The 56,495-nt window shown below is 67.9% G+C and carries 55 protein-coding genes (1 of these 55 running past the window's edge); 29 read left to right on the top strand and 26 right to left on the bottom strand.

Annotation, left to right across the window (positions count from 1 at the left end):
• From V7Q42_RS02735 to V7Q42_RS02725, 3 genes are all read right to left on the bottom strand, one after another.
• Window positions 1-481: the 5' portion of an amidohydrolase family protein gene (locus tag V7Q42_RS02735; RefSeq protein WP_333822310.1), read on the bottom strand. It extends 395 nt beyond the left edge of the window; only the first 481 of its 876 coding nucleotides appear in the window; it begins with the start codon at window positions 479-481; its stop codon lies off the left edge, out of view.
• 79 nt (window positions 482-560) lie between these two features.
• Window positions 561-1,232, bottom strand: a complete 672-nt coding sequence (locus V7Q42_RS02730) for a 4-carboxy-4-hydroxy-2-oxoadipate aldolase/oxaloacetate decarboxylase (RefSeq protein ID WP_333822309.1) — start codon at window positions 1,230-1,232, stop codon at window positions 561-563.
• Window positions 1,233-1,242: 10 nt separating this feature from the next.
• On the bottom strand, window positions 1,243-1,974 hold the full coding sequence (locus V7Q42_RS02725; protein WP_333822308.1) for a PIG-L deacetylase family protein: 732 nt from the start codon (window positions 1,972-1,974) through the stop codon (window positions 1,243-1,245).
• 146 nt (window positions 1,975-2,120) lie between these two features.
• Between V7Q42_RS02725 and V7Q42_RS02720 the strand changes: the two genes are divergently transcribed.
• The 5 genes from V7Q42_RS02720 (at window position 2,121) to V7Q42_RS02700 (ending at window position 6,654) form a co-directional block, all read left to right on the top strand.
• Entirely contained in the window at window positions 2,121-3,365 is a 1,245-nt protein-coding gene (locus V7Q42_RS02720) for a LysR family transcriptional regulator (protein ID WP_333822307.1), read from the top strand.
• A gap of 98 nt (window positions 3,366-3,463) precedes the next feature.
• Window positions 3,464-4,399: an NAD(P)-dependent oxidoreductase gene (locus V7Q42_RS02715; RefSeq protein ID WP_333822306.1), complete on the top strand. Its 936-nt coding sequence runs from the start codon at window positions 3,464-3,466 to the stop codon at window positions 4,397-4,399.
• 40 nt (window positions 4,400-4,439) lie between these two features.
• A complete protein-coding gene (gene ligA, locus V7Q42_RS02710) occupies window positions 4,440-4,835 on the top strand; it encodes a protocatechuate 4,5-dioxygenase subunit alpha (RefSeq protein ID WP_333822305.1) in 396 nt (131 codons plus the stop codon).
• 2 nt (window positions 4,836-4,837) lie between these two features.
• Window positions 4,838-5,695, top strand: coding sequence for a class III extradiol dioxygenase subunit beta (locus V7Q42_RS02705; RefSeq protein WP_333822303.1), 858 nt, complete (start codon window positions 4,838-4,840; stop codon window positions 5,693-5,695).
• Window positions 5,696-5,706: 11 nt separating this feature from the next.
• Window positions 5,707-6,654 (top strand): Gfo/Idh/MocA family oxidoreductase, encoded by a 948-nt coding sequence (locus V7Q42_RS02700; protein WP_333822301.1) that lies wholly within the window; start codon window positions 5,707-5,709, stop codon window positions 6,652-6,654.
• 75 nt (window positions 6,655-6,729) lie between these two features.
• Here the strand turns inward: V7Q42_RS02700 and V7Q42_RS02695 are convergent, their stop codons facing one another.
• Window positions 6,730-7,206 carry a TspO/MBR family protein gene (locus V7Q42_RS02695; protein WP_333822299.1) on the bottom strand — a complete coding sequence of 159 codons (477 nt, stop codon included), beginning with the start codon at window positions 7,204-7,206 and terminating at the stop codon, window positions 6,730-6,732.
• Window positions 7,207-7,315: 109 nt separating this feature from the next.
• Window positions 7,316-8,263 carry a helix-turn-helix domain-containing protein gene (locus V7Q42_RS02690; RefSeq protein ID WP_333822297.1) on the bottom strand — a complete coding sequence of 316 codons (948 nt, stop codon included), beginning with the start codon at window positions 8,261-8,263 and terminating at the stop codon, window positions 7,316-7,318.
• Window positions 8,264-8,502: 239 nt separating this feature from the next.
• Here V7Q42_RS02690 and V7Q42_RS02685 point away from each other — a divergent pair, with 239 nt between their 5' ends.
• From V7Q42_RS02685 to V7Q42_RS02665, 5 genes are all read left to right on the top strand, one after another.
• A complete protein-coding gene (locus tag V7Q42_RS02685; protein WP_333822295.1) occupies window positions 8,503-9,666 on the top strand; it encodes a cytochrome P450 in 1,164 nt (387 codons plus the stop codon).
• Window positions 9,667-9,877: 211 nt separating this feature from the next.
• On the top strand, window positions 9,878-10,201 hold the full coding sequence (locus tag V7Q42_RS02680) for a ferredoxin (RefSeq protein WP_333822294.1): 324 nt from the start codon (window positions 9,878-9,880) through the stop codon (window positions 10,199-10,201).
• On the top strand, window positions 10,198-11,421 hold the full coding sequence (locus V7Q42_RS02675) for an NAD(P)/FAD-dependent oxidoreductase (RefSeq protein ID WP_333822293.1): 1,224 nt from the start codon (window positions 10,198-10,200) through the stop codon (window positions 11,419-11,421). Before V7Q42_RS02680 ends, V7Q42_RS02675 begins: the two co-directional genes overlap by 4 nt.
• Before the next feature lie 313 nt (window positions 11,422-11,734).
• Window positions 11,735-13,393: a tetrathionate reductase family octaheme c-type cytochrome gene (locus tag V7Q42_RS02670; RefSeq protein ID WP_333822292.1), complete on the top strand. Its 1,659-nt coding sequence runs from the start codon at window positions 11,735-11,737 to the stop codon at window positions 13,391-13,393.
• The gene (locus V7Q42_RS02665; RefSeq protein WP_333822290.1) at window positions 13,393-14,088 is read left to right on the top strand and encodes a cytochrome b/b6 domain-containing protein; all 696 of its coding nucleotides are present in this window, start codon (window positions 13,393-13,395) and stop codon (window positions 14,086-14,088) included. Before V7Q42_RS02670 ends, V7Q42_RS02665 begins: the two co-directional genes overlap by 1 nt.
• Before the next feature lie 128 nt (window positions 14,089-14,216).
• Here the strand turns inward: V7Q42_RS02665 and V7Q42_RS02660 are convergent, their stop codons facing one another.
• The 3 genes from V7Q42_RS02660 to V7Q42_RS02650 all read right to left on the bottom strand — a co-directional run bounded on the left by V7Q42_RS02660 (window position 14,217) and on the right by V7Q42_RS02650 (window position 16,336).
• Complete coding sequence (locus V7Q42_RS02660; RefSeq protein ID WP_333822288.1) at window positions 14,217-15,386, bottom strand: amino acid aminotransferase; 1,170 nt, start codon at window positions 15,384-15,386, stop codon at window positions 14,217-14,219.
• A gap of 135 nt (window positions 15,387-15,521) precedes the next feature.
• Window positions 15,522-15,830: a DUF3303 domain-containing protein gene (locus tag V7Q42_RS02655; RefSeq protein WP_333822286.1), complete on the bottom strand. Its 309-nt coding sequence runs from the start codon at window positions 15,828-15,830 to the stop codon at window positions 15,522-15,524.
• A gap of 50 nt (window positions 15,831-15,880) precedes the next feature.
• A complete protein-coding gene (locus V7Q42_RS02650) occupies window positions 15,881-16,336 on the bottom strand; it encodes a hypothetical protein (RefSeq protein WP_333822284.1) in 456 nt (151 codons plus the stop codon).
• Between the two features lie 109 nt (window positions 16,337-16,445).
• Here V7Q42_RS02650 and V7Q42_RS02645 point away from each other — a divergent pair, with 109 nt between their 5' ends.
• The 12 genes from V7Q42_RS02645 (at window position 16,446) to V7Q42_RS02590 (ending at window position 28,350) form a co-directional block, all read left to right on the top strand.
• A complete protein-coding gene (locus V7Q42_RS02645) occupies window positions 16,446-18,140 on the top strand; it encodes a cytochrome D1 domain-containing protein (protein ID WP_333822283.1) in 1,695 nt (564 codons plus the stop codon).
• Window positions 18,141-18,214: 74 nt separating this feature from the next.
• Window positions 18,215-20,062: a NapC/NirT family cytochrome c gene (locus V7Q42_RS02640; protein WP_333822282.1), complete on the top strand. Its 1,848-nt coding sequence runs from the start codon at window positions 18,215-18,217 to the stop codon at window positions 20,060-20,062.
• A gap of 11 nt (window positions 20,063-20,073) precedes the next feature.
• Window positions 20,074-20,559 carry a cupredoxin domain-containing protein gene (locus tag V7Q42_RS02635; RefSeq protein WP_333822280.1) on the top strand — a complete coding sequence of 162 codons (486 nt, stop codon included), beginning with the start codon at window positions 20,074-20,076 and terminating at the stop codon, window positions 20,557-20,559.
• Entirely contained in the window at window positions 20,556-20,903 is a 348-nt protein-coding gene (locus tag V7Q42_RS02630; protein ID WP_333822278.1) for a c-type cytochrome, read from the top strand. Before V7Q42_RS02635 ends, V7Q42_RS02630 begins: the two co-directional genes overlap by 4 nt.
• Window positions 20,900-22,108, top strand: coding sequence for a cytochrome D1 domain-containing protein (locus V7Q42_RS02625; RefSeq protein ID WP_333822275.1), 1,209 nt, complete (start codon window positions 20,900-20,902; stop codon window positions 22,106-22,108). The genes V7Q42_RS02630 and V7Q42_RS02625 overlap by 4 nt, the downstream gene beginning before the upstream one ends.
• Window positions 22,109-22,112: 4 nt before the next feature.
• Window positions 22,113-23,084, top strand: coding sequence for a siroheme decarboxylase subunit beta (gene ahbB / locus V7Q42_RS02620; protein ID WP_333822273.1), 972 nt, complete (start codon window positions 22,113-22,115; stop codon window positions 23,082-23,084).
• A complete protein-coding gene (locus tag V7Q42_RS02615) occupies window positions 23,081-23,551 on the top strand; it encodes an Lrp/AsnC family transcriptional regulator (RefSeq protein ID WP_333822271.1) in 471 nt (156 codons plus the stop codon). Before ahbB (V7Q42_RS02620) ends, V7Q42_RS02615 begins: the two co-directional genes overlap by 4 nt.
• Entirely contained in the window at window positions 23,548-24,036 is a 489-nt protein-coding gene (gene ahbB, locus V7Q42_RS02610) for a siroheme decarboxylase subunit beta (RefSeq protein ID WP_333822268.1), read from the top strand. The genes V7Q42_RS02615 and ahbB (V7Q42_RS02610) overlap by 4 nt, the downstream gene beginning before the upstream one ends.
• 178 nt (window positions 24,037-24,214) lie before the next feature.
• Window positions 24,215-25,423 carry a heme d1 biosynthesis radical SAM protein NirJ gene (nirJ, locus tag V7Q42_RS02605; protein ID WP_333822266.1) on the top strand — a complete coding sequence of 403 codons (1,209 nt, stop codon included), beginning with the start codon at window positions 24,215-24,217 and terminating at the stop codon, window positions 25,421-25,423.
• The gene (locus V7Q42_RS02600) at window positions 25,401-26,996 is read left to right on the top strand and encodes a cytochrome D1 domain-containing protein (RefSeq protein WP_333822264.1); all 1,596 of its coding nucleotides are present in this window, start codon (window positions 25,401-25,403) and stop codon (window positions 26,994-26,996) included. The genes nirJ and V7Q42_RS02600 overlap by 23 nt, the downstream gene beginning before the upstream one ends.
• A 32-nt stretch (window positions 26,997-27,028) precedes the next feature.
• Window positions 27,029-27,586, top strand: a complete 558-nt coding sequence (locus V7Q42_RS02595; protein ID WP_333822263.1) for an SCO family protein — start codon at window positions 27,029-27,031, stop codon at window positions 27,584-27,586.
• Between the two features lie 26 nt (window positions 27,587-27,612).
• The gene (locus V7Q42_RS02590; protein WP_442958158.1) at window positions 27,613-28,350 is read left to right on the top strand and encodes a class I SAM-dependent methyltransferase; all 738 of its coding nucleotides are present in this window, start codon (window positions 27,613-27,615) and stop codon (window positions 28,348-28,350) included.
• Window positions 28,351-28,537: 187 nt separating this feature from the next.
• Here V7Q42_RS02590 and V7Q42_RS02585 read toward each other — a convergent pair whose 3' ends face one another.
• A complete protein-coding gene (locus V7Q42_RS02585) occupies window positions 28,538-29,350 on the bottom strand; it encodes a helix-turn-helix transcriptional regulator (RefSeq protein WP_333822261.1) in 813 nt (270 codons plus the stop codon).
• Between the two features lie 74 nt (window positions 29,351-29,424).
• On the opposite strand from V7Q42_RS02585, the gene V7Q42_RS02580 reads away from it, so the two are divergent.
• Window positions 29,425-29,961, top strand: coding sequence for a peroxiredoxin-like family protein (locus V7Q42_RS02580; RefSeq protein ID WP_333822259.1), 537 nt, complete (start codon window positions 29,425-29,427; stop codon window positions 29,959-29,961).
• A 264-nt stretch (window positions 29,962-30,225) separates the two neighbouring features.
• Here V7Q42_RS02580 and V7Q42_RS02575 read toward each other — a convergent pair whose 3' ends face one another.
• From V7Q42_RS02575 to tal, 15 genes are all read right to left on the bottom strand, one after another.
• On the bottom strand, window positions 30,226-30,723 hold the full coding sequence (locus V7Q42_RS02575; RefSeq protein ID WP_333822257.1) for a TlpA family protein disulfide reductase: 498 nt from the start codon (window positions 30,721-30,723) through the stop codon (window positions 30,226-30,228).
• Entirely contained in the window at window positions 30,723-31,637 is a 915-nt protein-coding gene (gene menA / locus V7Q42_RS02570) for a 1,4-dihydroxy-2-naphthoate octaprenyltransferase (RefSeq protein ID WP_333822255.1), read from the bottom strand. Before menA ends, V7Q42_RS02575 begins: the two co-directional genes overlap by 1 nt.
• A gap of 11 nt (window positions 31,638-31,648) precedes the next feature.
• A complete protein-coding gene (locus V7Q42_RS02565; protein ID WP_333822253.1) occupies window positions 31,649-32,527 on the bottom strand; it encodes an ABC transporter permease in 879 nt (292 codons plus the stop codon).
• Between the two features lie 10 nt (window positions 32,528-32,537).
• Window positions 32,538-33,026 carry a hypothetical protein gene (locus V7Q42_RS02560; RefSeq protein WP_333822252.1) on the bottom strand — a complete coding sequence of 163 codons (489 nt, stop codon included), beginning with the start codon at window positions 33,024-33,026 and terminating at the stop codon, window positions 32,538-32,540.
• On the bottom strand, window positions 33,004-33,894 hold the full coding sequence (locus tag V7Q42_RS02555; protein ID WP_333822250.1) for an ABC transporter ATP-binding protein: 891 nt from the start codon (window positions 33,892-33,894) through the stop codon (window positions 33,004-33,006). Before V7Q42_RS02555 ends, V7Q42_RS02560 begins: the two co-directional genes overlap by 23 nt.
• Window positions 33,895-33,985: 91 nt before the next feature.
• Window positions 33,986-34,990 carry a NapH/MauN family ferredoxin-type protein gene (locus V7Q42_RS02550; protein WP_333822249.1) on the bottom strand — a complete coding sequence of 335 codons (1,005 nt, stop codon included), beginning with the start codon at window positions 34,988-34,990 and terminating at the stop codon, window positions 33,986-33,988.
• A complete protein-coding gene (locus V7Q42_RS02545) occupies window positions 34,987-35,787 on the bottom strand; it encodes a 4Fe-4S dicluster domain-containing protein (protein WP_333822248.1) in 801 nt (266 codons plus the stop codon). Before V7Q42_RS02545 ends, V7Q42_RS02550 begins: the two co-directional genes overlap by 4 nt.
• Window positions 35,784-37,211: a nitrous oxide reductase family maturation protein NosD gene (gene nosD / locus V7Q42_RS02540; protein ID WP_333822246.1), complete on the bottom strand. Its 1,428-nt coding sequence runs from the start codon at window positions 37,209-37,211 to the stop codon at window positions 35,784-35,786. The genes V7Q42_RS02545 and nosD overlap by 4 nt, the downstream gene beginning before the upstream one ends.
• Before the next feature lie 16 nt (window positions 37,212-37,227).
• Window positions 37,228-38,430, bottom strand: a complete 1,203-nt coding sequence (locus V7Q42_RS02535; RefSeq protein WP_333822244.1) for a hypothetical protein — start codon at window positions 38,428-38,430, stop codon at window positions 37,228-37,230.
• A gap of 232 nt (window positions 38,431-38,662) precedes the next feature.
• Complete coding sequence (locus V7Q42_RS02530) at window positions 38,663-39,412, bottom strand: c-type cytochrome (protein ID WP_333822242.1); 750 nt, start codon at window positions 39,410-39,412, stop codon at window positions 38,663-38,665.
• A 31-nt stretch (window positions 39,413-39,443) separates the two neighbouring features.
• On the bottom strand, window positions 39,444-40,088 hold the full coding sequence (locus tag V7Q42_RS02525; RefSeq protein WP_333822241.1) for a c-type cytochrome: 645 nt from the start codon (window positions 40,086-40,088) through the stop codon (window positions 39,444-39,446).
• Window positions 40,089-40,327: 239 nt separating this feature from the next.
• Entirely contained in the window at window positions 40,328-42,613 is a 2,286-nt protein-coding gene (gene nosZ / locus V7Q42_RS02520; protein ID WP_333822239.1) for a Sec-dependent nitrous-oxide reductase, read from the bottom strand.
• Between the two features lie 595 nt (window positions 42,614-43,208).
• Window positions 43,209-43,601: a DUF2946 family protein gene (locus V7Q42_RS02515; protein ID WP_333822237.1), complete on the bottom strand. Its 393-nt coding sequence runs from the start codon at window positions 43,599-43,601 to the stop codon at window positions 43,209-43,211.
• Between the two features lie 99 nt (window positions 43,602-43,700).
• Window positions 43,701-44,567, bottom strand: a complete 867-nt coding sequence (locus tag V7Q42_RS02510) for a bile acid:sodium symporter family protein (protein ID WP_333822236.1) — start codon at window positions 44,565-44,567, stop codon at window positions 43,701-43,703.
• A gap of 114 nt (window positions 44,568-44,681) precedes the next feature.
• Entirely contained in the window at window positions 44,682-45,635 is a 954-nt protein-coding gene (tal, locus tag V7Q42_RS02505) for a transaldolase (protein WP_333822234.1), read from the bottom strand.
• 249 nt (window positions 45,636-45,884) lie between these two features.
• Between tal and V7Q42_RS02500 the strand changes: the two genes are divergently transcribed.
• A complete protein-coding gene (locus V7Q42_RS02500) occupies window positions 45,885-46,463 on the top strand; it encodes a peroxidase-related enzyme (RefSeq protein ID WP_333822232.1) in 579 nt (192 codons plus the stop codon).
• A 16-nt stretch (window positions 46,464-46,479) separates the two neighbouring features.
• On the opposite strand, the gene V7Q42_RS02495 is transcribed toward V7Q42_RS02500, so the two are convergent.
• The gene (locus tag V7Q42_RS02495) at window positions 46,480-47,850 is read right to left on the bottom strand and encodes a formimidoylglutamate deiminase (protein WP_333822230.1); all 1,371 of its coding nucleotides are present in this window, start codon (window positions 47,848-47,850) and stop codon (window positions 46,480-46,482) included.
• 117 nt (window positions 47,851-47,967) lie between these two features.
• On the opposite strand from V7Q42_RS02495, the gene hutI reads away from it, so the two are divergent.
• The 5 genes from hutI to V7Q42_RS02470 all read left to right on the top strand — a co-directional run bounded on the left by hutI (window position 47,968) and on the right by V7Q42_RS02470 (window position 54,550).
• A complete protein-coding gene (gene hutI / locus V7Q42_RS02490) occupies window positions 47,968-49,185 on the top strand; it encodes an imidazolonepropionase (RefSeq protein WP_333822228.1) in 1,218 nt (405 codons plus the stop codon).
• On the top strand, window positions 49,182-50,729 hold the full coding sequence (gene hutH, locus V7Q42_RS02485) for a histidine ammonia-lyase (RefSeq protein WP_333822227.1): 1,548 nt from the start codon (window positions 49,182-49,184) through the stop codon (window positions 50,727-50,729). Before hutI ends, hutH begins: the two co-directional genes overlap by 4 nt.
• Entirely contained in the window at window positions 50,726-51,541 is an 816-nt protein-coding gene (gene hutG / locus V7Q42_RS02480) for an N-formylglutamate deformylase (RefSeq protein ID WP_333822226.1), read from the top strand. The genes hutH and hutG overlap by 4 nt, the downstream gene beginning before the upstream one ends.
• A gap of 318 nt (window positions 51,542-51,859) precedes the next feature.
• Window positions 51,860-53,527 carry a urocanate hydratase gene (gene hutU / locus V7Q42_RS02475; protein WP_333822224.1) on the top strand — a complete coding sequence of 556 codons (1,668 nt, stop codon included), beginning with the start codon at window positions 51,860-51,862 and terminating at the stop codon, window positions 53,525-53,527.
• A gap of 258 nt (window positions 53,528-53,785) precedes the next feature.
• Window positions 53,786-54,550 (top strand): UTRA domain-containing protein, encoded by a 765-nt coding sequence (locus V7Q42_RS02470; protein ID WP_333822223.1) that lies wholly within the window; start codon window positions 53,786-53,788, stop codon window positions 54,548-54,550.
• Between the two features lie 143 nt (window positions 54,551-54,693).
• On the opposite strand, the gene V7Q42_RS02465 is transcribed toward V7Q42_RS02470, so the two are convergent.
• The gene (locus V7Q42_RS02465; RefSeq protein WP_333822220.1) at window positions 54,694-55,998 is read right to left on the bottom strand and encodes a ferredoxin reductase family protein; all 1,305 of its coding nucleotides are present in this window, start codon (window positions 55,996-55,998) and stop codon (window positions 54,694-54,696) included.
• Window positions 55,999-56,495 lie beyond the last annotated feature (497 nt).

Raw genomic sequence — 56,495 nt, 5'->3', positions numbered from 1 at the left:
CCGCGAGATCCTGCGCCTCGAAATAGACGACGATGTGCCAGCCGAGCTTCGCGATCTTCTCGGCGATGCCGAGGTAGACCTCCTTCGGCGTCGCATCGACCAGACGCTTGACGAAGTTGAAGCGCACGCCGCGCACCCCCGCCGCGTCCATCTCCTCGAGCTCGGCCATGGTGACCTGCGGCCCGACCGAGGCGATGCCGCGGGCGAGATCGCCCGACGCCTTCAGCGCGTCGACCAGCGCCCGGTTGTCGTGGCCGTGGCAGGTCGCCTGGACGATGACGTTGCGGCTGAAGCCGAGGAAGTCGCGCAATTCGAAGAGCTTCTCCTTCGGCGCATCGCACGGCGTGTACTTGCGCTGCGGCGCGTAGGGGAAGACGTCGCCCGGACCGAAGACGTGGCAGTGCGCGTCCACCGCCCCGGCCGGCGGCACGTAGGCCGGCTTCGTCGGGTTCGGGTGGAACGGCATGTAGTTCGGATCCATCGCCTCGTCCTTCCGGCGTTACGTCGAGCCTGCGGCCCGCATTCCGGTTCGTTCGCGTCCTCGTCTCGCCGAGGATCGATCAGACGTATTTCAGGCCTTTCTCGGCCAGCCGCTCGCGCATCTTGTAGAGGTCGAGCCCGAGAACACCGGCGTTGAGCTTCTCGCGCTTCTCGCCTTCCGCCGCGATGCGCGCCTGCGCCTTCTTCAGCACATCGGCCGCGTCGGCGCGCTTGACCACGCAGACCCCGTCGTCGTCGGCGACGATCACGTCGCCCGGCTCGATGTGGGCCCCGGCGCAGACGACCGGCACGTTGACCGATCCCAGCGTCTCCTTGACCGTGCCCTGCGCCGACACGCACTTCGACCAGACGGGGAAGCCCATCTCGGTCAGATCGCGGATGTCGCGGACGCCCGCGTCGATGATCAGGCCGACGCCGCCGCGCGCCAACACCGAGCCGGCGAGGAGATCGCCGAAATAGCCGGCGTCCGACGGCGAGGTCGGAGCGACCACCATGATGTCGCCCGCCTGCATCTGCTCGACCGCGACGTGGATCATCCAGTTGTCGCACGGCGCCACCGACACGGTGACCGCCGAGGCCGCCACCCGGGCGCCGGAATAGATAGGCCGCATGTAGGCGGCGAGCAGGCCGATGCGCCCCTGCGCCTCGTGGACGGTCGCCACCCCGCACTCGGCGAGACCGGCGATCACATCCTTGTCGGCGCGCTCGATGGTCTGAACGACGACGTTCATGATCGCGACCTCACAGCTCGTCGACGGTGCGCGGGAACATCGACTGGAAGCCCTCCGCGTACTTGGCGGCGCGCCCGCCCGCCTGACCACCGGAGTTGCGCTTGAAGTGGTTGGCGCGGTTCTCGGCGAGGTTGGTGTAGTAGTGCCAGAGGTGCTCCTGGCCCTCCATGCAGCGGATCGCCGCGAGCTTCTTGTCCCACACCTCGGTGATGTCGAGGAACACGTCCGGCTTCCACTGCATCTGCTCGGTCTGATGCGGCTCGAACAGGTAGAGCTGCGGCGCCCCGAGCACCTTCTGCTCCGGGTTGTGGCCCCAGGCCTGAGCGATCATCCGGCACTCGAGCGCCCAGCGGGTCGCGTTCATGTGGTCGGTGTTGTAGGGGTCCCAGAGCGAGTGGCTCATCATGAAGGACGGCATCACGTCGCGGATCACATCGACCAGCCGGAACTTGGCGTCCTTGTCCATCTCGAGAGGATAGTCGCCGAGATCGAAGAACTGGATGTCGTGGGCATCGAGCGCCTTGGCCGCGTTCTCCGCCTCGATGCGGCGGGCCGTCTTCACCTTGTCGAGGGTGACGCCCGGCTCCTTCCAGATCTTGGCGCTCTCACCGCGCTCGCCGTAGGAGAGGCAGACGACCGTCACCTCGTATCCCTTGGCCTGATGCAGCGCGATCGCTCCGCCGGCGCGCCAGACGAAGTCTGCGGCGTGTGCGCTGATCACCAGTGCGGTCTTCTTGCTCATGGACGCCCTCCTCGGCCGCGGGACTTCTCCCGCATTCTCATGGGCCGGATCATTCGCCGTCGAGCCCCGGGACACCAGTTCGAAGTCTCCCCCTTCTCATAAGATCTTGCTATAAGCATCCCACACGAACGCCGGAGAGCCGTCCGATGTGGACCGACGTGCCCAATCTGCGCCACCTGCGCGCCTTCGTCCTGGTGGCCGAATTCGGCGGCATCACCCGCGCCGCGCAGCGCATCCACCTCTCCCAGCCGGCGATCACCCAGGCGCTCGCCAAACTCGAGGAGCGCTTCGCCACCAAGCTCCTGGAATTCGCCTCCGACGGCGTCGCGCTGACCACCGCAGGCAGCTTGTTGCGCGATCGCGTCGCCCGCGCCCTCGAACTGATCGAAACCGGTGCCCGCGAGGCGCTGCGCGGCGAGGCGCGCCGGTCCGGCGGCGGCTTCGCCCATTTCGAACAGCTCCTCACTGTGGCTCAATTGCGGGCCCTCGCCGCCATGGCGACGACCCGCAACTTCTCCCTCGCCGCCCGCGAACTCGGCCTCTCGCAGCCCTCGGTCCATCGCGCCGCCCGCGATCTCGAGCGACTGACCGGCATGGCCATGTTCGTCGCCACCAAGCAAGGGGTCGACCTCACACCGGCGGCGGAGGTCTTCGCCCGCCACGCCGCGCTCGCCCATGCCGAATTGCAGCAGGGCTTCGCCGAGGTTTCCGACAGCCTCGGTCGCGACCCCGGCCTGATCGTCGTCGGCGCCATGCCCTTCGGCCGCACGAAACTGCTGCCCGACGCCCTCAATCATCTGACCCGCGAGCGCCCGCTCGCCCGCGTCCGCGTCATCTCCGCCCCCTATGACGGCCTCCTCGGCCGGCTGCGCTACGGCATCATCGATTTCCTGCTCGGCGCTCTGCGCGATCCCCTGCCGATCGACGACGTCGTCCAGGAGGCGCTGCTCGACGATCCGCTCGCCATCGTCGCCCGCGCCGGCCACCCGCTCGTGTCGAAACCCGACGTGACCTACGACGACCTCCTCGCCTACCCCTGGGCGGTGCCCGGCGACGACACGCCGACCCGCGCCGCTTTCCACCAGATGTTCCCGGCGGAAGCCGAAAAACGTATGCCCGGCGGCATGTTGGAGACCAGTTCGCTGGTTCTGCTGCGTGGCGTGCTGACCGGCTCCGACCGCATCACCCTGCTCTCGGCGCGCCAGGCGCACTACGAGATCGAACAGGGACTGCTCGCCGTCGTGCCCTATCCCGTCGCCCTCGGCAGCCGCCGCATCGGCCTCACCTATCGCCGCGGCTGGCGCCCGACGCCGACCCAGGCGATCCTCCTCGATCATCTGCGCCACGCCGTTCCGACCTATGAGGAGGCCGCCGTCGCCGACCATCTATAGCAATTTCGAATGAATTGCCGCAGGCTTCGACCTCGTGTTGCGAACGCCTCGCGTCTAAGACGGAGCTTCGATCGCTCGCCGCCGAAAGAGGACGCGCCATGGCCGAAGTGAACACCGCGGTTCCGGCCCGCATCGCCTTCATCGGCTTCGGCGAGGCCGCCCGCGCCTTCCTCGCCGGCTGGCGCCGCGAACCGGGGTTCGCGGCCGAGGTCACCGCCTTCGACGTCAAGACCGACGCCGCCGACCCGGCGGTGCGCGCCGCCAAGCTCGCCGACTACGCGAGCGACCGCGTGATCGGCGCGGCGACCGCCCGCGAGGCCGTCGCCGGCGCGACACTCGTCGTCTCGGTGGTCACCGCCGATCAGGCCCATGCCGCCGCCCTCTCGGTCGTCGGCAATCTCGCTCCGAACGCCATCTTCCTCGACTGCAACTCCTGCGCCCCGCAGGTGAAGGTGAAGTCGGCGGAGAAGATCGACGCGAGCGGCGGCCGTTATGTCGACGTCGCGGTGATGGCGCCGGTCCATCCGCGCCTGCACGAGACGCCGCTGCTGATTTCCGGCGGCAACGCCGAGACCGCCGCGCCGATGCTCGCCGCCCTCGCCATGTCGGCCGAGATCCAGCCCGGCCCGGTCGGATCGTCGTCGTCGATCAAGATGGTCCGCTCGATCATGATCAAGGGCATCGAGGCGCTGGTCTGTGAATGCGTCCTGTCGGGCCGGTTGGCCGGCGTCGACGACATCGTGCTGGCCACGCTCGAAGACACCTTCCCCGGTTTCGACTGGAAGAAGCGCTCCGCCTACATGCTGGAGCGCGTCATGACCCACGGCGTCCGCCGCGCCGCCGAGATGCGCGAAGTGGCGCTGACCGTCGACCTCCTCGGCCTCGAGGGCCGCATGGCCCGCGCCATCGTCGATTGGCAGCAGGAGATCGGCGACCTGCATCTGAAGGCGTCCGACTTCGGCCCCGACCACGGCGCCCGCGCCGACGCCATCCTCGCCGCGCTGGGCAAGAAGCGCGCAGAGCGCCCCGAATGATCCGGCCGCCGGCCGCCCCTTCCTGCGAGAGGACGAGCGCATGACCGCCGAACCCGACTACAAGGACATCCCCGGCACCTACGTCTTCGACGCCGAGCAGTCGAGGAAGGGCTACGGGCTCAACCAGTTCTGCATGTCGCTGCGCGGCGCCGCCAATCGCGACGCCTTCCGCGCCGACGAGGCCGGCTACCTGAAGCGCTTCGGCATGACGCCCGAGCAGGAGCAGTCGATCCTCACCCGCGACTGGAACCGCATGCTCGAGCTCGGCGGCAACATCTACTTCACCGCCAAGCTGGCGGCGACCGACGGCATCACCTTCCAGGATCTCGCCGCCAAGATGACCGGCGTCGACCGCGACACCTATCGCGCCATGATGCTCGCCGGCGGCCGCCCGATCGAAGGCAACCGGTCCAAGAAAGAATGGGAGGGCCGCTGATCATGGCCGAGATCGTCGCCGCCGCCTTCACCTCGCACGTCCCCGCCATCGGCGTCGCCCTCGATACCGGCCATGACCGGGACGACTATTGGCGTCCGGTCTTCGCCGGCTACGAGAAGGCCAAGGAGTGGATCGGGCAGGTGAAGCCCGACGTGGTCATCTGCGTCTACAACGACCACGCCACCGCCTTCGACCTCAGCCTGATCCCGACCTTCGCGCTCGGCTGTGCGGCCGAATTCCAGCCGGCCGACGAGGGGTGGGGTGCCCGCCCCGTGCCGGTGGTGAAGGGCCACCCCGAACTCGCCTGGCACATCGCCCAGTCGCTGGTCCTCGACGAGTTCGACATCACCATCGTCAACGACATGGAGGTCGACCACGGCCTGACCGTGCCGCTGTCGCTGATGTTCGGCAAGACCGACGCCTGGCCCTGCCCGGTGATTCCGCTCGCCGTCAACGTCGTGCAGTTCCCGCCGCCGACCGGCAACCGCTGTTTCAACCTCGGCAAGGCGATCCGCCGCGCCGTCGAGAGCTTCCCGGCCGATCTGAAGGTGGTGATCCTCGGCACCGGGGGCATGTCGCACCAGCTGCAGGCGCAACGCGCCGGCCTGATCAACGCCGACTTCGACAACCGCTTCCTCGACCTGCTCGAGACCGATCCGGTCGCCGCCACCCGCATCACCCACACCGAGTTCCTGCGCGAGTCCGGCTCCGAGGGCATCGAGCTGGTGATGTGGCTGGTCGCCCGCGGCGCCCTCGACGACACGGTCGAGACGGTCCATCGCTTCTATCACGTGCCGGCGTCCAACACCGCCGTCGGCCATCTCATCCTGGAGAACGCTCGCGCCACTGCTGCCGAGTGAGGGAGGTTTCGATGAAGATCTGCGTGGCCGGCGCCGCCGGCGCCTTCGGCATGAAGCACCTCGACGCCATCAAGGCGATCGACGGCATCGAGGTCGTCTCGGTGGTCGGCGGCGGCCCCGACGACATCGAGGGCTTCGCCCGCGCCCGGGGCATCCCGCACGCCACCAAGGACCTCGCCGAGGCGCTCGCCCGGCCCGACGTCGAAGCCGTGATCCTGGCCACCCCGACGCAGGTCCACGCCGCCCAGGCGATCCAGTGCCTGAAGGCCGGCAAGCACGTCTTCGTCGAGATCCCGATGGCCGACAACCTCGCCGACTCGGAAGAACTCGTCCGCGTCCAGAAGGAGACCGGCCTCGTCGCCATGGCCGGCCACGTCCGCCGCTACAATCCCTCGCACCAGTGGATCCACAACCGGATCAAGTCGGGCGAGCTGAAGATCCAGCAGATGGACGTGCAGACCTACTTCTTCCGCCGTTCGAACCTCAACGCGCTCGGCCAGCCGCGCACCTGGACCGACCACCTGCTGTGGCACCACGCCTGCCACACCGTCGACCTCTTCCAGTATCAGACCGGTGAGGTGGCGAGCGAAGCCTTCGGCCTCCAGGGTCCCAAGCATCCGGAACTCGGCATCGCCATGGACATGGCGATCGGCATGAAGACTCCGTCCGGCGCCATCTGCACCCTGTCGCTGTCGTTCAACAACAAGGGGCCGCTCGGCACCTATTTCCGCTACATCTGCGACAACGGCACCTACATCGCCCGCTACGACGACCTCTACGACGGCGACGAGAAGAAGATCGACCTGACCGGCGTCGCGGTCTCGTCGAACGGCATCGAGCTGATCGATCGCGAGTTCTTCGCGGCGATCCGCGAGGGTCGCGAGCCCAACGGATCCGTCGGCCAGTGCCTCGACGCCATGCGCACCCTCGACCGCATCGAGAAGTCCTTCGGCAGTTGAGACGGCCACACGTCGCACCGATGCCTTCGACGCCTCCCCGTTCGACCGATCGGGGAGGCGTCGGTGTCTCGGTCGTCAATGCATCTCCTCGGCGGCGCCGTCACCGTTCAAGCGCCAGACCGCGAAGTTGAGCAGCACCGCGAAGCTCACCCAGGCGAGATAGGGCACCAGCAACAGCGCTGCGATCGTGTCCAGCTGGACCGCCACCAACAGCGTGGCGACGATCGCGAGCCAGAGCAGGCAAACGTCGGCGAAGGCGAGATCGATCCGCTTCGCCCCGAAGAACAGTGGCGCCCAGGCGGCGTTGAAGGCGAGCTGGATCGCCCACAGGAGGGTCGCCTCCTCGTAGACGTCGTGCCGCGACAGACACCAGCCGGCGACCGCGATCAGGATGTAGATGATCGACCAGACCGGCGCGAAGATCCGTTTCGGCGGCTGCCACGCCGGTTTCGTCAGCCCCTCGTACCAGGCGTCCGGCCGAAACGCCGCACCGGCCGCGGCGGCCAGAGCGGTGACCCCCAGATATCCAGCGAGTGCGATACAATCCCACATGCGAGGCGATGTCCTCTTCGCCGACGACGATGAGGGAACCAACCCGCGAACCGCGATTCGGTTCCCGCGCTGGTCGTCTCTCCCTGCTCGAGCGCACAGGGGCGCCGCCTCACCCGGCTTCCACCTGCGCCCGCTGCGCCTTGCGGAACTCGCTCGGCGTCATCCCCGTCCGCCGACGGAAGAAGCGCCAGAAATAGGCGGGATCCTCGAAGCCCAACTCGTAGGCGAGCTTCGATACCGGCGCGGCGATGTAGACGAGCTTGCGCCGCGCCTCGAGCAGCAGCCGCTCCTGGATCACCTCGAAGGCCGAACGCCCGGTGACCGCCCTGACCGCCCGATCGAGCCGGCTTTCGGTCACCCCCAGAGCCGCCGCATAGATGCCGACCGCCAGATGTTCGGCGAACCGCGCCTCCACCAGGGCACGGAACCGCCCGTGCAACTCGGCCTCCGGCCGCACCGCCGCCTCCGCCCGGCGAGTCGAGGCGTGGCAGCGGGCGAGTTGTACCAGCGCGCCGATCACCGACGCCTCGATCGCCGTCGTCCACGCCGGAGCGCGGCTGCGGAACTCCTCGTCGATGTCGGCGAAATGGCGGGCGAGGCGCTCGTTCACCGCGCCGACCCCGCCGAGGTCCACCATCGCCGGCGCTTCGAACAACGCCGCGACCAGCGCCGCCCGTTCCGCCCCACCGGTGCCGAGGCGTCCCTCGGCGAAGGTCAGCACCCGCCCTGCCGTACCCGGCTCGAAGCGGAAGGCGTGCACCGTGCCGGCCGGCACCAGCACCGCGCAGGGGCCGGCCGCTAACGTCACCACGTCGTCGAGCCGTGCCGTCACGCCGCCGGAGAACACCATCAGCACCTGCGCCAGCCCGTGATGGGCATGGCGATCGATCTCCCAGTCGTAGCGTTCCGATCGATCGGCGATCGCCTCGATGTGGACGAATTCGTCGTCCGGCGCCTCCGACGCTTCGCCATAGAGAGAAAATACAGGGACGGCCCGCGCCGCCGGCAGCCGTGGGCGCCCGGATTTTCGGACATATTCATTTGCTGCAGCGCACATTTCGATTTCCGATCGAGCCTCGATACTCATCGGAAAAGTACAGAATTTGTCCCCCTTCGTCCATTTTGCCGCACCTCCGTCCGTGGCACCGTCGATCATCCCGTCGGACCCGGTGCCCGCGCGCCGGACGACACGCCGTCGGTTCGGCTCACGAGGCGGCGCCCGCGTCGCGACGGATCGCAGAGAAAAGAGCGAGGGCCGCGCCGAGCGATCGGAGGCGAGCCGTCCAGGGAGGTCCGATGTTCAGCTTCGATCCATATTCGCCGGCCGTCGACGCCGATCCCTTCCCCTACTACAAGCGCCTGCGCGACGAGTTCCCGTGCTTCTGGAGCCGCGAGTCGGAAATGTGGGTGCTGTCGCGCTACGGCGACATCGTCGCCGCGCTCAACGACTGGCAGACCTATTCCTCGGCCAAGGGCAACCTGATGACCGAGCTGCCCAATCGCGCCGGAGCGACGCTGGGCACCACCGATCCACCGCGCCACGATCGTCTGCGCGGCCTCATCCAGCACGCCTTCATGAAACGCAATCTCGAGTCGCTCGCCGATCCGATCCGCGACATCGCCAAGGCCTCGGTCGCCGAGATCGCCGGCGAGAAGACCTTCGACTTCATCGAGGACTTCTCCGCCAAGTTCACGGTCCGCGTGCTCTTCGCCGCCCTCGGCCTGCCGATGGGTGACGAGACGACGGTGCGCGAGAAGGCGGTGCTGATGGTCCAGTCGGACCCGCACACCCGCGCCAAGGGCCCCGAGCACATCGCCGCCTACAACTGGATGCAGGACTATGCGGCCAAGGTCATCGCCGAACGCCGCAAGAACCCGCTCAACGACCTGATCTCGCACTTCTCCATGGCCGAGATCGACGGCGACCGGCTCGACGAGCGCGAGGTGCTGCTCACCACCACGACACTGATCATGGCGGGCGTGGAATCGCTCGGCGGCTTCATGGCGATGTTCGCGCTGAACCTCGCCGATCATCACGACGTCCGTCGCGCCGTGGTCGCCGATCCGGCGCTGCTGCCCGACGCGGTGGAGGAATCGCTGCGCTTCAACACCTCCGCCCAACGCTTCCGCCGCTGCCTGACCCGCGACGTCGAGATGCACGGCGAGAGGATGCGCGAGGGCGACTTCGTCTGCCTCGCCTACGGCTCGGCCAACCGCGACGAGCGCCAGTTCGCCGACCCCGACGTCTACGACCTGAAGCGCAAACCGCGCGGCCATCTCGGCTTCGGCGGATCGGTGCACGCCTGCCTCGGCACGGCGGTCGCCCGCATGTCGGTGAAGATCGCCATGGAGGAGTTCCACAAGGTCGTTCCGGACTACACCCGCGTCCAGGAACAACTGCCGTGGATGCCGTCCTCGACCTTCCGCTCGCCGCTGAAGCTCGATCTGGCGGTCGCCTGAGGCGTACCGGCTCGGATCCCGCGTAGCCGCCCGCCTTCGACCGAGGGCGGGCGGTGTATCCGCGCCTCGACCGCGCCGATCGGTCGCGACCTCGGACGACGAAGGTCGCCACGAACGCATGGACCGCGTCGCCGAGACGTCGGATGATGCCACGTCGGCCGGACGGGTGCGACGCGAAGACGGAAGAGTTCCCAAGAGGAGGATGGACGGAATGGTGAAGGTGGTGTTCATCGAGCCGACGGGCGGCGAAGTCGAACTCGACGCGACCGAAGGCTGGTCGCTGATGCAGGTGGCGACGTCGCAGGGTGTCGATGGCATCGACGCCGAGTGCGGCGGCTCCTGCGCCTGCGCCACCTGTCACTGCTACGTCGAAGGCGAGGCGGCGGACCAGGTGCCGGCGCCGAGCGAAGCGGAACTCGCCATGCTCGAACACGTCGTCGCCGAGCGGCGGTCCAACAGCCGCCTGTGTTGCCAGATCAAGGCGACGCCGATGATCGAGGGATTGATCCTCAGGGTAGCGGAGACACAGTCGTGAGCGAACGGGCGATGGTCATCGTCGGCGCCGGCCAGGGCGGACTGCAACTGGCCGAGAGCCTCCGGAGCGAAGGTTGGACCGGACCGATCCGGCTCTTCGGCGAAGAGAAACACGCTCCCTACCATCGCCCGCCCTTGTCCAAAGCCCTGGTCTGCGGCGACCAGACCGCCGACCATCTGGTGATCCGAGGGCCGGAGTTCTTCGCCAAGAAGGGCATCGACCTCGTCACCGGCACCCGCGTCGTCGCCATCGATCGGGCGGCGCGCGAAGTCGAACTCGCCGACGGCAGCCGCGTCCCCTACGCCGGCCTCGGCCTCGCCACCGGCTCGCGCGCCCGCACCCTGCCGCTGCCCGGCGCCGACCTCGACGGCATCCTGGTGCTGCGCAGCCTCGACGACGCCCTCGCCATCAAGGATCGCCTGGAGACCGCCCGCAGCGTCGCGGTGGTCGGTGGCGGCTTCATCGGCCTCGAGGTCGCCTCCTCGGCCCGCAAGCTCGGCTGCGAGGTCACCGTGATCGAGGCGCTGCCGCGCCTCATGGCCCGCGCCGTCTCCGAAGCGGTGTCGGCGTGGTACGCCGACCTCCACACCGACCACGGCGTCCGCGTCCTCCTCGCGACCGGCGTCACCGGCTACACCGGCGCCGACGGCCGCGTCACCGCGGTGGAGACCTCCGCCGGGCCGATCGCCGCCGATCTGGTGATCGTCGGCGTCGGCGTGATCCCCGACGACGATCTCGCTCGCGCCTGCGGCCTCGACTGCGACCGCGGCGTCATCGTCGACGACTGCGCCCGCACCTCCGACCCCGAGATCGTCGCGCTCGGCGACTGCACCGCTCGACGCCTCCCCGACGGGTCGACGCTCCGGCTCGAGTCGGTCCAGAACGCCATCGAGCAGGCCAAGTCCGGCGCCGCCTGGCTGATGGGCAAGGAACGGCTGTTCACCGCCGCACCGTGGTTCTGGTCGGATCAGTACGACGTCAAACTTCAGATGGTCGGCCTCTCCACCGGCCACGACCGCTCGGTCACCCTGGGCTCGCCCGAGGAAGGCCGTTTCTCCATTCTCTATTGGCGAAAAGGCACCTTCGTCGCGGTCGACAGCATCGCCCGCCCGGCCGACCACATGGCCGCCCGCCGGCTCCTCGACCGCGGCGCCGCGCTCACCCCCGAAGAAGCGGCCGAACCGGGCTTCGACCTCGCCGCCCGCGCCCGGGCAGGATGACCACGAAGGCTCTCGGAGCCGCCCCACCGCCCTCCGAGAGTCCTTTCGAAAAATTCTAGATTGCAGATTTTTTCCACACCCCCGGAAGCGACGCTGCTCCGGCCGGGCTTTCTGCGCGCGCCGCGAAAACCCGCCCGACGGTTCCTCTCACGTCACCCCCCTCCCCGCCCGTCTCGGTGGTGACGATCCGTCGCACTTGTCCCTGCCTCCGTCAAACTTGGAGACGGAATATAATATTCATCTGAAATATAAGTTCTGACACCTCCGGCGGCGATGCCCCGGGGGTGATCGGTTCCATGCGAGGGAGGAAGGGATGCGATCACCTCTTGGTGTGGCCGGTGCATTGTTCGCCGTGGCACTGCTGTTCTCCGGCCCGTCGCGCGCCGAGGACGTCGCCGAGCAACTGTCGGCACGGCCGGCGACGCCGGCGGCGGCGCAGAAATCGAGCGGACTGAAGGGCGGCACCGCCGATCATTCCAAGTTCGAGGCGCTGAAGGGCCCGTTCGCCGACGGCTCCGAAGTGACCAAGGCGTGCCTCTCCTGCCATACCGAGGCGGGTAAGCACTTCATGAAGTCGATCCACTGGACCTGGGACTACACCAATCCCAAGACCGGTCAGAAGCTCGGCAAGCACAACGTCATCAACAACTTCTGCACCAACGCCCGTGGCAACGAGGGCATGTGCGCCCAGTGTCACGCCGGCTACGGCTGGAAGGACGACACCTTCGACTTCACCAACCAGAACAACATCGACTGTCTGGTCTGCCACGACACCACCGCGACCTACTACCGTCTGCCGAACTCCCGCGGCCACGACGCCTGCGGTGTGATGTTCGAAGGCAAGAAGCCGATCGATCTGCCCAAGGTCGCTCAGCACGTCGGCCTGCCCGGCCGCCAGAACTGCGGCACCTGCCACTACAACGGCGGCGGCGGCGACGGCGTCAAGCACGGCGATCTCGACTCCAGCCTCAACGCGCCCTCCAAGGCGGTCGACGTCCACATGTCGCCCGACGGCGGCAACTTCGCCTGCACCAACTGCCACGTCTCCGACAAGCACATCGTGTCCGGCAGCCGCTACGACATGATCGCCAAGGACGACAAGGGCCCCGGTGCGCCCGGTTCGCGTCGCGACGTCGCCACCTGTGAATCGTGCCATTCGGCGAAGCCGCACGACAAGCCCAGCCTCATCGGCTATCAGCTCGACACCCACGCCGAGCGCATCGCCTGCCAGACCTGCCACATCCCCAAGATCGCCCGCGGCGGCGTCGCCACCATGGTCGATTGGGACTGGTCCACCGCCGGCAAGATGATCGACGGCAAGGGCTATGCCCTCGAAGAGTACAAGCAGGGCAACGGCCAGGAGCGCCACACCTATTGGACGATCAAGGGCGACTTCAAGTGGAACGAGAACTTCGCCCCGACCTACAAGTGGTTCGACGGTCGGATGATGTACACGACCATCGACACCAAGATCGACGACTCCGAGCAGCCCGTGGCGATCAACGCGGTGATGGGCGGCCCCGCCGATCCGAAGGCGCGCATCTGGCCCTTCAAGGAGATGCACACCCGTATCCCGTGGGACCCCAAGAACAAGTCGCTCGTCTACAACCACCTGTGGGGTAAGGACGACACCGCCTATTGGGGCAACTTCGACATGCTGAAGTCGGTCGCCGCCGGTATGAAGATCGAGAACCGTCCGTTCTCCGGCGAACTCGGCTTCCTGCCCACCGTCTCCAACTGGCCGATCACCCACATGGTGGCGCCCAAGACCGACGCGGTGAAGTGCGGCGAGTGCCACACCGAGAAGAGCCGTCTGGCCGGCCTGCCGGGGGTCTACATGCCCGCCCACAGCTCCGTGCGTTGGCTCGATCTCCTCGGCTACGCCATGCTCGCGGCCACCCTCGGCGGCATCGTCCTGCACAGCCTCGCCCGCATCGTCATGGGCAAGAAGAAGACCCACGGAGAAGTGTGATGACCGATCTTTCGATGGCGGCCGGCACCCCTCCGGTCAAGACCAAGCGCGCGGTGATGATCTATTCCCGCTACGAGCGCTTCTGGCACTGGTCTCAGGCGATCCTGATCTTCGTCCTGGCGATGTCGGGCTTCGCCGTTCACGGCTCGCTGCCGTTCGTGAAGTTCGGAACGGCGGTGACGATCCACTCCTGGGCGGCGATCGCGTTGATCGTGCTGTGGATCTTCACCACCTTCTGGCACTTCACCACCGGTCAGTGGCGGCAGTACCTGCCCCAGCTCTCCGGCCTGCCGGCGGTCATCCGCTTCTATGCCTGGGGCATCCTCACCGGGGCGCCCCACCCCTATTCCAAGACCCTGCGTCGCAAACAGAATGCGCTGCAGTCGCTCGCCTACCTGTTCTTCATGGTGCTGATCGGTCCGGCTCTGTGGTCGACGGGCATCGTCTATCTCGCCTACCCGCTGTGGGCGAACTGGGCGATCGGCACCATCGGCCTGCCGGCGGTGGCCTTCCTCCATACCGCCGCGGCGTTCCTGATGGTCACCTTCGTCATCATCCACGTCTACATGACGACGACCGGCAAGACGGTGACCCACTACGTCAAGACCATGATCACCGGTTACGACGCGATCGAGCTGACCGCCGCCGAAGCGGCCTATCTCGAAGAAGAGAAGTCCGGCCTGCTCAAGAAGTGAGCCGAGCCGCCACGGCGCCGACGCGCGCCGCGGTGAAGGCTTCGCTTCCGGTCGCGACCGCGAGAAGAGAAGAGGGGCGCGGCTCGGCCGCGTCCCTCTTCGTCGTTTTCCGTCACGGGCGGGACACCTCAGCCGGGAAAGCCCACCGCCGCCAGCGCCGCCACGAAAGCCGGCACGTCGGCGACCTGCAGGCCGGCGAGATTGATCCGACCGGACCCCGCCATGTAGACCGCGTGCTCGGTCCGGAGCGTCCGGATCTGCTCGGGCGACAGCGGCAGCGTCGAGAACATGCCCTGCTGACGAGCGAGGAAAGCGAGGCGCTGATCGGCGCGGGCGAGTGCCGCGCGCACCTCGCGCACCCGCGCCCCCATCCGGTCGAGTTCCTCGCGCCAGACCTTGGTCAGAACGGCACTCTCCAGCACGGTGCGCACGATCGCCGCGCCGTGATCCGGCGGCATCGACCAGTTCACCCGGGCGAGCGCCGCCATGTTGGACTTCACCGTCGCCGCCGCGGCCTCGTCGCGGGCCAGCGCATAGATCGCTCCGACGCGCTCGCGATAGAGCCCGAAGTTCTTGTCGCAGGAATAGGCGATCAGCACCTCCGGCAGCACCGCCATCAGCCGGCGCGTCCCGTAGGCGTCCTCTTCGAGGCCGCGACCGAGCCCCTGATAGGCGAGATCGACGAAGGGCGTCACGCCGCGCGCCGCGAGGAGATCGGCGAGCTCGTCCCACTGCGCCTCGTCGAGATCGGCGCCGGCCGGGTTGTGGCAGCAGCCGTGCAGCAGCACCACGTCGCCCGGCCCGGCGGCGGCGACCGCCGCCTTCAGCCCGGCGAAATCGAGCGTCTGGCTCGCCACGTCGAAGAACGGATGGGCGACGAGCGTCAGCCCGGTCGCCTTGATGATCGGCGCATGGTTCGGCCAGGTCGGCGTACCGACGAGCACCCGCGCACCGGGCTTCGCCATCGCGATCAACTCCGCGCCGAGACGCAGCGCACCGGTGCCGCCCGGCGTCTGTACGCCGACGAGCCGCGCTCCCGGATCGGCACCGAACGCGATCGGCTTCAACAGGTCGACGAAGGTGAGGTCGCCCTCCGGACCGAGATAGGACTTGGTGGTGCGCGTCTCGAGCAGGATCCGCTCGGCCTCCTTCACCGCGCGCATGATCGGCGTCGCGCCGGTCTCGTCGCGGTAGACCCCGACCCCGAGGTCGAGCTTGTTCGCTCGCGGATCGTCACGGAAGAGGCCGATGAGGGCGAGGAGGGCGTCGGCGGGTTGCTCGGCGAGGGTCTCGAACATGGAATCTCCGGAAGGCCGAAAGGACGGGCGAGGCCTTCTCTACCATGTTCCGACCGAACCGGAACGCCGGATCGACCCGACCGCCCCCTTGGCGTCGAACCCGGGACGATCGACGCGTGACCGCGGGAGCGGACGTCAGGTCGGCGACCCCGCCTCCGCCTCCGACCGGCCGAGGAACGGCGCCTCCACCTCGCGCGTCTCCTTCGACGGTACCACCGGCACGATCTCGAACGAGACGCCGAGACCGCGCCATTTCAACACCCACTCCTGCAACCGCCGCAGGTCGTCGCAGCGTATCAACCGGAAGCAGCGCGCGAAATTCGCCTCGATCCGGCTGTCGAGGTGATCGAGCCCGTCGGGGAGCATCCGCCCGTCGGGGAGCATCCGCCGATGGATCGGCACCATGTCGGCGTCGCGGAAGCGGTCGATCACCATGAACGGCATCGTGAGGATCCCCACCGGCGGCCGGACGACCGGCCGTCGCGGCGGTCCTGTCACCGACAGCGGAGGAAGGCGAGCCCGTCGACGATCGCCCCCGGCATCGTCCCGATCCGCGCTTTCGCGGCGTCGAGATCGATCGACGCGCCGGACGAACTCTCCCAGCGCCGGGCGAGCAGCCGACCACCGGCCGGATCCCAGAGGATCACCACCGCCCCCGGTCCGGCGACCGTGTCGGGTCGCCGCGCCGCCCGGTGGTCGCAGGAGACGAGGGCTTCGCCCTCCTCGCGCGTCGCCGGATCGAAGAACAGCCGCCGCCAACGCGCCTCCGCCTCGGCGTCGCGCATCCGCGATTCCGAGTCGTGGCCCTGCATGGCCGGGGCCCCCGCTGCGGCTTTGCGCATCGCTTCGAGCGCGCTATCCTCGGCGCGAACCACGGGCGGGGCGGCGAGGATCGCCACCACCGTCGCCACACATGCGTTGAAACACGTGGTTCGGGAGAGCTCCGACATCATTTTCCGATCTTCCCCGACGCGAGGGGCGTCGTCTTGATCGTTTTCAAGGCGGACTCACGGATTCGTGACCAACTGTCGGGTCGTTCGGTCCCTGTAGGAGAGGAACATGACCCACGCCGTATTCCATTCGGCGAAGCTTCTCGGCGGTGCTGCGCTCGCGAGCCTCATGCTCGCCGCGCTGCCCAGCGCCGGCTTCGCTCAGACCGCCGATGCCCCGCCGACGCTCACCAAGGAGCAGATGGAGCAGGGCAACACCATCTACTTCCAGCGCTGCGCCGGCTGCCACGGCGTTCTGCGCAAGGGCGCCACGGGTAAGAACCTCGAGCCCGCCTGGACCAAGAAAGCCGCCGACGGCACCGTCACCGAGGGCGGCACGCTCAAGCTCGGTCAGTCGCGTCTCGAGAAGATCATCGCCAACGGCACCGACGGCGGCATGGTCAACTTCGACGACATCCTCAGCAAGGACGAGATCAAGCTGATCGCGACCTACATCCAGCAGACGCCGGTCGCCCCGCCCGAATGGGGCATGAAGGACATGATGGCGTCCTGGAAGAACATCGTTGCGCCGGACAAACGTCCGACCAAGCAGATGAACAGCATCAATCTGTCGAACGTCTTCTCGGTGACGCTGCGTGATGCGGGCCAGATCGCCCTCATCGACGGCGACACCAAGCAGATCATCTCGACGGTGAAGACCGGCTACGCCGTTCACATCTCGCGTCTGTCGGCCTCCGGCCGCTACGTCTACGTCATCGGCCGCGACGGCCTCTTGTCGCTGATCGATCTGTGGATGGAGAAGCCCGCCGTCGTCGCCGAGATCAAGATCGGCCTCGACGCCCGCTCCGTCGACACCTCGAAGTTCAAGGGCTACGAGGACAAGTACGCGATCGCCGGTTCCTACTGGCCGCCGCAGTACGTCATCATGGACGGTGACACGCTGAAGCCGCTCAAGGTCGTCTCGACCCGTGGCGTCACCGTGGACGGCGAATATCATCCCGAGCCGCGCGTCGCTTCGATCGTGTCGTCTCAGATCAAGCCGGAGTGGGTGGTCAACATCAAGGAGACCGGCCTCATCCAGCTCGTCGACTACTCCGACATCAAGAACCTGAAGACCACCACCATCGAGTCGGCCAAGTTCCTGCACGACGGTGGTTGGGATTCGACCGGCCGCTACTTCCTGGTCGCCGCCAACGCCTCCAACAAGGTGGCGGTGGTCGACACCAAGGAAGGCAAGCTCGCTGCTCTCGTCGACACCAAGAAGATCCCGCATCCGGGTCGTGGCGCGAACTTCGTCCATCCGAAGTTCGGTCCGGTCTGGGCAACGGGCCATCTCGGCGCCGACGTGATCACCCTGATCGGCACCGATCCGGAGAAGCATCCGGACAGCGCCTGGAAGGTGGTGCAGGAGCTCAAGCACATGGGCGCCGGCAACCTCTTCGTGAAGACCCATCCGAAGTCCAAGAACCTGTGGGCCGACGCGCCGCAGAATCCGGAGAAGGACATCGCCGAGTCGGTCGCGGTCTACGACCTGACCAACCTCGACAAGGCTCCGGAGATCATCAACGTCGCCAAGCTCGCCGGCCTGCCGGAGTCCAAGGCGATCAAGCGCGTGACCCAGCCGGAATATTCGAAGGACGGCACCGAGGTGTGGGTGTCGCTGTGGGCCGGTAAGACCGAGCCTTCGGCGGTCGTGGTCTTCGACGACGCCACCCGCAAGGTGAAGGCGGTCGTCAAGGATCCGAAGCTGATCACCCCGACCGGCAAGTTCAACGTCTACAACACCCAGCACGACATCTACTGATGTCTCCCGCCTCCGGGGGCGCTCGCCCCCGGAGGCTTCTCCTCCTCATTCGCCCATCGGTAGGAGCCGGACCCATGGCGGGCCTCTTCGGGAAATTGTCTTCGCTCTGGAGCACTCTGCGTCGTCCGAGCGTCTCCTGGTCGATCCTGACGTTGACCGCCGGCGGGTTCGTCGCCGGCATCGTCTTCTGGGGCGGCTTCAACACCGCCATGGAAGCGACCAATACCAAGGAGTTCTGCATCTCCTGTCACGAGATGGAGAGCACCGTCTACCAGGAGTACAAGGGCACCATCCACGCGGCCAACCGCACCGGCGTCTCCGCCGTGTGCTCCGACTGCCACGTGCCGAAGGACTGGACCCACAAGATCATCCGCAAGATCCAGGCGTCCCAGGAAGTCTGGGGCAAGCTCACCGGTTCGATCTCCACGCCCGAGAAGTTCGACGCCAAGCGCCTCACCCTCGCCAAGCACGAGTGGGAGCGCATGAAGGCGACCGACAGCCGCGAATGCCGCAACTGTCACACCTTCGAGGGCATGAACCCGGAGAACCAGCGCCCGCGTGCCCGCAAGCAGCACATGGCGGCGATGGAGGCCGGCAACACCTGCATCGACTGTCACAAGGGCATCGCCCACAAGAACGTTCGTGACCGCCTGACCGACGCCGAGATGGAAGCGCTCGAGAAGCCGGTCGCCGCCTTCGCCCGCCCGATCCCGGCGACCTACACCGAAGGCCTCGCCCGCGCCGAGGCGAAGGAAGCCGCCGCCGCCAAGGCCAAGGAGGCCGAGATCGCCGCCGCCGCCGACGCCGTCGCCTCGACGAAGGTCGCCCAGGCCAGGGCCGAGATCGAGAAGGCCGCGCAGGCGAAGATCGCCGCCGCTCTCGCCGCCGCCAAGCCGGCCGATGGCGCCGCACCGGCCGCCGCTCCCGCCGCGGCCGCGGCTCCGGCTGCCGCTCCGGCCGCCGCCGCTTCGACCGGCGGCATCGACTGGGCCGGCGTCAAGGTTCAGAAGGTCAACCTCTTCTATCCCGGCATCGCCTCCTACGAGTGGGTGCAGACCGGCCGTGACCACGGCGGCGCCCGCACCTTCCTGAAGTCCGGCGATCGCTGTGCCGAGTGCCACATCAAAGAAACCAAGGACATGGGCGCCAAGATCGTCTCCGGCGAGAAGGCCGAGCCGACGCCCATCCCCGGCAAGCGCGGCAACGTCGACGTCGGCGTCCAGGTCGTCTACGACGCGGACAAGCTCCACTTCCGCTTCCAGTGGACCAACGCCGCCCACGCGCCGGTCCCCTTCGCCGAGGGCGGCAAGCTCGACCCGATGAACCAGGTCAAGCTCGCGGTGACGCTGGCCAAGGCCGAAGGCATCGAGCGCATCGATCAGGCCGGCTGCTGGACCTCGTGCCACTCCGACGCCCGCACCATGCCGGATACGCCCAAGGCCGACGCACTGAAGGCCGGCCCGGCCGAGCTGAACCTCACCGACGGCGTCCGCAAGTACCTCGCCGACACCCGCACCGAAGTCGACCTCAAGGGCGATTCTGGCGCGCGCGGCGGCTGGAACAAGCTGAAGCCCGCCGCCGACATCGAGGCGATGCTGAAGGCCGGATCCTTCCTCGACCTGATGCGCTTCCGCTCCGGCGCCGCGCCCGAGCACGGCTACATCCTGGCCGACCGCATCATGGAGGGCGGCAGCCCGATCGAAGCCACCGGCACGCTCGACGGCGACACCTGGACGGTCACCATGACCCGCTCGCTCGAGGCCGCGACCGACAAGGAACTGGCGATCGAACCGGGCAAGACCTACATCATCGGCATCGCCCTCCACGACGACTACGCCGCGGCCCGCTTCCACCATGTGTCGCTGGCCCTCAAGTTCGGCCTCGACCTCGCGGACGCCGAGATCGTCGCGACCAAGAAGTGAGAAGAACCGCCATGACCGCCCTCGCCCGGTGCCTGCGTGACGACCACCCCCAAGGGTCGCGACGCGTGATCGGGGCGGTCATGGCGGGCCTCGTCCTCCTCGCCTGCGCCATCCCCGGACCGGCCGCGGCCCAGAGCCCCAAGCTGACCCCGGAGGAGCGCGCCGCGATCTGCGCCGAGGCCGAACCGCGCCTAAAGGACTGGCTCGCCGACCATCCGATCGGCGAAGCCACCGTGGTCGTGGCCACCTGGAAAGAGGTCTTCTGCCCGGAGACCGTCACCGTGAAGGCCGGCCAGAAACTGCTCTTCGTCAACGTCGAGAAGCGCACCTCCCATTCGGTGTGGTTCAAGGCCGACGGCCGCGCCGAGAGCCAGCGCTTCTTCCCCGACGAGACCGTCGAACAGCCCGTCGACCTCGACGAGGGCGAACACGATTTCGTCTGCGGTCCCCATCCCTGGATGCGCGGCAAGGTCATCGTCGAAGGGGCGAAGAAATGAAGCCGCTCCTCGCCACCCTCCCGGCGCTCGCACTGCCGCTCCTGGCGGCGGTCCTCGTCGCCTCGCCGATCTCGGCGGCGCGCTCCGAACCGGATGCGGCGACGAAGACGCGCCTCACCCATCTCCTCGTCCAGGATTGCGGCTCCTGCCACGGCCTCACCCTCCAGGGCGGCCTCGGCAAGCCGCTCCTGCCCGAGAACGTCTCCGACCGCGACGCCGAAGTCCTGGCCGAGATCATCCTCGACGGCATCCCGGGCACGCCGATGCCGCCGTGGAAGGGGCTCCTGAGCCGGGACGAAGCCCTCTTCATCGCCGAAACACTGAAGAGGGGGCTGCCGCAATGACCACCACTCCGACCTCCCGCCGCGGTCTCTTCCGCGCCGCGAGCGCCGGCTTGGCGGCGGGCCTGCTGCCCGGCACCGCCCGCGCCGCGGAACCGATGGTCCGCGGCACCGGCGACCTCGGCCTGATCGTCGAGCGCGCCACCGGCTCGCTGCTCCTCGTCGACACCACCGCCCGTTCGGTGCTGGCGCGGATCGACGGTCTCGGCGACATGAGCCACGCCTCGTTGGTCTACGACCGCTCCGAGCGCTGGGCCTTCGTCTTCGGCCGCGACGGCGGCCTGACCAAGGTCGATCTCCTCACCGCCTCGATCGTGAAACGCGTCGTCCAGGGCGGCAACGCCATCGGCGGCGCCATCTCCGACGACGGCAAGCTCGTCGCCGTGTCGAACTACAAGCCCGGCGGCGTCCGCGTCTTCGACGCCGAGACGCTGGAGATGCTCGCCGACGTGCCGGCGATCGACCGCCGCGGCGCGCCGTCGAAGACCGTCGGTCTCGTCGATCTGCCCTTCCGCACCTTCGCCTGGTCGCTGCTCGACGGCGACGAGATCTGGATCGGCGACTTCACCGACGCCCGCGCCCCGAAGCTGACGAAATATCCCGACATCGGCCGCCTTCCCTATGATGGCGTCGCCACCTCCGACGGTCGTTGGTACATCGCCGGCCTGTTCGGCGAGGACGCACTTACGCGCCTCGACCTGTGGACCGACGGTGCGAAGCCGGAGAAGGTGCTCGCCGGCTACGGCAAGGGTGCCGAACCGCTGCCCGTCTACAAGATGCCGCACATGGAAGGCTGGGGCTCGGCCGGCGATCTCCTGTTGATGCCGGCGGTCGCCCATCACGAGGTGCTGGCCGTCGACCGCAACAGCTTCCGCGAAGTCGGCCGCATCGCCGTTCACGGCCAGCCGGTGTTCTGCGTCGCCCGCCCCGACGGCCGTCAGGTCTGGGTCAACTACGCCCATCCTCACAACGACACGGTCGAAGTCATCGACGTGCCGAGCCTGAAGGTGGTGCATTCGTTCAAACCGGGACCGGCGGTCCTCCATCTCGAGTTCTCGCCGCGCGGCCACGAGGTCTGGATCTCGGTGCGCGACGAGAACCGCATCGACATCCACGAGACCAAGACCTTCACCAAGATCGGCGAGATCGCGGCCAAGAGCCCCTCGGGCATCTTCTTCACGCCGCGCGCCCATCGGCTGGGAGTGTGACGCCATGCACGCCCCTCTGCTCTCCCCCCTGCAGAAGCGCCTCCTCGACGGCTGGCAACGCGGCCTGCCGCTCGTCGCCCGCCCCTTCGCGGCGATCGCCGAGGAGATCGGCTGCGGCGAGGAGAGCGTGATCGAGGCCTCTGCCGAAATGATCGCCCGCGGTGTCGTCTCCCGTCTCGGCCTGGTGGTGCGTCCCAACACCGCCGGCGCCTCGACGCTCGCCGCCGTCGCCTGCCCCGGATCCCGCATCGACGAAATCGCCGAGATCGTCTCGGCCGAACCGGGCGTCAACCACAACTACGAGCGCGAACATTCCGATCTGCCGATCTGGTTCGTCGCCACCGGTGCGAACCGCGACGCCGTCGACGCCACCCTCGACCGGCTGCGCGACGCCACCGGCTGCGACATCCTCGATCTCAGGCTCGAACGCGAATACCGCATCGACCTCGGCTTCGCCCTCGACGGCCCCTGCCGCCCGCACGACCACACCCCGGCGAAGCGCGCGGCGACACAGGCCGAGCGGCGTCTCCTCGCCGCCCTCGCCGACGGCCTGCCGCTGGTCTCCCGCCCCTTCGCCGCGATCGGCGCCGACCTCGGCCTCGGCGAGACCGATGTGACGACGATGCTCGCCGGGCTCTGCGAGGCCGGCATCGTCAAGCGCATCGGCTACATCGTCCGCCACCGCCCGCTCGGCTTCTCCTCGAACGCCATGGTGGTCTTCGACGTCGCAGAGCGCCATGTCGACGAAATCGCCGAGGCCTTCCTCGGCTCCCCAGCCGTCACCCTGCTCTACCGCCGCCGCACCGCCGGCCCACGTTGGCCCTATCGTCTCTACGCCATGATCCACGGCCGCGACCGCGCGACGGTGGAGGACGAGGCCGCGGCCCTGCTCGCCCGCTGGCCCGAGCCGATCGACCACCGCGTCCTCTTCTCCACCCGTTGCTTCAAGCAGACCGGCGCGAGGATGGACCGGTGAGATCCGCCGAGGCCCCGGCGCTGCTCGACGAGATCGACCGCCGCATCGTCAACGCGCTCCAGGGCGGCTTCCCGCTCGTCCCGCGTCCCTATGCGGCGGTGGCCGAGACCTTGGGTCTGTCCGAAGCCGAGCTGCTCGCCCGCCTGCACGGCCTCGTCGCCTCCGGCGTGCTCTCCCGCTTCGGACCGATGTTCGACGCCGAGAAGTTCGGCGGCGCCGTCTCGCTCGCCGCCATGGCGGTACCCGTCGATCGCTTCGACGCGGTCGCCGCGGTGTTGATGGACCTGCCCGAGGTCGCCCACAACTACGAGCGCCGCCACCCTCTCAACATGTGGTTCGTCATCGCCACCGAGACCCCCGCCGGCATCGGCGCGGCCCAGCGCGCCATCGAGGCGAAGACCGGGTTGAAGGTCCTGCTCTTCCCGAAGGTGCGCGAGTATTTCGTCGGCATGAGGGTCGAAGCATGAGCCGCCCGCCGCTCGATGCCCTCGATCGCGCCATCATCGCCGCCACGCAAGGCGGTCTGCCGCTGACCCCGACGCCCTACGCCGATGTCGCCGCACGCGTCGACGCAGACGAGGCCGAGGTCATCGCCCGCCTCTCCCGAATGCTCGAGGCCGGCGCCGTCCGCCGTATCGGCGCGGTGCCGAACCACTACCGTCTCGGCCTCTCCCACAACGGCATGACGGTATGGGACGTCGACGACGCCGAGGTCGACCGTCTCGGTGAAATCGTCGGCGCCCTCGATTTCGTCACCCACTGTTACCGACGCCCGCGCGCCCTGCCCGATTGGCCCTACAACCTCTTCGCCATGGTGCACGGCAGGAGCCGCGACGAGGTGGAGGCCAAACGCGCCGAGATCGTCGATCTCCTCGGCGGCTTCGTCCGCGCCTCCGACATCCTCTATTCGACCCGTATCCTGAAGAAGACGGGCCTGAGGATCGCCGGCTGACGCGGACGGAACCGCGGCGGCGCCGACGCGACGGCCCCCGAAATCGGTGTAGGATCCCCTGTCGCTCGCCGACACGGCCGAAAGCCCTACGTGGAACTTCGTGACCCGACTTCGGTCAAGGCCGCGCCGCACCGCCGCCCCTAAGGTCGGCCGCGATTTCGTCCAGAGGGGGACGACGATGTTTCGTCTGACACGATTCCTGCAGGAGCTGGTCGCTCCGACGCCGGTGCGGCCGCGCCGCGATCCGCCCGGCCCGGTGGTGATCTGGAACCTGATCCGCCGCTGCAATCTCCTGTGCAAGCACTGCTATTCGATCTCCGGCGACGTCGATTTCCCCGGCGAGCTGAAGACCGATCAGGTGTTCCGCGTCCTCGACGACCTGAAAGCGGCACGCGTCCCGGCGATCATCCTGTCCGGTGGCGAACCGCTGCTCCGGCCCGACATCTATCGAATAGCCGACCGCGCCAAGTCGCTCGGTTTCTCGGTGTCGCTGTCGTCGAACGGCGCGCTGGTCGACGACGCTCACGCCGATCGCATCGCCGCCACCGGTTTCGACTACGTCGGCGTCAGCCTCGACGGCATCGACGCCGTCCACGACCGCTTCCGCGGCCGCCCCGGCTCCTTCGACGCCTCGATCGCCGGCATCCGCCGGCTCTCCGCCCGCGGCGTCAAGGTCGGCCTGCGCTTCACCATGACGACCGACAACCAGGAGAGCTTCCCGGCCCTGCTCCAGCTGATGCGGGCCGAGGGCGCGACCAAGTTCTACCTCTCCCACCTCGTCTATTCGGGCCGCGGCAACAAGAACCGCGCCACCGACGCCGAGTTCGCGGTGACCCGCGACGCCATGCGCCGCCTCTTCGCCGTGGCTCTCGCCGACGTGCTCGCCGGCTCGGATCGCGAATACGTCACCGGCAACAACGACGCCGACGGCGCGTACCTCTGGATGTGGGTGAAGGAGAACTTCCCCGACAAGCTCGACCACATGCGCGGCAAACTCGCCGAATGGGGCGGTAACGCCTCCGGCGTCAACGTCGCCAACATCGACAACCTCGGCGTCGTCCACCCCGATACCTTCTGGTGGGACTACCCACTCGGCAACGTGCTCGAACGTCGCTTCGGCGACATCTGGGCCGACACCTCCGATCCGCTGATGGCCGGCTTCAAGGCACGGCCGCGGCGGATCTCCGGCCGCTGCGGCGAATGTTCCTTCTTCGACGTGTGCGGCGGCAACACCCGCGTACGCGCCTATCGCCTCACCGGCGACGCCTTCGCCGAGGATCCCGCCTGCTATCTGACCGACGCCGAGATCGGCCTCGCGGGCGACCGCGACCGGCTCGCCGTGACACCGTTCCGGGGATTGTCCCATGAGCCCTACCGTGTGGCGTGACCTCGCCCATCGCGCCGATCTCTGGCTGCGCACCGAACCTCGGCGTCCCGTCCGCCACCTGTCGCTGCTCGATCGTTCGCTCGTCGGCGCCGTCGGCCTCGCCGCCTTCGTCGGCGCGATGATCGTCGCCGGCGCCGCGCTGGCCGAACCCGACGCGCCCGCCCTCTACGCCGAACACTGCGCCGCCTGCCACGGCGAGACCCGTCTCGGCGGCCAGGGTCCGGCGCTGCTGCCGGTCTCGCTCGGCCGCATCAGGACGGCGGAAGTCGCCGAGACCATCCGCAACGGTCGCGCCGCCACCCAGATGGAGGGGTTTTCGACCAAGCTCGGCGAGCCCGAGATCGCGGCGCTCGCCGCCTTCGTCCTGAAGGAGCCGAAGGTCCAGCCGACCTGGACGCTCGACGACGTGCGCGCCAGCCGCGAGGTTCACGCCGTCCCGACGGCGACGAAGCCGGTGTGGGATGCCGACCCGCTCAACCTCTTCGTCGTGGTCGAGGCCGGCGACCATCACGTCACCCTGCTCGACGGCGACAAGTTCGAGCCGATCACCCGTTTCGCCTCGCGCTTCGCCCTCCACGGCGGCCCGAAATTCACCCCCGACGGCCGGTACGTCTTCTTCGGCTCGCGCGACGGCTGGATCACCAAGTACGACCTGTGGACTCTGTCCGTGGTCGCAGAGGTCCGCGCCGGCATCAACATGCGCAACATCGCGCTCTCGTCGAACGGGCAGTGGGTGGCCGCCGCCAATTACCTGCCGTCGACCCTGGTGATCCTGTCGGCACTCGATCTTTCGCCGGTGAAGCAATTCGACGTCGCCGACCAGAAGGGCACGCCGTCGCGCGTCTCCGCCGTCTATCAGGCGCCGGACCGCCGCAGCTTCGTCGCGGCGCTGAAGGACGTGCCCGAGGTCTGGGAGATCTCCACCGAGGCCTCGCCGTCCGGCCGCGATTTCCCGCTGCGCCGCATCGCCGTCGCCGACGCCATCGACGATTTCTTCTTCGATCACGGCTATCGCCACCTGCTCGGCGCCTCGCGCGACGGCTCCAGCGCCCTCGTCGTCCGCCTCGACGACGGCGTCACCGTCGCCACCCTGCCGCTGCCCGGCATGCCGCATCTCGGCTCCGGCATCTCCTTCATGAAGGACGGCCGCCGCGTCATCGCCGCGCCGCATCTGAAGGAGGGCAAGATCTCGATCATCGACGCCGAGACCTGGGCGGTGACCGGCACCATCACCACCTCCGGCCCCGGCTTCTTCCTGCGCAGCCACGAGAAGACCCCTTATTTCTGGGCCGACGCCATGATGGGGTCGAAGAAGGACGGTATGCAGATCGTCGACAAGCGGACGCTGCAGATCTCGACCGTCCTGACTCCCGAGCCGGGCAAGATCGCCGCTCATACCGAGTTCGATCGCTCCGGCCGCCACGCCCTCGTTTCGGTGTGGGATCTCGACGGTGCTCTCGTCGTCTACGATGCCGAGACCCTGCAACCGGTGAAGCGCCTACCGATGAAGAAACCCGTCGGAAAATACAACGTCTACAACAAGATCACCTTCTCCGAGGGCACCAGTCACTGATCACCGCCCTCGACGACCCACGGAGAGTCCTCATGGCCTCGACGCGCCGCGCCGTTCTCGGCGTCCTCGCCACCGCCACCCTGTTCGCCACGCTGTCGCCCGCGTTCGCCGGCCAGCGCATCCTCGGCATCGACCAGACCGGTAAACCGGTCCCCGAAACGCTGCAGACCGGCTGGCGGCTGGTCTATTTCGGATACACCTTCTGCCCCGACGTCTGCCCGCTCGGTCTCCAGACCATGGCCGAGGCGCTCGATCTGCTCGGCCCCTTCGGCGAAAAGCTGACCCCGATCTTCGTCACCGTCGATCCCGATCGCGACAAGCCCGAGGTGATGGCCGGCTACGTGACCTTCTTCCACCCCCGCCTCGTCGGCGTCACCCCGACCACCGACGAGCTGCAACAGATGGCCAAGGCCTGGCGGGTGAAATACGCCAAGGTCGATGTCGGCGAAGGCCGCCCCTACCTGATGGATCACACCGCGGCGATCTTCATCGTCGACCCCGACGGCAACGTCGTCGGCCGCCTCAGCCACAACCTCGCCGCCGCCCGCATGGCCGAGAAGATCCGCTCCGTGCTCGAGGCGCGTTCGTGAGTAGCGGCGATCCGAGCAGCGGACGGATCGACGATCCGCTCGCCGGCACCTTCGGCCGCGCCGATGTCGATCCCGACCGGCGTCGGGCGCTGATCCGCGCCACCTTCGAAGGCGTGGCGCGGCGCTACGATCTGATGAACGATCTGATGAGCCTCGGCATCCACCGGGGCTGGAAGGACCGTTTCGTCCGCGACGCCGACCCGCGACCCGGCGAGATCGCCCTCGACCTCGGCGGTGGCACCGGCGACGTCGCCTTCCGCATCGCCCGGCGCGGCGCCACCGTCTCGGTCGTCGATCCCAGCGCCTCGATGATGGACGTCGGACGCGCCCGCCCCGGCGGCGAGAACATCGGTTGGATCGAGGCGGAAGCCGAGAGCCTGCCGCTGCCCGACGCCTCGGCCGATCTCGTCACCATCGCCTTCGGCATCCGCAACGTGACGCGGCTCGACGTGGCGCTGGCCGAGATCCACCGTGTGCTGAAGCCCGGTGGCCGCTTCTTCTGCCTGGAATTCTCCCGCGCCCGCTGGTGGCTGAGGCCCTTCTACGAGGCGTGGTCGCGCACCGCCATTCCCATCCTCGGAACGGTCGTGTCCGGGCGAACCGAAGCCTATCGTTACCTGATCGAATCGATCGGCCGCTTCCCCGATCAACCGACCTTCGCCGATCTCGTCGGCCGCGCCGGCTTCGAGGCCGTCGCCTGGGACGACCTCTCCTTCGGCATCGCCGCCATCCACCGCGGCCGCAAGCCGGCTCGACGGCCGTGACCGCCCGCAGACCGGAGGCGTCCGAATTTTCGTGAGCCGGCCGACCCGCCGTCGAGCATCGAAACCGACCGATGGCATTCCCGAAGCGAATGCCTCATGCCGCCGATGCCGATGCCTGATGCCTGATGCCTGATGCCGATGAAGAATTCGCCCGTCTTCGAACGCCCGGCACCTCCGGCGTCCGCGATCAATCGCCGCGCGCCGATGCGCCGGTTCCCTCGGCTTCGCCTTTGATGCTGGCCGGAGCCCGACCGTAGGCGCGAGAGAAGGCGCGCGAAAAGGCCGCCGCACTGCCGAACCCGACGCGCCGAGCGACCGTCTTCACCGACCCGCCCCGCGTCAGCCCACGCCGCGCCAGGGTCAGTCGCCAACCGTTGAGATAGGCCGCCGGGGTCATCCCCACCACCTTGGGGAAGAGGTCCATGAACCGGCTGCGCGACAGACCGGCGATCTCGGCGAGATCCTCGATCCGCCATGTCCGCGCCGGGTCGTCGTGCATGGCGACGATCGCCCGATGGAGCAGCGGATGCGAAAGGCCGGCGAGAAGTCCCGGGACGGTCGTCCCGGCGTCGATCGCCTCCCGCAGCATCGACAGAACGATCACCTCGCCCAGCCGATCCAGCGCGACCCGCCGGCCGCATCGATCGTTCCGCGCCTCGCGCACGAAGGCGGTGACCACCGGCTCCAGCAGCGGCGCCGTCTCCAGAGCGATGTCGAGACGATCCGGCAGAGCGGCGACCAACGGATTGGCGCCCCCTTCGAACGCCACCGCCGCTGCGGCGAGCACCTGGCCTTCACAGGCCCCCGCCTCGATCCCCTTCATCCTCAGACCGACCGATTCCGGGTTTCCGTCCCGGCCGATCACCACGAGCTCGACCCGCCGGCCGGGCGCCACCGGTGACAGGACTTCGACGGTGAGGTCGAACGTCTCGAAGAAGGCGGCGAGCCGGTCATATTTGGCCCGGATCGGATTTTCGATCATGTAATTCGGAACTTTCATGCTCGATATCATGGACGATACGGAGCGCTCCATCAACCGGCCTCCGACCGGCCGCCACCGAGGACAACACCCCCATGCTCGTTCCCCGCCAGCTCGCCCCCGATCTCACCGTCGACCTCGTCGGCGGCGGACGTTTCGATCTCGCCACCGAAGCGCCCCGATACGTCACCCTGGTCTGCTTCTATCGCGGCCTTCACTGCCCGATCTGCGCCAAATATCTCGAGGACCTCGAGCGTCTCACCCCGGCCTTCGCCGAGCGCGGCGTGACCACCGTCGCCGTCAGCGGCGACGATGGGGAACGCGCGGCGCGGATGGCCGAGAAGATCGGCGCTTCGGCGCTGCGGATCGGCCATGGCCTGAACCTCGCCGCGGCGCGCGACTGGGGCCTCTACGTCTCGACCTCGCGCGGCAAGACCTCGATCGGCATCGAGGAGCCGGCCCTGTTCTCCGAACCGGGCGTCTTCCTGATCCGCCCCGACCGGACGATCTACTACCTCTCGGTCCAGTCGATGCCCTTCGTCCGACCGAACTTCGCCGAGATGATCCCGGCCCTCGATTTCACCATCAAGGCCGACTACCCCGCGCGCGGCGAATACACCGGTCCGGTCTGACGGCGGCGCGCCGGAAGAAATCTCCGACGTTCCCGACCGGAGAGACCCGACCTCGGGAACGTCGGCGACATCGCCGTAGGCCTTCGAAGGCCGGTCTCGGCCAAGGTTCCGCCGAAGTGCCGGAACCACCGCCGCTCATACCGAGCCCATGAAGTTCCGACCTGTTCAGAACTTCATGGGCGATGGCAAGCCCGAACGGGCGTCGGCCGGTCAGGCGGTAACGCTGATGAATTTCGGACGAGTCCGAAATTCATCAGCCCGGTATCACTTGCCGGCGAGCTTGCGCAGCTTGTCGCGCAGTGCCTCGTCTTGCCAGTCGCCGGCGCCGACGATACGGCCGACCTCGCGCCCCTCGCCGTCGAGCACCACCGTCGTCGGCAGGCCCGGCACCGCGAGGGTCTGGGCCGCCTCGCGATTGCGGTCGTGCAGGAGCGTCACCTCACGGATCTCCAGCGCCCGGATGGTGCGATCGATCGCCGGCCAACCGAGCCGATCGAGCGACACCGCCGCCACCTGGACGCCGTCGGCCCGCATCTCGCGCTGGAGCGCGTCGATCGCCGGGAATTCGGTGCGGCAGGTGCCGCACCACGTCGCCCAGAAATGCACGAGCGTCAGCTTACCGCCGAGCGAGGTCGGCGCCAGGTCGCGGCCTTCCCGATCCTGGACGGTGATCGTCACCGGCTTCGGCGCACTCTCGACCAGATCGGCGGCGACCGCCGGAGCCGCCGCGACGAGCGCCAGAGCGAGAAGGGCGGAGCGCATCAGGCGATCCCTCCGATCAGGGCCACGGCGATCACCATGGCGAGCATCATCTGGAAGCCGGCGGTGGCGGCGAGCCGGCCGTTGAGTTCGCGCCCGACCGGCATCCGCGCCAGCCGCCACGACGCCACGAGCGCCGGAACGGCACAGGCGGCGACCAGCAACGTCACCGCGAGCCCGCGCGGCGCGACGACCGCCGTGGCGATCGCCACCGCCACGAGAAGCTCCACCGCATAGAGCGCCTTCGATCCCCGCGCGCCGAGCAGAATGGCCAGCGTCCGCCGGCCGTTGCGCGCATCCTCGTCGCGATCGCGGTGATTGTTGACGGTGAGCACCGCCGCCGCCGGCAGACCGATGGCGACGCCGAGCGCCGCGGCGCTCGCCCCGACGGCGTCGCTCGCCAGCCATTCGATGCCGACCACCGCCGCCACTCCGAAACAGGCGACGACGAAGGCCTCGCCGGTCGGCGTCGCCGAAATCGGCAGGGGTCCGTTGGAATAGGCCCAGCCGGCGAGGATCGAGGCGAGCCCGATCAGCAGGATCGGCACACCACCGTGGACCACCGCGACGAGGCCGAAGAGGGCCGCGACCAGCGTGGCGACGACCGCCCCGCGCTTCACCTCCGCCGCGCTCATCAGGCTCGACCCGGTGACACGCTCGGGACCGAGCCGCGCCGGCCCGTCGTGGCCACGTTCGCCGTCTGCGGCGTCGTTGGCGAGGTTGGTGGCGATCTGGATGGCGAGCGCCGAAATCGTCGCGGCGACCACCGGCACCACCGCGACACGCTCGTGGGTCGCCCAGGCATGGGCGACGCCGACGATGATCGGCGCCACCGAGATCGACAGCGTCCGCGGCCGGACCGCGCGGATCCACAGCGAGAAGCGCGAGAGTTCCGTGACGGAGGAGACTTCGGACATCGACGGCTCCTTCACGGCAGATCGCCCCGGCGGAAGATCGCCCAGCCACCGAGCGCGGTGACGAGGCCGAGAACCAGCGGATAGGCGAAGGACCACACCATGAAACCGGCTCGACCGAAGATGTCGAAGACCGTGAAGGCGGTCGGTCCGAGCAGCACCAGTTGCGGATCGAACAGCAGCATCGAGCCGGTGCGGAACACCTGCAGCGGATTGAGCATGGCGATGGCGACGACGCCTTCGATCGCCATCCGTCCACGGATCAGCGCTCCGAGTAACACCAGATCGAGCCCCAGCACCAGGACGAGCCAGATGATGAAGGCGAGCGTCTGCGCCGTGTCGACCGACCGGGTCACCGCCGAGATCAGAAAACCGAGACCGACGAAGGCGAAGATCATGACCAGCAGCAGGCCGATGTCGAAGCCGAGCTCGAGCCACGGCACGCGCACGCCGCGCACCGCCCCGTAGATCACCGCGGCGAAGAGCGCCGCGATCACCGGGGCGGCGGCGAGCAGATAGCGGCCGAGGAAGCGGCCGGCGTACCACGCACCGATGCCGACCGGCAGGCCGAGGACGTATTCGAACACGCCCGCCTCGCGATCGCCGGCGAGCGAGCGCACGGTGGTGATCAGGATGAACACCGGCAGGATCGCCATGGTCAGCTGGATGTAGGTGACGAGCGTGCGCGACAGCCCGGTGAAACCGAGGACCCGGCTCTCGGTCAGGCCGAAGACCAGCAGCATGCCCACCAGCCCGAAGAACACCAGCGCATAGAAGGCGAACCAACGCGCCCGGAACGCCTCCGCCACCTCGAGCCGGAAGGTCGCGGCGAAACCGGTCCAGAAGGACGAGCCGGCGGGCGCGGCGGCGGGTACCGTTTCGGGAGCGCGCAACTCTCTCTCCTCAGATCTTGTGTTCACAGGCGGCCTTGTCGCGGATGGCGCTCGCCGCGGCGGCGAAACTCATCGGATGGCCGGCGGCGGTGGAAGCGGCGGAGTGGCCGTAGCCCATCGGTGTCACCACTTCGGCGCGATAATGTGCGGTGCGCGCATCGAGCCAACGGGTCGGATCGAGATCGTCGGTCACCCAGAACCGCACCTCGGTACGGTCGAGCACTCCCATCTCGTCCGCCGCCAGCACGGCGCAGCCGAAATCGTCGTAGATCCGGGCGCGATTATTCGCCCCGTCCCAGATCTCGGCGGCGTAACGACGATCGCCGAACACCATGTGGCAGAACTCGCAGACGTCGCGGCCCCATTTGATCTTGCGCGGCTCCGGCGTCACCTCCGAGCAGGCGGGCAGCATCGCCACCGCGGCGGCCGACAGGCCGGCGCCGACGAAGCCGCGCCGCGAGAAGCCGTGCGACCGGTCACGATAGGGAAGCGACCGCATCACGATCCCCTCCCGCGCTCGCCGCCTCTTCGTCGAGGGTGAACCCCTTCACCAGACCGGCATGGCGCGCGACGAAACCGAGGAAGCGCAGGCGATCGGGACCGGCGATCGAGCCCGTCCACCGCCCCTCGCTCGTCTCGGTCAGCCCCCATTCGGTCGCCGCCCGGGCGAAGCTCGGCTCGGCCCGCGCCGTCTCCAGCCGCACCGTGAAGGTCGACCCCAGCGCCCCGGCGTCGGTGACCGTGTCGTCGAGGATGATGCGGCCGTGTTCGAGTTCGATCACCCGATTGACCAGCGCCGCGATCTCGTCGATGCGGTGCGAGGAGATGACCATCGTCACCTCCGGCCGTTCGGCGAGCAGTTCGAAGAGCACGGCGCGCGCGCCCGGATCGAGATTGGCCGCGGGCTCGTCGAGGATCAGCAGGCGCGTCGGCCGGCCGAGCGCCATGGCGATGAGCAGCTTCTGCTTCATGCCGCCGGAGAGCTTGACGAAGGCGCGGCTGCGGATCGGCGCGACGTCGAGGCCCATGCGGGCGGCGATCGCCTCCATGTCCTCGACCCGACCGCCGGTGACGTCGGCGACGTAGCGCATCAGCGCCGCCACCGGCATCTCCAGCCGCGGCGCGATCTGCGGCACGAAGCCGACCAGACGCAGCACCTCGGTGCGGTGGTGCCGGGGATCGCGACCGTCGACCGTGACCGACCCTTCGTGGGTATACTCGCCGAGCAGACAGCGGAACAGCGTCGTCTTGCCGGCGCCGTTCGAGCCGATCAGCGCGATGCGCTGGCCGTCCGGCACGTCGAGGTCGATCCCGTTCAGGATTCGGGCGGCTCCGAAGCTCTTCACCACCCCTTTCAGCGAAATCATACGTCGTCCGTCCTTGTTCGGCGGGCGGTCCCGCCCGGCGACCGTCGCCACCCCCCTCGGGCGGCGACCGTGACCGGTCCGTCGCGAAAGATCACTCGGCCGGCTGTTCGACCTTGGTGATCCCCTTGACGTCGAAGCGCAACGCACCGGTCGGACAGACGTCGAGGCACATGCCGCAACGCGTGCAGTCCGGACCGATCGGCGTGCGCACCTCGGTAGCATAGCCCAGTTTGGTCATGTCGAGCACGTGCGGCACCAGACAGACGTCCCGGCATTTGCCTTCGTGGAAGCAGAAGGTCACGTCGTGCACGACTCTAACCGGCGTGACGGTGCCGACCATGCCATAAGTCAAGCCGATCGGGCAGAGATAGCGGCACCACATGCGCCGCGACCAGAACACCTCGATCGCCAGCAGGGCGCCGATCCAGATCAGACCGATCCCGGTACCGTAGGTCAGGAATCGCGACAGGATGCCGACCGGCGAGATCGTCTCGAACAGCGTGTAGCCGGTGACGAAGGCGAGCGCGGCGAAGATGCCGAACATCACCGTCCTGAGCCGCCGGTCGAGCGGATGGTCCTTCACCCAGCGCTTCTCGACCAGCTTCAGATGGATCTTCTCGGCGATCTCCGACAGCAGGTGATAGGGGCAGACCCAGGAGCAGAAGGTCCGTCCGCCGAGCGCCAGATAGAACAACAACACCGTGGTGATGCCGATCAGCAGATTGATGACCACATGCTTGTGGGCGAGCATCAGCTGCAGCGACGAATTGAGATCGGCGAAGTGGAAGCCGAGGACGCGGCTGGCCGTCAACGCCCCCTCCACCAGTTGCAGGTCGCTCCAATAGGAGGCGACGAAGATACCGTTGAGCACCAGGATCGAGATCCAGCGGCGGATGCGCCACTTGTTCGAGGCCTGCGGGTGCTCCAGCTCTTCGCGGATCGCCTCCTTGCGGCGCTTGCGCTCGTCCGGCGTCTTCTTGAAGAGGTGCATGGCGCGCGCCTCCTCGGTGATCTCCTCCGGAGTGGGCTTCTGGGGCTGGCGACCGAACAGGAGGCCGAGGCCGTCGATGGTGCGGCCGACGAATCCGGGTCTCATGTGTGCTTCCCTTCCGGTTCACGGCCCGAGGTGATGACCTCGACGCGAATGGCGATCGGCGACGTCGGGCACATCATCTCGCAGACGCCGCAGCCGACGCAGGACTTGGCGACGACCGGCGTCCGCCTGCCCGAGCCCGGATCCTCCGGCATCGGCTCGAGCGAGATCGCCCCGTCGATCGGGCAATGGCGGACACAGAGATCGCACAGCGGCAGATCGTAGGGGTGGGCGGCCACCGGCTGCGCCTTCCAGCGATCGATCTCGGCATAGCGCAGCACCCCGGGGAATGCCGGGCCGCGCGCCGAGCCCTTCCATCCCTTGCCCTGGCGGGCGAGGCAGGCGTCGGGCTCGACGAGCTTCGCCACGCCCATCTTCACCTGTTCCTTCTTGTCGATCGAATGCGACAGCGCGCCGGTGGGGCAGGCCAGGATGCACTGGGTGGCGTCGCAGGAGAAATCGCAGGCCTGATCGCGCGCCGCGATGTAGGGCACGCCGTTGCTCAGCCCCTCGTCGAGATCGCCGAGGTGAATGGCGCGGATCGGACAGACCTGGACACATTGGCCGCACTTGATGCAGGCGGCGAGGAAGGCCTCCTCGTCGAGCGCCCCGGGCGGCCTGAGGCGCGGACCGGCATGCGCCATCTTGTGCTGGGCGAAGCCGGCGAGCGCCACACAGGTGACCGCCCCCCCCACCGCCAGCGAGCGCAGGAAGCGGCGGCGTTCTTCGTCCACCTTGCGCGAGCGTTTCGGCTGGCCGGTCGCCCCGCCGCCGTTTTCGGTGTCGTTCACATCGGTCATGAAGTCTTCTCCGGCCGCTTGGTGCCCCGGGCACCGATGTCGGCATCCGGCAGGTGCAGGCGTGGGGCCGCGTCGCGCACGATCAGGCGTGGTTCGGTGAGCGAACCCAGTCGTTCGACGAAGTCGATCAGCTCGAGCGACGGCGAGGTGCGGAAGAACTGGGCGTCGGGGACGTCCATCCACAGCCGGTCGGCCCAGCTCCAGCTCTCGTAGGGCGTGTCGCCGAAGCCGTCGCCGTCGCGATCGAAGCCGACCCAGTCGTCCCACAGATTGCCGCGCCAGCGGTTGCGGTTGGCCGAGCCGGTACCGTAGACGCTGACACCGGTGTGATTGCCGACGAAGGCGTTGTCCTCGAAGGTGTTGCCTTCCCAGTCGGAATGGAACCACACCGCCGTCCCGTTGTAGGCGATGCGGTTGTAGCGGAAGTGGTTGAACCCTTCCGGATCGTAGGGCGACGCATCCATGAAGATGCCGCGCGCATTGGCGAAGAAGTCGTTGTGCTCGACCCGCGTGTTCGACGACTCCTTGAACCCCAACCCGATTCCCGACGGCCCCTGGCTGTAGTGGATGACGTTGTCGATGACATCGTTGTCGTTCGCGTACATCAGGAATATGCCGACGGTATTCGACAGGAAGCTGTTGCCGTTGAGCTTGTTCTTGTGGGAATACATCAAATGGATGCCGTATCGGCTATCGACGATACGGTTGCGATTGATGATGTTGTCGGTCGAATACCACACCACCGTGTCGCGGACGTGAGTGATCTCGTTGTCCTCGATGATGTTGCCGTTCGAATACCACACCCGGACGCTGTCGCCGCGCAGCGCTTCGGGCAGGTCCTTCGAGCCGATCTTGTTGCGGCGGATGATGTTGCGATCGGCCTGCCGCAGTTCGAAGCCGAAAAGGCAGTCCTCGATGACGTTGTCCTTGTAGGAACCGTGCTTGGCGCGGAGCCGTACGGCGCTGTCGGTGGTCTCGTGGCGATCTCCCGAATTGCGCAGGGTGACCCCGGTCATCGCCACGTCGTCGGCCTCGACCGTGATCAACGATCCGATACCCCCGCCGTCGACGATCGTGGCGCCCGGCACACCCTCGATGCGCATCGTCCGCGTGACACGACCGGGGGCCGCGTAGATCTTGGCCTCGAGGCGCAGGGTGCCGCCGGTCGGCGTGGCGTCGATCAGCGGCTGCAGCGCCACCGCACCCGGCGGGAACCTGCGCAGGTCCTCGAGTTCCTCTTCCGAGCGCGGATCGGGCGCCGGCGGATGATGGTCGGCGAAGCCGGCGTCGCGGGTGAGGTCGTCGACGCCCCGCATCTCGGCGTAGCGCACGACGCCCGCCCCGACGAGAGCCACGACGCCCAGCGCGAAGCCCGCGGCGATCCCCCCCTTCACCCAACTCGTCAGCCGATACGAGCCGATCATGGCGATCGTCTCCGCCTCAGGTCTTGGCCTCGTCCGGCAGCGAACGCCGCATCAGCGCCGCCACCGCCATCGACACGCCCACCACACACATCAGCCCGAAGCCCATCGCCGGATAGGAATGGGTCGAGAACTGCGCCACCTTGCCGTCGCCGAAGACCGTCGGCATGAACGGCTTCAGCGTGAACGCGCCCATGGCGTTGAGGCTGTGGCCGTACCACCAGAGCCAAGCCGAATATTCCGCGATGAAGCCCAGCGGCAGGATCATCGGGACGGCGGCGAGCGCCACGAACAGCGCCGAACGCGGCCGCGTGCCGATCCACAGCAGCAGCGCCATGGCGGCGAGCACGCCGCCGAAGACGATGTGGGTCGCGGTCTTCATGATCGCCACCAGACGCTGGTTCTTGACAGGTTCGTTGAACCAACGCCCCAGGCTCTCCTCGTAGTGCCAGGCCATCACGTCGATGCCGCGTCCGGTCCACTTGCCGACCGTCGGATCGGTCAGGCTGACCGGCGCCTTGATCTCGTAGACCGCCTTCAGCACGTCGATCAACTGCGCCTTGGTGGCAGCCGCCGCGACCTTCGGCCCTTCGTTACCCACCATGATGCCCGACTTGGCGAGCGACTCCCTGAGCTGCTTGACGATCGGATGCATCTCCTGGTCCTTGGTCTCGTCCTCCGAGCGGCCGAGACTGTCGACGAGGCCGGTGACCCAGCCCTTACCGAGGTACTGCACGCCGTTCGGTGCATAGAGCGCCATCGACATCCACACCGCGACGCCGGCGAAGCCGAGGCCCATGACCGTGGTGCGCGCCAGGACTCCGGGCACCGCGAAGCCGACGATACACACCCCGATCATCGAGAACAGGAAGGGCGACAAGAGCTTCTCCACCGGACCGCCCGAGGCGATCGGGTACATGCCGACGAAGTGGTTGATGGTGTCCATCTCGTGGACGCAGTCGAGCGCTTCCTTCTCGAGCACCTCTTTCGATTCGCGCATCTGGCAGCCGTTGGCCACCCGGTCGACGTGGAAGTGGATCTTCACGCCGTCGGGAAAGGCGTGCTCGGGATAGTTCGGCGCCTTCAGCGACACCCACCAGGCGGGCTGGAAGTAGGACGCGCCCAGCGCCAACAGGGCCACCAGACACAGAACGCGGAACAGGATGCCGGCCATGCCGGAACCGGACTTGGCGGTCGGCTGGGCCGAAGGAGTGGACGTCATCGGTCGTATCCCCTGCATGGCGGCGGCGTCGAACGCCGCGCGCACGAAATCTTCGATCGGAAATCCATATTCCATGCGGCGCGGTCGTGCTCCTTGAAATGAGGCAAGTGAGACCTGCATTCCCGGCACGGCCGACGGGCGGAAAACGACGAGAGCCGCACGGACGCGACACGCGTGGCGGCTCTCGTACCGGATCGCCGAGGGGAGGTCGCAACCTCCCCTCGAAGCACGATCACTGGAAGTCCGGGTTCTTCCAACCCTTCGGCGCGACCAGATCCGCCGAGGGCTTCAACCGCGACACGTAGTCGAGCACCGCGAGCGTATCGCGATCGGAGAAGTTCTTGATCTGCTCGACCATCTCCGGATTGGAGTTGCGGCGCTTGCCCTCCTTGATCCACTTGTACTGACGCACGAGGTACTCGTAGTGCTGCGCCTGGATACGGGGATAGTACTTTTCGGCGTTGCCCTCGCCGGCTTCGCCGTGGCAGCGCACACAGTTGTCGGCGTAGAGCTTCTTGCCCAGTTCGAGGTCGTCGCCCTTGCCGACGCCGTTCTCCGGATTCATCTTCAGCCCGGCGATGTACTCCGACACGTCGGCGATCGCCTGAGTGCCGCCGATCTCGGACGGCAGCGCGAACGGATACATGGTCGGATTGTCGCGGTGACCGTCGCGGATGTCGGCGAGCTGCTTGATGATGACGGTGCGATGTTGACCGGCGAGCTGCGGGAAGGTGCCGTCGGTCAGACCCCAGCCTTCCGGCATGTGGCAGGCGGAGCAGACTTCGTAGACGTCCTTGCCGTTCGCCTTGTTGGGCGCGAGATGCAGCGCCTCTTCACGCTCGCCGCCCTGGCTCATCCATTCCTTCTTCTGCTTGTTGGCTTCGAAGGTGGCACTGTCGACCGCCGCGGGACCGGCCGCATAGGCAACGCCGGCGACCAGAAGGACCGCGGCGGCGACGCTGGAGGAGAGGAACTTCTTCATATGATGTCTCCGGTTTCTTCCGTCCGTGGCGTCACTTGGCCGGACGCTCGATCTGGGACAGGTAATCTGAGATCGCTGCGATCTTCGTGTCGTCGAGCTTCTTGGCGAAGGGCAGCATCGTCGCCACCTTACCGTTCTTGCGGATGCCGTCCCTGATTTCCGTCATCTGCAACACGAGATAATCGCGCTTCATACCGCCGATGATCGGGTAGCTGGCCAGCGGCTTCAGGCCGTCGGCGCCGTGACAGGTGGTGCAGCCGCCCTTGGCATAGGCGTCCTTGCCTGCCGCCCGGCGGGCGTCGTCGATCGGCGGATCGAGCGGTTTCACCTTCGCCGGTTCCGCCTTGGCGAGGTAGTCGGCGATCGCCGCGCGCTCCTCGGCGTTCACCAGATGCATGATGTCCTTCATGCCCTGGGTGCGCGGATAGCCGCGATCGTCGTTGCCGGAAATGCGCTTGCCGTCGGCGATGTCGTTCATCTGCGCCAGCAGGTATTTCGCGTCCTGAGCGGCGATGTTGGGGAACACCTGGATCGCTCGGGCGCCGTTGCGGCCATGACAGGCGACGCAGGTCTTGGAGGCGAACAACGCCTTACCGTCGGGCGCTGCGGTCTGGGCCGCGGCAGAGGCGGTGGAGATCAGCAAGGCGGCGACGAGGCCGGTTGCGATTCGAAGCATGACGGTCTTCCTCTGGCTGCTCGCGCATTCCACGAGCCGGGGTCGTCGATCGCGCCGCCGTCGCCGGGTGGCGTTCGGTGGACACGGTTGAGTCGTCGGTCGATATCGCCCTGATTCGCGTCTTTTTCGTTTCGTCTCGACGTCCCGGACGTCCGGGAACGGCGAGAGGGCGGTGAACCGCCCCCTCGGATCTCGTGGGAGACCCCACCGGCCGAGCCGGCGGGGTCTCCGGATGGAATTCACTTGGCGATCACCTTGGCGCCGTTCTCTTCCAGGTAGGTCTTGACGCGCAGACCGATGTCCGCGGCCTTGACCTGATACTGCCACCACTGGTTCGCCCACAGGGTTCCCTGCTGCCAGTCCTGCTTGGCCGCGGCCGCGTCGGTCTTGTCCTTGGCGTCCTTGGCGAAGTTCAGCTGGTCGACGGCGTCCTCGACGAGGGCGACGACGGTCGGGAAGTCCTTGTAGTTGGTCGACATGATGAACTTGACCACCGAGTCGATGACCGCCTGGGTATCGAGGTTGGTCTTGTACTGCTTGTCGAAGTCCGCCTTGGTGTAGGCGACCGCGTCCTTGACCGCCGCCGGGGTGGCGTCCGCCATGCCCTTCGGCTTGACCAGCAGGTAGCCTTCCATCTCCAGATGGAGCGCCGAGCAGAACTCGGTGCAATAGTAGGAGAACACACCCGGACGATCGGCCTTGAAGCTCACCGACGCGGTCTTGCCCGGCTCGAGGCTGAGGTTGCCCGAATAGGTGTCGACGGTGAAGCCGTGGGTCTCGTCCTCGGCGCGCTCCGCGTTGGTGATGTGGAAGGTGACCTGGTCGCCTTCGTTGGCTTCGACGATTTCCGGCGTGAAGTGCGAGCGGATCGCCGTGCCGTAGACCGTGACCTTGCCCGGTTCACGCACGATCTTCTCCGAGCCCGGACGCACCGCGGCCGGATGAGCCTCGCCGGTCCGGCTGTCGGTGCCGTACTTGTAGCGCACCAGCGGCTTCAGCTTCTCGGCCGCGATCGAGGTCGCATAGTGCGGCTCGCCCAGCGGGATCGGCATGTCGTAGAGCAGTTCCATCTTGTCGCCGGTGATGTCGATCAGCTGATGGTTCTGCGGATGCAGCGGACCGACCGGGTTGAAGCGATCGATCGACAGCTTGTTCAGGGCGACGAGGTACTTGCCGCCCGGCGCCATGGACTCGCCTTCCATCGCCATCAGATGGCCGATGTTGTAGTGCACCGAGATCTTGTCGAGCACCTTGCCTTCGCAATAGTCGTACTTGGCGACCTGGCTGTCGACGTAGAGCGAGGTGTAGGCGATGCAGGGCTTCGAGTCGAACTGCGTGTGCAGCGGGCCGAGGCCGAGCTGAACCTGCTTGTGTACGACTTCCTTCATGTCGAGGATCGGGATCCCGTACGGATCCTTGGAGGCGAACTTCTTGGCGTCGATCGTCGCCTTGATCTTCTCCCACGAATAGACGGTGACGTTGGTGTCGAGCTTGCCACCGACGATGATGTACTTGCCGTCCGGGGTGACGTCGGCGCCGTGCGGCGACTTCGGCTCGGCGATCAGGAAGAGGATGCCCTCTTCGACGGCGGTCTTCATCGACAGCACGTCGTGGCCGTTGATCTTGCCGGCCTTACCGGCCGCGACCAGTTCCGCCGCCTTCTTCCAGTTGATGACGTGCAGATAGTCGGCGTCGTTGGCCGAGCAACCCGCCTCGAACGGCGGCTTGCCCTGCTCGATGCCGCCGACGTAACGCTCGGCGCAGAACGAGTTGGTGAACGACCAGCCGTCCGACGGACCCTTACCGGCGTCCGACAGGTCCTGGGTGTAGGGCGGCAGTTCGATCGAGAACGACTTGGATTCGTCGATGCGGCCCTTGGCGCGATCGAACTTCCAATAGGTCATCGCACCGCGATACTTCTCGTTGAATTCCGAGAGCGGCGCGTAGACGCGGCCGAGCGGCGCCGGATACTGCGCCGCTTCGAGCACGTATTCGGAGTTCGGCGTGACGAAGGTGCCGCCGTGCTCGGACTGCAGGATCGGATTGACGACGATCTGCTGGGTCTCGAAGTCGTGCAGCGAGACGACCGCGACGCGCGGATTCGCCTTGTCGTTGATGAACAGATATTCGCCGTCGAGCTTGCCGTTCGTCTCGGTGATCGCCGGATGGTGGGTGTCGCCCCAGGTGATCTCGCGACCGTCGATCCAGCCCTGCTTGAGGACCTTCTTCGATTCCTCGTCGTAGCCGAAGCCCTGCCACGGCTCGGGCGTGAACACCGAGATGTACTTCAGGATGCGCATCGACGGCACGCCGTAGACGATGATCTGGCCGGCCTGACCGCCGGACGAGAAGACCACGAATTCGTCGCGTTTGCCGGTCGGCGTATAGGTCTTGGCGGCCGCCAGCAGATCCTTCTGACTGAGGCCACGGCGTTTCATCACGTCATCGAGGTTCTCCGCCCAGGCCGCGCCGCCCAGACCCGCGAGCACACCCAACGCGACGGTCGTCTTCAGAAACGATCTCATGATCGCACTCCTGCTCTGTTCGATCCCTGATCTTCCGCCACTTTCGTGCCTCGTCGCTCGCTACCGCGGCTCCCGACCGTCCCGGTTCGACGGCAAAGAACACCCCTACGCGGTCGGCGAACGCCGATACCGACGAAACGTTGCGTTTCGATCGCGAAATCTGCTCGGTTCTCGGGTCGGGTCCGCCGGCCGTGCCCGCCATCGCTCATGGATGACCCGGACACGGGAGAGGAGATCCGTCCGACCTCCCGGCTCGCCGTCACCGACGACGAGTCACGTCCCTTTCCGCGCCGGACACTGACACATGGGGACAACGGATCCTTGATCCCCGTCAAGCAGAGACGGGGCCGCGACATTTCATACGGATCGAGATGCGTCGTCCGGCTCCGCGTCTCACCCCTGGATGGTGGCGGAGGCGACACGCCCGGGGCAGGAGAACCGGGGAGGTCGCCTCGACGCACACCGTCGACGGGTGGTCGGAGCAGTCCGACGGACGAGGTGCGAATGGAGGCTTTCGGGAACCGGCCGACGCCACTCTCGCGGTCTCGCCCGATCGCGCGACCGCTCGGCGGCGGCCACGACGCTTTCGGGAAGATCAGAGGGTGGGCGGGCCGCGCGGCCGATTACCGCCGCAACGCCGCACGCACGTGGTCGAGACCGACCGGCGTACCCGCGCCCGACGGCGGACGATACGCCGCGGCGCGACGTACGGCGGCTCGCTCGGCGGCAACGTCGACGCATCGAGACAGAGGCTCAGATCGCAGCAGGCGTGGCTGCCGTCGGCGAGATCGGCAGGGTCCGACGTGGGCGTCGCGGTGCGACCGGCGAAGCCCATGGCGAAGCAGAGTTCATCGTCGCCCGAGACGAGCGCCAGCGCATGAGCCCGCGCCACCCCGACCATGAACACGACGGCGAAGACGACCGCACCGACGCCGGAGAACCGGCGCAGCGTGGCGAGCCAGCCGCTTCGTGTCCGTCGAGCCCTCAAGGCCGAACCCTCGTGCTCATCACTCGTGGTGCGCTCAAGCGTCCACGCGAGACCGATCCGCGCGTCGCGGATCTCCTCGATGGAAAACGAGATCACATTTCAGGTCGACGCTCCTTGATCTCGGACAAGCCGGCTGCGACGCCGCATCGCGACCAACGCCAGCGCCGAGGCGTTCATCACGAAGACGTGGACCGTCGCCGCCACCGCGATGTCGGGTCGCCCGAGGATGCCGATCGCCACCGTCAACGCCAGGGCGATGTTGCGCAGGCCCCCGGAGATCGACAGCGCCACGAGCCCGGGCGCCTTCACCCCGACGGCCTTGCCGAGTGCCGCGGCCACCGCCATCGCCGCCAGATTGAGCAGGATGTCGGCCAGACCGACGACCTTCCACGACGTGACGAGCGCCGACCATTGCGAAGCGATGGCGGTGACGACGATGACGAGGAAGACCAGGAAGGAAGCGCGCCGCAGGATCGGCCGCGCCCGGGCGACCGCTTCGGCGTGCCGTTCGGCCACCGCGATCCCGATGACCAGCGGCACCACGGTGGTGACGAAGACCGCGCCGATCGTCGGCCCGAGCGGCAGCGACAGCGCCACGCTGTCGCCGGCGAAGAGGTGGAAGGCGAGGCCGACGACGATCGGCACGGTGAGCGGCGCGGCGAGACTGCCGAGCACCGTGACGGTGACGCACAGCGCCACGTCACCCGCCGCCATCAGGGTCACGAAGTTGGCCGTCACCCCGCCCGGCGCCGCCGCCACGAGAACGACACCGACGGCATGGGCCGCCGGCAGCCCGAGGAGATGGGCGACGGCGATGGCGATGAGCGGCAACCCGACGATCTGCGAAACCAACCCGGCAGCGACCCCGAGCGGCGCATGGGCGAGCGCCCGGAAGTCCGCGATCCGCGTCTCGAGCCCCACGCACAACATCAGGAAGGCGAGGCCGAGAGGTATGATCAGGGTCAAGATGGCGTCTCCTCGTCGCGGTGTCGGGGCCCATCGGAGACCGGAACCGTGACGCCCGCCTGATCATCGGTCAAGCTGGCGCGATCGAACGAGGACCGCACGGGAATAGCCGGCTCACAACCGCGTATCGATCGTTTCCTTCAGTGCAACCAGATCTCGCGCGAAGAGACGAATCCCCTCTGCGAGCTTCTCACTCGCCATCGCGTCTTGGTTCATCCGCCAGCGGAAGCTCTTTTCGTCGAGCACGATACGTGACGGAGCCTCGCCGTCCTGCGCGATCAGCCGTCGTTCGAGCGGCCCTTCCGCCGCGGCGAGTTCGTCGAGCAACTGCGGCGAGATCGTCAGCCGGTCGCAGCCCGCCAGTTCCTCGATCTCTCCGACGTTGCGGAACGACGCCCCCATCACCACGGTGGAGACGCCGTGCGCCTTGAAGTAGCGCCAGATCGCGGCGACCGACCGCACGCCCGGATCTTCCGCCGCCGTGTAGCTCTTTCCCGTCGCCTTCACCCACCAGTCGAGGATGCGCCCGACGAAGGGTGAGATCAGGAAGGCGCCGGCATCCGCCGCGGCGACCGCTTGGGTCACCGAGAAGATCAACGTCAGATTGCAGTCGATCCCCTCGCGCTGGAGGATCTCGGCGGCGCGGACCCCTTCCCAGGTCGCGGCGATCTTGATCAGGATGCGCTCGCGCGGGATGCCGCGAGCCGCATAGGCGGCGACGATCGATCGCGCCTTGGCCACCGTCGCGACCGTGTCGAAGGAGAGGTCGGCGTCGACCTCCGTCGATACCCGCCCGGGCACGAGCTCGCAGAGCCGCGCGCCGACTTCGACCGCCAGTCGATCGGCGATCGCCTCGATCACCTTCCCCCGCTCCCCCGAAAGCGTCCGTCCCCAGGCGAGGCTCGCCTCGACCAGATCGGTGAAATGCGGCAGCGCGATCGCCTTCGCCACCAGCGTCGGATTGGTGGTGCAATCCACCGGCCGCAGACGCCGCACCGCTTCGAAGTCGCCGGTATCGGCGACGATCGTCGTCATCGTCCGCAGTTGCTCGAGTTTCGACAGCGCCATGATCGCCCTCCACCGACGACGCCGTGCCCGTTCCCATCGGCGCGCGTCGTCTCACCGAAGGCAATAGACCCGGGCGGGCGGGCGCGACATCCGGTCTTTCGCGACGCCCGTGGAACCCCGGATCCCCGATCGTCCGCCGCCGCCGGTCGCCGAAGTCGGACGGCCGCTCCCGAATCGTCGTAACCTCGGGGCAAAATCGAGACGTCGGTCGCCCGACGTCTCGCGAAAACGCGCCGGGAGGAGACACCGATGACCGATCCGCAGCACGCCTCTGTCGCCCGTTATCCCGTTCCCGATCCGAGTTCCTGGCCCGACGACATCCGCGAACGCATCGTCGCGGTCCAGGAGAAGTCGGGGTTCGTCCCCAACGTCTTCCTGCTCCTCGCCCGCCGGCCGGACGAATTCCGCGCCTTCTTCGCCTATCACGACGCGCTGATGGAGAAGCCCGGCGCCCTGACCAAGGCCGAACGCGAGATGATCGTCGTCGCCACCTCCGGCGCCAACCATTGCCAATACTGTGTCGTCGCCCACGGCGGCATCCTGCGCGTCCGCGCCAAGAATCCGCTGGTCGCCGATCAGGTCGCGATCAACCATCGCAAGGCCGACATCACCGACCGTCAGAAGGCGATGCTCGATTTCGCCCTGGCCGTGACCACCCGCTCCCACGAGATCGGCGCCGACGACCTCGACCGGCTGAAGGCACACGGCTTCACCGACGAGGACGCCTGGGACATCACCGCCATCTCCGCCTTCTTCGGCCTGTCGAACCGCCTCGCCAACGTCACCGACCTGCGCCCCAACCGCGAATTCTTCGATCTCGGCCGCTGAGCCGAGCGAGGCGCGTTCAGATTTCGGCCGTCTCGCGCATCACGCGGCGAAACTCGCCCGCCACCCGTTCCCGCATCGTGTGGCGGCCGCCGCTCACCACCTGTCGCCCGGCGACCCACACGTCGCGGACCGGGTTCGTCGCCGCGGCGAAGATCCAGGCGTCGAGCACGGTATCGTCGTGGCGACCGGCGAGGGCGGGGTGATCGGCGTCGAGAACGACGAGATCGGCCGGCGCGCCGACCGTGATCCCATGGGTCTGCCGCCCGAGCGCCTGCGCCCCGCCGACGACCGCCGTGTCGAACAGGGTCCGTCCGGTGGATCGCGGCGGATCGACGAGGCGGTTGCGCGCCCGGTCGACGAGACGCTGCGACTGCTCGAGCAGGCGCAACTCCTGCGCCAGTGAGATCAGCACGTTGGAATCGCTGCCGACCCCCCAGAGCCCGCCGGCCCGTCGGTAGGCGACCGCCGGGAAGATGCCGTCGCCGAGATCGGCCTCGGTGATCGGGCAGAGCCCGGCCACCGCCCCCGATCGCGCCATCCGCTCGATCTCGCCGGCCGTGACGTGGGTGGCGTGGACCAGACACCATCGGGCATCGATTTCCGCGAGGTCGAAGAGCCGATCGACCGGCCGAGCGCCGGTGGCAGCGAGGCAATCCTCGACCTCGGCCACCTGCTCGGCGATGTGGATGTGGATCGGCCCGTCACCGTGACGGCGCACGAGTTCGGCGAGTTCGCCGCCGTTCACCGCCCGCAGCGAGTGCGGCGCGATGCCGATGCGGCCTTCCGGCAAAGCCGCGACCATTCGCCCGGCGCACTCGTGGAGGCGCGAGAAGAGATCGAGGTCGCAGGCGAAACGGCGTTGGCCGTCGCCGATCCGCCGATCGCCGAAGCCGCCGTGGGCGTAGAACACCGGCAGCAGCGTCAAGCCGATCCCGGTTCCGGCTGCTGCGGCGGCGACCGCACCGGCCATTTCCGCCGGGTCGTCGTAGGGCCGACCGTCGGGCGCGTGATGGACGTAGTGGAATTCGGCGACGCCGGCGAAACCGCTCTCCAGCATCTCGATCTGCGCCTGCGCCGCGATCACCCGCAGCCGCTCCGGCGTCATCGCGGCGGCGAAGCGATACATCGCCTCGCGCCACGTCCAGAAATGGTCCTCCGCACCCGCGCCGCGCCGTTCCGTGAGGCCGGCGAAACCGCGCTGAAAAGCATGGCTGTGAAGGTTGCCGACCCCCGGGACCGCGACGCCCGGAATGCGCCGCACCGCCGCTGGCGTCGCCGCACCGACCTCCGGCGCCACCGTGGTGATGCGCCCGCCCGACCAGCCGATCAGGACGTCTCCGCGCCACCCCTCGGGGGTCAGGACCCGTTCGAAGATCGCTGCATCCATCTCGGCTCGGCCCTCTCGTACGGCTTTTATGTATAGACATATTGACAGCCCGTCGGAGTTCGCACAAGGTCCGTTCCATCGAATTCGATCCTCCGTACGTGCCGGAGACCCCGTCGCATGACCTTCGCCGTCGACACCTTGTGGACCGACGCCCGCCTCGCCACCCTGGCGGCGGGACGGCCGGGCGTCGGCCGTATCGACGACGGCGCGGTGGCGGCGAAGGACGGTCGGATCGCCTGGGTCGGCCCGCGCCGCGATCTGCCCGGTGACATCGTCGCCGGCGAAGTGGTGCGCTGCGATGGGCGCTGGATCACCCCCGGCCTGATCGATTGCCACACCCATCTCGTCCACGCCGGCAATCGCGCCGGCGAGTTCGAGGCGCGTCTCGCCGGCGCGACCTACGCCGACATCGCCGCCGCCGGCGGCGGCATCGCCGCCACGGTCCGCGCCACCCGCGCGGCTCATGTCGACGAGCTGGTGCGAGCGAGCCTGCCGCGTCTCGACCGGCTGATCGCCGACGGCGTCACCACGGTCGAGATCAAGTCGGGTTACGGCCTCGACCTCGCCTCCGAACGCCGCATGCTCGCTGCCGCCCGCCGCCTCGGCGTCGACCGCGACATCGCCGTCGTCACCACTTTCCTCGGCGCTCACGCCCTGCCGCCCGAAGCGAACGGCGATCGCGACGCCCACATCGATGCCGTCCTCGCCATGCTGCCGGTGCTCGCCGGCGAGGGTCTGGTCGACGCCGCCGACGCCTTCTGCGAGGAAATCGCCTTCTCGCCCGATCAAGTGGCACGGGTCTTCGCCGCGGCACGCGATCTCGGCCTGCCGGTGAAGCTCCACGCCGATCAGCTGTCGAACCTCGGCGGCGCGGCGCTCGCCGCCGGTTTCACGGCGCTTTCGGCCGACCATCTCGAATGGACCGACGAGGCCGGTGTCGCGGCGATGGCGCGAGCCGGCACCGTGGCGGTGCTGCTGCCCGGCGCCTTCCACATGCTGCGCGAAACGCGCCTGCCGCCGATCGACGCCTTCCGCGCCCACGGTATGGCGATGGCGGTCTCGACCGACTGCAACCCCGGCACCTCGCCGATGACCTCGCTGCTGCTGGCGATGAATTTCGCCGCGGTGCGCTTCGGCCTCACCGTCGACGAGTGCCTCGCCGGCGTCACCCGCAATGCCGCCCGGGCGCTGGGGCGCGAGGCCGAGATCGGCACGCTCGAGGTCGCCAAGGCCTGCGATCTGGCGATCTGGTCGGTCCAGACCCTCGCCGAACTCGTCGAAGGCCTCGGCGCCCAGCCCCTCCACGCCCGCATTCGCAACGGACGGACCGCATGACCGTGATCCTCACCCCCGGTGACACCCCTCTCGCCCATTGGCGCGCCATCGCCCGCGGCGCTTCGGTCCGCCTCGATCCGAGCGCCGAGGCGGCCATCGCCGCCGGTGCCGCGGCCGTCGCCGCCATCGTCGCGAAGGGGGCGCCGGTCTACGGCATCAACACCGGCTTCGGCAAACTCGCCTCGGTCCGCATCGACGACGCCGACCTCGAGAAGCTGCAGCACAATCTCGTCGTCTCTCACGCCTCCGGTGTCGGCGAACCGCTCGATCCGGCGATCGTCCGGCTGATGATGGCTCTGAAGCTCGCCAACCTCGGCCAGGGCGCCTCGGGCGTGCGCGTCGCCACCGCCCGCCTCCTCGAGGCGATGCTGGCCCGCGACGTCGTCCCGCTCGTCCCGGCGCAGGGTTCGGTCGGCGCCTCCGGCGATCTCGCGCCGCTCTCCCACATGACCACGACGATGATCGGCGTCGGCGAGGCCTTCTTCCGCGGCGAGCGCATGAGCGCCGCCGCAGCGCTGGCGCGCGCCGGCCTCGCACCGGTCGTCCTCGGCGCCAAGGAAGGTCTGGCGCTGCTCAACGGCACCCAGTTCTCCACCGCCAACGCGCTTCACGCCCTCTTCGCCACCGAGCGGCTGTTCCGCACCGCGCTCGTCGCCGGTGCCCTCACCACCGACGCCGCCAAGGGTTCGGACGGGCCGTTCGATCCGCGTATCCAGCGCCTGCGCCGCCATCCCGGCCAGATCGAGACCGCCTCGGCCCTGCGCGAGCTGATGGCCGGCAGCGCCATCCGTGCCAGCCACAGCCGCGACGACGACCGCATCCAGGACCCCTACTGCCTGCGCTGCCAGCCGCAGGTGATGGGCGCCGCCCTCGACATCCTGCGCTCGGTCGCCGCCACCCTCGCCCGCGAGGCCGACGGCGTCACCGACAACCCGCTGATCTTCCACGAGGAGGGTGCCGAGCCGGAAGCGATCTCCGGCGGCAATTTCCACGCCGAACCTGTCGCCTTCGCCGCCGACATCACCGCGCTGGCGTTGTGCGAGATCGGCTCGATCGCCGAGCGGCGGATCTCGCTGCTGGTCGACCCGTCGCTCTCCCGCCTGCCGGCCTTCCTGACGCCGCGCCCCGGGCTCAACTCCGGCTTCATGATTCCGCAGGTGACCGCCGCCGCGCTCGTCTCCGAGAACAAGCAGATGGCCCATCCGGCGAGCGTCGATTCGATCCCGACCTCCGCCAATCAGGAGGACCACGTCTCGATGGCGGCGCACGGCGCCTACCGCCTCCATCGCATGGTGCGCAACGTCGCCCACGTGGCGGCGATCGAACTCCTCGCCGCGGCGCAGGGTTGTGACTTCCACGCACCGCTCGCGTCGAGCCCGGCGCTGGAGCGGGTGCGCGCGGCGATCCGCGCCCGTGTGCCGGCACTCGACGACGATCGCTTCTTCGCCCCCGACATCGCGGCGGTGGCCGACATGATCCTCGCCGGCGAGATCGAGGCGGCGGTGGCGCCGGTCGCGCTGCCCGATCTGGAGGGGACGGCATGAACGGCCCCGACGTCCTCCGCGTCGTGCGCGGTGACGCACCGCTGATCCTGAGCTTCCCGCACACCGGCACCGATCTCGTCGGTCTCGACGATCGCTTCGTCTCACCCTGGCTCGCCCGTCGCGACACCGATTGGCACGTCGAACATCTCTACGATTTCGCCCGTGGGCTCGGTGCCACCTTCGTGCGCTCGACCGTTTCGCGTTCGGTGATCGATCTCAATCGGGACCCCTCCGGCGCCTCGCTCTATCCCGGGCAGGCGACCACCGGTCTCTGCCCGTGCGAAACATTCGACGGCGAAGAACTCCATCGCCCGGGCTGCGAACCCGGCGCCGGCGAGGTCGCCGAACGTCGCGACCACTGGTTCGTACCCTTCCACGACACCCTCGCCGCCGAGATCGCCCGGCTCCGGGCGATCCATTCCCGCGTGGTGGTCTACGACTGCCACTCCATCCGCTCGGCGATTCCCCGCCTCTTCGACGGACGACTGCCGCAGTTCGCCATCGGCACCAACTCGGGCGCCGCCTGCGATCCGGCGCTCGTCGCGGCGATCGCCGCGCCCTGTGCGACGAGCAGTCTCGGCCATGTCGTCGACGGTCGCTTCAAGGGCGGCTGGATCACCCGCCGTTACGGCCGTCCGGAGACCGGCATCCATGCCGTCCAGATGGAACTGGCCATGCGCGGCTATCTGCACGAACCGGCGAAGATCGACGAGACCAACTGGCCACCGGCCTGGGATCCTGACTCCGCCGCCCCGCTCGCCGCCGTGCTGAAGACCACGCTCGAGGGCGCGCTGGCCTTCGCGGCGGGGTGAGGCGCGAAGCCGGCAACCGCCGCCGGCGCAGTTGCCCCCTCCCTGTCCCTCCCCCTCGAGGGGGGAGGGGACGCAGGAGGCGAGGTCTCGGTTCCCAGCTCCGGCTCCGGCCGGAGGGAAGCGGGGACTCAGGCGGGGAGGTCTACGTCTTCATCGGCTCGCGCTTCGGAGCGGGCACCGCCCGAGAGGGGCGATCGCGAGATCCACGACCATTCCCTCCCCCCTCGAGGGGGAGGGCCAGGGAGGGGGGCTGGACGTTTCCGCCCACCGCAGCTCTCCGAAATCACGACGACACGAACTCACCCGAGGAACCGCCCCATGACCCGCATCGACAACGACCGTATCGTTCGCGCCCCGCGCGGTGCGGAGATCACCGCGCAGAGCTGGCTCACCGAGGCCGCCATGCGCATGTTGATGAACAACCTCGACCCGGACGTCGCCGAGCGGCCGTCCGAGTTGGTGGTCTACGGCGGCATCGGCCGGGCGGCGCGCGACTGGGAGAGCTTCGACCGCATCGTCGCCACCCTGAAGCGGCTGAAGGACGACGAGACCCTGGTGGTCCAGTCGGGCAAGCCGGTCGGCGTCTTCCGCACCCATGCCGACGCGCCGCGCGTCCTCATCGCCAATTCCAACCTCGTCCCCCATTGGGCCACTTGGGAGAAGTTCCACGAGCTCGATCGCAAGGGGCTGATGATGTACGGCCAGATGACCGCCGGGTCGTGGATCTACATCGGCAGCCAGGGCATCGTGCAGGGCACCTACGAAACCTTCGTCGAGGCGGGACGCCGCCACTACGACGGCTCGTGGAAGGGCAGATGGATTCTCACCGGCGGTCTCGGCGGCATGGGCGGCGCCCAGCCACTCGCCGCCACCATGGCCGGCGCGTCCTGTCTCGCGATCGAATGCCGGCCGTCGAGCATCGATTTCCGGCTCCGCACCGGCTACCTCGACGCCCGCGCCGACACCCTCGACGAGGGCGTAGCGATGATCGAAGCGTCACTGAAGGACGGCCGTCCGATCTCCGTCGGCCTCCTCGGCAACTGCGCCGAGATCCTGCCGGAGATGCGTCGCTGCGGCATCCGCCCCGATCTCGTTACCGACCAGACCTCGGCCCACGATCCGATCAACGGCTACCTGCCGGCCGGCTGGACGCTGGCCGAGTGGGAGACCGAGCGCGAGAGCGATCCGAAGTCGGTGGAGAAGGCAGCCCGCGCCTCGATGGCCACCCACGTGAAGGCGATGTTGGAGTGGTGGCACGACGGCGTGCCGGTGACCGACTACGGCAACAACATCCGCCAGATGGCGCTGGAAGAGGGCGTCGCGCAAGCCTTCGACTTCCCCGGCTTCGTGCCGGCCTATATCCGCCCGTTGTTCTGCCGCGGCATCGGCCCGTTCCGCTGGGCGGCGCTGTCCGGCGACCCGGAGGACATCGCCAAGACCGACGCCAAGGTGAAAGAGTTGATCCCGAACGATCCGCACCTCCACACCTGGCTCGACATGGCGGCCGAGCGCATTCACTTCCAGGGCCTGCCGGCGCGCATCTGTTGGGTCGGCCTCGGTGATCGCCATCGTCTCGGCCTCGCCTTCAACGAGATGGTGGCGAAAGGCGAACTGAAGGCGCCGATCGTCATCGGCCGCGATCATCTCGATTCGGGCTCGGTCGCCTCGCCCAACCGCGAGACCGAAGCGATGTTGGACGGCTCCGACGCCGTCTCCGACTGGCCGCTCCTCAACGCCCTCCTCAACTGCGCCTCGGGCGCCACCTGGGTGTCGCTCCACCACGGCGGCGGCGTCGGCATGGGCTTCTCGCAGCACGCCGGTATGGTCATCGTCGCCGACGGTACCGACGCGGCGGCGCAACGGCTCACGCGCGTCCTGTGGAACGACCCGGCGACCGGAGTCATGCGCCATGCCGATGCCGGCTACGACATCGCCCGCGACTGGGCGGAGAAGCAGGGCCTCGACCTGCCGGGTATTCTCGGCTGAGCGGCGGCGCCACCGCGGCCGCGCCACCGCCGCTTCGGCGCCTCACGGCCCACCATCCCGTCGCGAGGTCCCGCCCCCCTTGTGAGATGCGACCATCTCATGCGTAGACATATCGGGCCGACGGCGGTACCTGCGCGGATGTGGCCCGCGGCCCGGGAACGACGTCGGACCCACAGAGGCCGGGTGGGTCGGCACCGTCGGCCTCCGGGATGACGGGCGGCGGAGAGTCCGGATCGCGCACTGATACCGCGGGGAACGATGAGCGACCTCGAAGACCTCGATGGCCAGGGGCCGCTGTGGCAACAGATCCGGCGGGCGCTGATCCGGCCGATGAACGACGGCACCTGGCCGCCCGGCACCAAGATCCCGAAGGAGATCGAGATCATGGAGCGCTACGGTGCCGCGCGCATGACCGTACACCGAGCACTGAGGGACCTCGCCGCCGAGGGGCGGATCACCCGCAAGCGCCGCGCCGGAACCGTGGTCGCCGAACGCCCGCCGGAACGGCCCCTGCTCGAGATCTGGGACATCGGCGCCGAAGTCGAACGGCTCGGCGGCGCCTATTCCTTCGAGATCCTCGCCAGCGAGACGCTCGACGCCGACGACCCGCGCGCCGCCGGCCTCGGCCTCGACGAACCGACGCCGGTATTGCGCCTGTTGGTGCGCCACTTTTCGGACGGCTCGGCGCTGCAGATCGAAGAACGGCTCATCAATCTCACCGCCGTCCCTGCTGCCGCGAACACCTCCTTCGCCGGCGAAGCTCCCGGCGCTTGGCTCGTCCGCACCGTGCCGTGGAGCGAAGCCGAGCATGTCGTCTCCGCCGAAGAGGCGAGCCGGGAGACCGCCCGATTGCTGTCGATCCGGACCGGAACCGCCTGTCTGGTGGTCGAGCGCCGCACCTGGAACGACGGCGAGCCGATCACCTGGGCCCGCCTCGTCCACCCCGGCGACAAGCGCCGCCTCGTCGGCCGCTTCCGATCGGAGAGCACGTCACGAGCCGGCATCGCCCCCGGCGCGGGGTGACAACGCGACTTACCAATAAAAAGCAGGTGCCGCAGGAGCTTCCACTTGCAACGAGGATATCTTCTCCGGCGTCAAAATGTCTCGCCACCGCTGTATCCCCAATTCGGCGGCTATTTCGCTCTCCCCGAAAGGCGCATTCGCTGTCATCGCATCTCGAACAGCTCCTGATGGAATCGGGTGGCGGGGATACCCATTCGATGGAACCCATCCTTCAGCGCGGTCGCCAATGCGGCCGGCCCGCAGAACCAGATATCGGCCTCGGCCAGTTGCGGTACGGCTTGCAGGAGATGCTCGACGGTCAGAAAGCCAGCGCTGTCGCTGTAGTGCAGGTGCAGTTTGACGCCGGCCGTCTTCGCATCATGACTCAGCAGATCGTCACCAAGCGGATAAGGGGCGGGTGTCGAAAAGAAGAAGTCGACCGGGCGACCGTCCGTCTCATGGCCCAGATGCTGCATGCGCGCGATGAAGGGCGTGACGCCCACGCCGCCGCCGATCCAGACCTGCCGCGGCGCATCGCCGCCAAAATCAAACCTTCCCCATGGTCCGTCGACCTTCACCGCATCGCCGACTTTCAGCCGGGCGCCAAGCCCGCTGGTGTAGTCGCCAAGCTCCTTGATGAGAAAGGAAATGCGTCCGTCGCCGCGCCAGGCGCTGGTGATCGTGAAAGGGTGCGGCTCGTGATCGGCCTCGACCGTCAGGAAGGCGAACTGTCCCGCCTGATGTCCCTTCCAGCGACTGTCGAGCTGCACCTCGACCTCAAGCGTCTTCACGGCGTCGTGGAAGACCAAGCCGACGATCTCGCCGATAGCTCGGTCATCCACCACGGCGAAGCTGTGCAGAAGACGAATGATACCGGCCACCACGCCCGCCACGACAATGACAGCCAGAACCGGCCCCAATGGGGTCAACCAGTAGCGGCTGTCGAGAAGCACCGCCGCGTGAAAGACCAGGATCAGATAGGTCGGCACGAACAGCCAGTGCGTTTTGAGGAACCAGCGATAGGGAAAGCGTTTGACCAGCGCCAGAATGCTCAGCACCAGCACGAGCTTCCACGCCTGGTCGCCGAAAGCCACCGCTAGACCATGCGGATCGGGCAGTAGCCCTTCCCAGTTTCCGCCGACCGACGCCCCTTCCGCATCACTGCCCCTGACGAGGCCATAGGCCTGCCAATGGACGGCAGCCACGATCAGATTAGCGATGCCCAGCCACTTGTGCAGGCGGAACATTTTATCCAGACCGCCCAGCCATGGTTCGACGATACGGGGCCGCCCCGCTAGGATGAGCGACAGCGCCATCAAAACGACAGCAAGGACGCCCGTACCTTGCATGATGGCATCGCCTACGCGGCGAGTCCCGGAGCCGCCCAGCCAGAGCGGCGCCTCGGCCGTGACCCAAAGGGCCAGCGTGACGAGCAGAATTCCGGCGAAGGACAGATAGATGCGCCTCAATTGCGGAACCTCCTATTCCATGACGCCATGACAGCACGACGGGCGATCAAACAATCCTAGAGCGGTTTCCGATCTGACGGAATCGCGAGGGCCTCAGAAATCAGCCGAGAGTTGTTTCAAGATGAATGGTGTCGCCCCGGGGAGTGGTGTAGGAGCGGGCGCCGGAAAGCGGCCATCGTCGATCTTCGCGTAGGGTTCGGGCGAAGCTGAACCCGACGAGGAAGATGACGATGACCGTCGACAGAATGACGCTGATCGATTCGAACCCCGGTCGAGCAGATTTGGGAGCACCTGCGCTCGAACGGGCTCTCCAACCGCGTCTTCGAAACCTACGCCGACATCGTCGACGCCGCCGGCGATGCTTGGCACACGCTCTTCGACAGTCCGGAGGTCGTCACCTCGATCGGAACGCGCGAGTGGACGCACATCGGTCAGAGATGACGGCCGATGGTATCAGGAGACCTGTGCGCGGATAGCCCTCGACGACCGTCTACTGA

Origin of the sequence: Pinisolibacter sp., from assembly GCF_036782435.1 — a bacterium.
Taxonomy (GTDB): Bacteria; Pseudomonadota; Alphaproteobacteria; order Rhizobiales; family Ancalomicrobiaceae; genus CALBKH01.
This window is presented reverse-complemented; position numbering and strand designations above follow the sequence as displayed.

Coding starts and splice junctions, on each gene's coding strand:
- V7Q42_RS02665 (WP_333822290.1), top strand. CDS start 13,393: ATGACCGATCTTTCGATGGCGGCCGGCACCCCTCCGGTCAAGACCAAG.
- nirJ (WP_333822266.1), top strand. CDS start 24,215: ATGTTTCGTCTGACACGATTCCTGCAGGAGCTGGTCGCTCCGACGCCG.
- V7Q42_RS02730 (WP_333822309.1), bottom strand. CDS start 1,232: ATGAACGTCGTCGTTCAGACCATCGAGCGCGCCGACAAGGATGTGATC.
- ahbB (WP_333822268.1), top strand. CDS start 23,548: ATGAGCCGCCCGCCGCTCGATGCCCTCGATCGCGCCATCATCGCCGCC.
- V7Q42_RS02535 (WP_333822244.1), bottom strand. CDS start 38,430: ATGACGTCCACTCCTTCGGCCCAGCCGACCGCCAAGTCCGGTTCCGGC.
- V7Q42_RS02720 (WP_333822307.1), top strand. CDS start 2,121: ATGTGGACCGACGTGCCCAATCTGCGCCACCTGCGCGCCTTCGTCCTG.
- V7Q42_RS02715 (WP_333822306.1), top strand. CDS start 3,464: ATGGCCGAAGTGAACACCGCGGTTCCGGCCCGCATCGCCTTCATCGGC.
- V7Q42_RS02555 (WP_333822250.1), bottom strand. CDS start 33,894: ATGATTTCGCTGAAAGGGGTGGTGAAGAGCTTCGGAGCCGCCCGAATC.
- V7Q42_RS02680 (WP_333822294.1), top strand. CDS start 9,878: ATGGTGAAGGTGGTGTTCATCGAGCCGACGGGCGGCGAAGTCGAACTC.
- nosZ (WP_333822239.1), bottom strand. CDS start 42,613: ATGAGATCGTTTCTGAAGACGACCGTCGCGTTGGGTGTGCTCGCGGGT.
- V7Q42_RS02625 (WP_333822275.1), top strand. CDS start 20,900: ATGACCACCACTCCGACCTCCCGCCGCGGTCTCTTCCGCGCCGCGAGC.
- V7Q42_RS02600 (WP_333822264.1), top strand. CDS start 25,401: ATGAGCCCTACCGTGTGGCGTGACCTCGCCCATCGCGCCGATCTCTGG.
- ligA (WP_333822305.1), top strand. CDS start 4,440: ATGACCGCCGAACCCGACTACAAGGACATCCCCGGCACCTACGTCTTC.
- hutH (WP_333822227.1), top strand. CDS start 49,182: ATGACCGTGATCCTCACCCCCGGTGACACCCCTCTCGCCCATTGGCGC.
- V7Q42_RS02650 (WP_333822284.1), bottom strand. CDS start 16,336: ATGTCGGAGCTCTCCCGAACCACGTGTTTCAACGCATGTGTGGCGACG.
- V7Q42_RS02530 (WP_333822242.1), bottom strand. CDS start 39,412: ATGAAGAAGTTCCTCTCCTCCAGCGTCGCCGCCGCGGTCCTTCTGGTC.
- menA (WP_333822255.1), bottom strand. CDS start 31,637: ATGTCCGAAGTCTCCTCCGTCACGGAACTCTCGCGCTTCTCGCTGTGG.
- V7Q42_RS02655 (WP_333822286.1), bottom strand. CDS start 15,830: ATGCCGTTCATGGTGATCGACCGCTTCCGCGACGCCGACATGGTGCCG.
- V7Q42_RS02545 (WP_333822248.1), bottom strand. CDS start 35,787: ATGACCGATGTGAACGACACCGAAAACGGCGGCGGGGCGACCGGCCAG.
- V7Q42_RS02630 (WP_333822278.1), top strand. CDS start 20,556: ATGAAGCCGCTCCTCGCCACCCTCCCGGCGCTCGCACTGCCGCTCCTG.
- V7Q42_RS02580 (WP_333822259.1), top strand. CDS start 29,425: ATGCTCGTTCCCCGCCAGCTCGCCCCCGATCTCACCGTCGACCTCGTC.
- V7Q42_RS02595 (WP_333822263.1), top strand. CDS start 27,029: ATGGCCTCGACGCGCCGCGCCGTTCTCGGCGTCCTCGCCACCGCCACC.
- V7Q42_RS02500 (WP_333822232.1), top strand. CDS start 45,885: ATGACCGATCCGCAGCACGCCTCTGTCGCCCGTTATCCCGTTCCCGAT.
- tal (WP_333822234.1), bottom strand. CDS start 45,635: ATGGCGCTGTCGAAACTCGAGCAACTGCGGACGATGACGACGATCGTC.
- V7Q42_RS02585 (WP_333822261.1), bottom strand. CDS start 29,350: ATGAAAGTTCCGAATTACATGATCGAAAATCCGATCCGGGCCAAATAT.
- V7Q42_RS02645 (WP_333822283.1), top strand. CDS start 16,446: ATGACCCACGCCGTATTCCATTCGGCGAAGCTTCTCGGCGGTGCTGCG.
- V7Q42_RS02705 (WP_333822303.1), top strand. CDS start 4,838: ATGGCCGAGATCGTCGCCGCCGCCTTCACCTCGCACGTCCCCGCCATC.
- hutI (WP_333822228.1), top strand. CDS start 47,968: ATGACCTTCGCCGTCGACACCTTGTGGACCGACGCCCGCCTCGCCACC.
- V7Q42_RS02495 (WP_333822230.1), bottom strand. CDS start 47,850: ATGGATGCAGCGATCTTCGAACGGGTCCTGACCCCCGAGGGGTGGCGC.
- V7Q42_RS02695 (WP_333822299.1), bottom strand. CDS start 7,206: ATGTGGGATTGTATCGCACTCGCTGGATATCTGGGGGTCACCGCTCTG.
- V7Q42_RS02635 (WP_333822280.1), top strand. CDS start 20,074: ATGACCGCCCTCGCCCGGTGCCTGCGTGACGACCACCCCCAAGGGTCG.
- hutG (WP_333822226.1), top strand. CDS start 50,726: ATGAACGGCCCCGACGTCCTCCGCGTCGTGCGCGGTGACGCACCGCTG.
- V7Q42_RS02640 (WP_333822282.1), top strand. CDS start 18,215: ATGGCGGGCCTCTTCGGGAAATTGTCTTCGCTCTGGAGCACTCTGCGT.
- V7Q42_RS02725 (WP_333822308.1), bottom strand. CDS start 1,974: ATGAGCAAGAAGACCGCACTGGTGATCAGCGCACACGCCGCAGACTTC.
- V7Q42_RS02685 (WP_333822295.1), top strand. CDS start 8,503: ATGTTCAGCTTCGATCCATATTCGCCGGCCGTCGACGCCGATCCCTTC.
- V7Q42_RS02560 (WP_333822252.1), bottom strand. CDS start 33,026: ATGCGGTCGCTTCCCTATCGTGACCGGTCGCACGGCTTCTCGCGGCGC.
- V7Q42_RS02670 (WP_333822292.1), top strand. CDS start 11,735: ATGCGATCACCTCTTGGTGTGGCCGGTGCATTGTTCGCCGTGGCACTG.
- hutU (WP_333822224.1), top strand. CDS start 51,860: ATGACCCGCATCGACAACGACCGTATCGTTCGCGCCCCGCGCGGTGCG.
- nosD (WP_333822246.1), bottom strand. CDS start 37,211: ATGATCGGCTCGTATCGGCTGACGAGTTGGGTGAAGGGGGGGATCGCC.
- V7Q42_RS02700 (WP_333822301.1), top strand. CDS start 5,707: ATGAAGATCTGCGTGGCCGGCGCCGCCGGCGCCTTCGGCATGAAGCAC.
- V7Q42_RS02660 (WP_333822288.1), bottom strand. CDS start 15,386: ATGTTCGAGACCCTCGCCGAGCAACCCGCCGACGCCCTCCTCGCCCTC.
- V7Q42_RS02575 (WP_333822257.1), bottom strand. CDS start 30,723: ATGCGCTCCGCCCTTCTCGCTCTGGCGCTCGTCGCGGCGGCTCCGGCG.
- V7Q42_RS02690 (WP_333822297.1), bottom strand. CDS start 8,263: ATGTGCGCTGCAGCAAATGAATATGTCCGAAAATCCGGGCGCCCACGG.
- V7Q42_RS02550 (WP_333822249.1), bottom strand. CDS start 34,990: ATGAGACCCGGATTCGTCGGCCGCACCATCGACGGCCTCGGCCTCCTG.
- V7Q42_RS02470 (WP_333822223.1), top strand. CDS start 53,786: ATGAGCGACCTCGAAGACCTCGATGGCCAGGGGCCGCTGTGGCAACAG.
- ahbB (WP_333822273.1), top strand. CDS start 22,113: ATGCACGCCCCTCTGCTCTCCCCCCTGCAGAAGCGCCTCCTCGACGGC.
- V7Q42_RS02525 (WP_333822241.1), bottom strand. CDS start 40,088: ATGCTTCGAATCGCAACCGGCCTCGTCGCCGCCTTGCTGATCTCCACC.